The organism is Desulfobacterales bacterium (genome assembly GCA_029211065.1).
Taxonomy (GTDB): domain Bacteria; phylum Desulfobacterota; class Desulfobacteria; order Desulfobacterales; family JARGFK01; genus JARGFK01.
The window spans coordinates 1-47589 of record JARGFK010000027.1; the positions used below are offsets into that span (position 1 = coordinate 1).

44 protein-coding genes and 2 tRNA genes are annotated in these 47589 nt (G+C 49.7%); 38 read left to right on the forward strand and 8 right to left on the reverse strand.

Features of this window, described 5'->3' with window-relative positions; all coding sequences use genetic code 11:
- Positions 1-281 precede the first annotated feature (281 nt).
- From P1P89_07950 to xth, 7 genes are all read left to right on the forward strand, one after another.
- Positions 282-473: a hypothetical protein gene (locus P1P89_07950; GenBank protein ID MDF1591429.1), complete on the forward strand. Its 192-nt coding sequence runs from the start codon at positions 282-284 to the stop codon at positions 471-473.
- A gap of 30 nt (positions 474-503) precedes the next feature.
- Positions 504-1778, forward strand: a complete 1275-nt coding sequence (locus tag P1P89_07955; protein MDF1591430.1) for a diaminopimelate decarboxylase — start codon at positions 504-506, stop codon at positions 1776-1778.
- A 34-nt stretch (positions 1779-1812) separates the two neighbouring features.
- The gene (locus P1P89_07960) at positions 1813-3441 is read left to right on the forward strand and encodes an HAD-IA family hydrolase (GenBank protein MDF1591431.1); all 1629 of its coding nucleotides are present in this window, start codon (positions 1813-1815) and stop codon (positions 3439-3441) included.
- Positions 3442-3895: 454 nt separating this feature from the next.
- Complete coding sequence (locus tag P1P89_07965; protein ID MDF1591432.1) at positions 3896-5056, forward strand: M20/M25/M40 family metallo-hydrolase; 1161 nt, start codon at positions 3896-3898, stop codon at positions 5054-5056.
- The gene (locus P1P89_07970) at positions 5046-6020 is read left to right on the forward strand and encodes a glucosyl-3-phosphoglycerate synthase (GenBank protein ID MDF1591433.1); all 975 of its coding nucleotides are present in this window, start codon (positions 5046-5048) and stop codon (positions 6018-6020) included. Before P1P89_07965 ends, P1P89_07970 begins: the two co-directional genes overlap by 11 nt.
- Positions 6021-6101: 81 nt before the next feature.
- Positions 6102-7094: a GTP 3',8-cyclase MoaA gene (moaA, locus tag P1P89_07975; GenBank protein ID MDF1591434.1), complete on the forward strand. Its 993-nt coding sequence runs from the start codon at positions 6102-6104 to the stop codon at positions 7092-7094.
- 271 nt (positions 7095-7365) lie between these two features.
- Positions 7366-8148: an exodeoxyribonuclease III gene (gene xth, locus P1P89_07980; protein MDF1591435.1), complete on the forward strand. Its 783-nt coding sequence runs from the start codon at positions 7366-7368 to the stop codon at positions 8146-8148.
- A gap of 1 nt (position 8149) precedes the next feature.
- Here xth and serC read toward each other — a convergent pair whose 3' ends face one another.
- Complete coding sequence (gene serC / locus P1P89_07985) at positions 8150-9238, reverse strand: 3-phosphoserine/phosphohydroxythreonine transaminase (protein MDF1591436.1); 1089 nt, start codon at positions 9236-9238, stop codon at positions 8150-8152.
- 252 nt (positions 9239-9490) lie between these two features.
- On the opposite strand from serC, the gene hisD reads away from it, so the two are divergent.
- The 3 genes from hisD to P1P89_08000 all read left to right on the forward strand — a co-directional run bounded on the left by hisD (position 9491) and on the right by P1P89_08000 (position 12677).
- Complete coding sequence (gene hisD / locus P1P89_07990; protein ID MDF1591437.1) at positions 9491-10786, forward strand: histidinol dehydrogenase; 1296 nt, start codon at positions 9491-9493, stop codon at positions 10784-10786.
- 110 nt (positions 10787-10896) lie between these two features.
- Positions 10897-11958: an NAD(P)-dependent oxidoreductase gene (locus P1P89_07995; GenBank protein ID MDF1591438.1), complete on the forward strand. Its 1062-nt coding sequence runs from the start codon at positions 10897-10899 to the stop codon at positions 11956-11958.
- A 224-nt stretch (positions 11959-12182) separates the two neighbouring features.
- Positions 12183-12677 (forward strand): response regulator, encoded by a 495-nt coding sequence (locus P1P89_08000; protein ID MDF1591439.1) that lies wholly within the window; start codon positions 12183-12185, stop codon positions 12675-12677.
- Positions 12678-12976: 299 nt separating this feature from the next.
- On the opposite strand, the gene P1P89_08005 is transcribed toward P1P89_08000, so the two are convergent.
- On the reverse strand, positions 12977-14167 hold the full coding sequence (locus P1P89_08005; protein ID MDF1591440.1) for a VWA domain-containing protein: 1191 nt from the start codon (positions 14165-14167) through the stop codon (positions 12977-12979).
- Complete coding sequence (locus P1P89_08010) at positions 14142-15038, reverse strand: MoxR family ATPase (protein MDF1591441.1); 897 nt, start codon at positions 15036-15038, stop codon at positions 14142-14144. The genes P1P89_08005 and P1P89_08010 overlap by 26 nt, the downstream gene beginning before the upstream one ends.
- Before the next feature lie 462 nt (positions 15039-15500).
- Between P1P89_08010 and P1P89_08015 the strand changes: the two genes are divergently transcribed.
- From P1P89_08015 to P1P89_08045, 7 genes are all read left to right on the forward strand, one after another.
- Positions 15501-15725, forward strand: a complete 225-nt coding sequence (locus tag P1P89_08015) for a hypothetical protein (GenBank protein MDF1591442.1) — start codon at positions 15501-15503, stop codon at positions 15723-15725.
- Positions 15726-16006: 281 nt separating this feature from the next.
- The gene (locus P1P89_08020; GenBank protein MDF1591443.1) at positions 16007-17653 is read left to right on the forward strand and encodes an NAD+ synthase; all 1647 of its coding nucleotides are present in this window, start codon (positions 16007-16009) and stop codon (positions 17651-17653) included.
- A gap of 60 nt (positions 17654-17713) precedes the next feature.
- Positions 17714-18154, forward strand: coding sequence for a hypothetical protein (locus P1P89_08025; protein ID MDF1591444.1), 441 nt, complete (start codon positions 17714-17716; stop codon positions 18152-18154).
- The gene (locus P1P89_08030; protein MDF1591445.1) at positions 18091-18345 is read left to right on the forward strand and encodes a hypothetical protein; all 255 of its coding nucleotides are present in this window, start codon (positions 18091-18093) and stop codon (positions 18343-18345) included. Before P1P89_08025 ends, P1P89_08030 begins: the two co-directional genes overlap by 64 nt.
- A 4-nt stretch (positions 18346-18349) precedes the next feature.
- Complete coding sequence (locus P1P89_08035; protein ID MDF1591446.1) at positions 18350-18631, forward strand: ArsR family transcriptional regulator; 282 nt, start codon at positions 18350-18352, stop codon at positions 18629-18631.
- A gap of 428 nt (positions 18632-19059) precedes the next feature.
- Complete coding sequence (locus tag P1P89_08040) at positions 19060-19503, forward strand: dihydrodipicolinate synthase family protein (GenBank protein ID MDF1591447.1); 444 nt, start codon at positions 19060-19062, stop codon at positions 19501-19503.
- A 124-nt stretch (positions 19504-19627) separates the two neighbouring features.
- Positions 19628-20158, forward strand: coding sequence for a universal stress protein (locus tag P1P89_08045; protein ID MDF1591448.1), 531 nt, complete (start codon positions 19628-19630; stop codon positions 20156-20158).
- 168 nt (positions 20159-20326) lie between these two features.
- Here the strand turns inward: P1P89_08045 and P1P89_08050 are convergent, their stop codons facing one another.
- A complete protein-coding gene (locus P1P89_08050; protein ID MDF1591449.1) occupies positions 20327-21253 on the reverse strand; it encodes a TIGR01212 family radical SAM protein in 927 nt (308 codons plus the stop codon).
- Positions 21254-21365: 112 nt separating this feature from the next.
- Between P1P89_08050 and mnmG the strand changes: the two genes are divergently transcribed.
- From mnmG to P1P89_08110, 12 genes are all read left to right on the forward strand, one after another.
- Positions 21366-23252 (forward strand): tRNA uridine-5-carboxymethylaminomethyl(34) synthesis enzyme MnmG, encoded by a 1887-nt coding sequence (mnmG, locus tag P1P89_08055; protein MDF1591450.1) that lies wholly within the window; start codon positions 21366-21368, stop codon positions 23250-23252.
- Positions 23253-23438: 186 nt separating this feature from the next.
- On the forward strand, positions 23439-24350 hold the full coding sequence (locus P1P89_08060) for a DnaJ C-terminal domain-containing protein (GenBank protein MDF1591451.1): 912 nt from the start codon (positions 23439-23441) through the stop codon (positions 24348-24350).
- Between the two features lie 112 nt (positions 24351-24462).
- Positions 24463-24981 (forward strand): hypoxanthine phosphoribosyltransferase, encoded by a 519-nt coding sequence (gene hpt / locus P1P89_08065; protein MDF1591452.1) that lies wholly within the window; start codon positions 24463-24465, stop codon positions 24979-24981.
- A 16-nt stretch (positions 24982-24997) separates the two neighbouring features.
- Positions 24998-27025 (forward strand): zinc-ribbon domain-containing protein, encoded by a 2028-nt coding sequence (locus tag P1P89_08070; GenBank protein ID MDF1591453.1) that lies wholly within the window; start codon positions 24998-25000, stop codon positions 27023-27025.
- A 137-nt stretch (positions 27026-27162) separates the two neighbouring features.
- A tRNA-Met gene (locus P1P89_08075) sits at positions 27163-27239 on the forward strand.
- A gap of 433 nt (positions 27240-27672) precedes the next feature.
- Complete coding sequence (locus P1P89_08080) at positions 27673-28062, forward strand: DUF1992 domain-containing protein (GenBank protein MDF1591454.1); 390 nt, start codon at positions 27673-27675, stop codon at positions 28060-28062.
- 24 nt (positions 28063-28086) lie between these two features.
- Positions 28087-29049 (forward strand): D-alanine--D-alanine ligase, encoded by a 963-nt coding sequence (locus tag P1P89_08085; protein ID MDF1591455.1) that lies wholly within the window; start codon positions 28087-28089, stop codon positions 29047-29049.
- Positions 29050-29082: 33 nt separating this feature from the next.
- A complete protein-coding gene (purD, locus tag P1P89_08090; protein MDF1591456.1) occupies positions 29083-30855 on the forward strand; it encodes a phosphoribosylamine--glycine ligase in 1773 nt (590 codons plus the stop codon).
- Positions 30842-31486 carry an L-threonylcarbamoyladenylate synthase gene (locus P1P89_08095; protein MDF1591457.1) on the forward strand — a complete coding sequence of 215 codons (645 nt, stop codon included), beginning with the start codon at positions 30842-30844 and terminating at the stop codon, positions 31484-31486. The genes purD and P1P89_08095 overlap by 14 nt, the downstream gene beginning before the upstream one ends.
- Positions 31487-31537: 51 nt before the next feature.
- A tRNA-Leu gene (locus P1P89_08100) sits at positions 31538-31624 on the forward strand.
- A 123-nt stretch (positions 31625-31747) separates the two neighbouring features.
- Entirely contained in the window at positions 31748-32251 is a 504-nt protein-coding gene (locus tag P1P89_08105; GenBank protein MDF1591458.1) for a response regulator, read from the forward strand.
- Between the two features lie 143 nt (positions 32252-32394).
- Positions 32395-33006, forward strand: coding sequence for a hypothetical protein (locus P1P89_08110; GenBank protein ID MDF1591459.1), 612 nt, complete (start codon positions 32395-32397; stop codon positions 33004-33006).
- Between the two features lie 5 nt (positions 33007-33011).
- On the opposite strand, the gene mltC is transcribed toward P1P89_08110, so the two are convergent.
- Positions 33012-34070 carry a membrane-bound lytic murein transglycosylase MltC gene (gene mltC, locus P1P89_08115; protein MDF1591460.1) on the reverse strand — a complete coding sequence of 353 codons (1059 nt, stop codon included), beginning with the start codon at positions 34068-34070 and terminating at the stop codon, positions 33012-33014.
- Positions 34071-34393: 323 nt separating this feature from the next.
- Between mltC and P1P89_08120 the strand changes: the two genes are divergently transcribed.
- Positions 34394-35299 carry a DMT family transporter gene (locus tag P1P89_08120; GenBank protein ID MDF1591461.1) on the forward strand — a complete coding sequence of 302 codons (906 nt, stop codon included), beginning with the start codon at positions 34394-34396 and terminating at the stop codon, positions 35297-35299.
- Between the two features lie 242 nt (positions 35300-35541).
- The gene (locus tag P1P89_08125) at positions 35542-36243 is read left to right on the forward strand and encodes a transglutaminase-like domain-containing protein (protein MDF1591462.1); all 702 of its coding nucleotides are present in this window, start codon (positions 35542-35544) and stop codon (positions 36241-36243) included.
- Here P1P89_08125 and P1P89_08130 read toward each other — a convergent pair.
- The gene (locus P1P89_08130; protein ID MDF1591463.1) at positions 36233-37432 is read right to left on the reverse strand and encodes an MFS transporter; all 1200 of its coding nucleotides are present in this window, start codon (positions 37430-37432) and stop codon (positions 36233-36235) included. The genes P1P89_08125 and P1P89_08130 overlap by 11 nt on opposite strands.
- Before the next feature lie 143 nt (positions 37433-37575).
- On the opposite strand from P1P89_08130, the gene P1P89_08135 reads away from it, so the two are divergent.
- From P1P89_08135 to mutY, 3 genes are all read left to right on the forward strand, one after another.
- On the forward strand, positions 37576-38889 hold the full coding sequence (locus tag P1P89_08135) for an acetyl ornithine aminotransferase family protein (GenBank protein MDF1591464.1): 1314 nt from the start codon (positions 37576-37578) through the stop codon (positions 38887-38889).
- Positions 38890-38917: 28 nt separating this feature from the next.
- Entirely contained in the window at positions 38918-40447 is a 1530-nt protein-coding gene (locus P1P89_08140; protein ID MDF1591465.1) for an aldehyde dehydrogenase family protein, read from the forward strand.
- Positions 40448-40657: 210 nt separating this feature from the next.
- Positions 40658-41764 carry an A/G-specific adenine glycosylase gene (gene mutY, locus P1P89_08145; GenBank protein ID MDF1591466.1) on the forward strand — a complete coding sequence of 369 codons (1107 nt, stop codon included), beginning with the start codon at positions 40658-40660 and terminating at the stop codon, positions 41762-41764.
- Here the strand turns inward: mutY and P1P89_08150 are convergent.
- Both P1P89_08150 and P1P89_08155 read right to left on the reverse strand, forming a co-directional pair.
- On the reverse strand, positions 41738-44146 hold the full coding sequence (locus P1P89_08150) for a hypothetical protein (GenBank protein MDF1591467.1): 2409 nt from the start codon (positions 44144-44146) through the stop codon (positions 41738-41740). The genes mutY and P1P89_08150 overlap by 27 nt on opposite strands.
- A gap of 6 nt (positions 44147-44152) precedes the next feature.
- A complete protein-coding gene (locus tag P1P89_08155; protein ID MDF1591468.1) occupies positions 44153-44899 on the reverse strand; it encodes a protein-L-isoaspartate(D-aspartate) O-methyltransferase in 747 nt (248 codons plus the stop codon).
- A 206-nt stretch (positions 44900-45105) separates the two neighbouring features.
- Here P1P89_08155 and P1P89_08160 point away from each other — a divergent pair, with 206 nt between their 5' ends.
- From P1P89_08160 to P1P89_08175, 4 genes are all read left to right on the forward strand, one after another.
- On the forward strand, positions 45106-46032 hold the full coding sequence (locus P1P89_08160) for a glycosyltransferase family 2 protein (GenBank protein ID MDF1591469.1): 927 nt from the start codon (positions 45106-45108) through the stop codon (positions 46030-46032).
- Positions 46033-46236: 204 nt separating this feature from the next.
- Complete coding sequence (locus P1P89_08165) at positions 46237-46785, forward strand: winged helix-turn-helix domain-containing protein (GenBank protein MDF1591470.1); 549 nt, start codon at positions 46237-46239, stop codon at positions 46783-46785.
- Between the two features lie 173 nt (positions 46786-46958).
- Positions 46959-47204, forward strand: coding sequence for an AbrB/MazE/SpoVT family DNA-binding domain-containing protein (locus P1P89_08170; protein MDF1591471.1), 246 nt, complete (start codon positions 46959-46961; stop codon positions 47202-47204).
- A partial coding sequence (locus P1P89_08175) for a PIN domain-containing protein (protein ID MDF1591472.1) occupies positions 47201-47589 on the forward strand: 389 nt, incomplete at its 3' end. The genes P1P89_08170 and P1P89_08175, both read left to right, overlap by 4 nt.

Here is a 47589-nt window from a genome sequence, read left to right on the forward strand (position 1 = left end):
GCCTGTGTCGCGCCAAATGATTATTGGAGGTAACCCTCTACATATAGTGGGCGGTTGAGTTAACTGCATACCCAGTTTTTGAATAAAGTACACATTTTAGTCGGGAAATACAAGGGGGCTGCCGGTCAACCGCCCGATTATAAAATATTGACACTCAAGGACTTTGTATATACATGATAAAAATTCGCATTAAAACGATCCCAAAACCGCTCCGGAACTCATTGCAACAAAGGGGAGAAAAATCATGACGCTGGAAGAGGCCATCAAAACAGCCATTTCATATGAAACCAAAATTCAAAAACTTTTTTTACGAACAGATGGTTGCTGAGATGCAGGCGGAAGGTCGAAAGATGTTCGCTCGATTTCTGGAAATCGAAGCCGGGCACATTGCGATCGTCCAGGCTGAGCTGGACTATATCAGCCATACAGGCTACTGGTTTGATTTTAAAGAGTTTGATATGGAAGAGCTTTAAGGAATACTTTAGTTAAGGAGAAGATACGCTATGCCCATGACGGATCAGTTCAAGGACCGCCTTTTTCCTGTTTTAGCGGCGGTCAGCGCCCATTTCGGAACCCCTTTTCATATTTATGATGAGGCCGGTATCCGCGCCACTGCCGAGTCGCTTACAAAGGCCTTTTCCGGGATAAAAGGGTTTCGGGAGTTCTTTGCCGTAAAGGCTCTCCCGAATCCGAGTATCTTAAAGATTATGGAAAACATGGGGTTCGGGTTCGACTGCAGTTCGATTCCGGAAATCCTGCTGAGCCGAAAAGTCGGGGGATATGGCGAAGACATCATGTTGACGTCCAACAATACCAGCAGGGAAGAATTCAGGGTTGCAGCCGCAGATGGCGGATGCATTCTGAACCTGGACGATGTATCGCTGATTCCCAAGGTGCCGGAAATGCCCGAGCTCATCTGTTTTCGATACAATCCGGGTCCCCTACGAACCGGAAATTCGATTATCGGCAATCCGGTTGAGGCCAAGTACGGCGTCAGCCATGAACAGATCCTGGCTGCCTACCGGGATGCCCGGGCCCTGGGGGCAAAACGGTTCGGTCTTCACACCATGCTGGCCTCAAATGAACTCAATTATGTTTATATGGTGCAGACCGCTGAAATGATTTTGGAACTGGCCGGGTGGATCGGAAACGAACTCGGCATCCGTTTTGAGTTTTTAAATATCGGCGGCGGTTTCGGCATCCCTTACAAACCAATGGATGCACCGCTCAATATAGATGTTATGGCAAAGGAGATTACGCAGAGGTTCCATCGATTCGGTGAGCAGAACGGTTATATGCCGAAGCTGTTTATTGAAAGCGGCCGCTATATGACCGGACCCCACGGGGTGCTGGTGACCAAAGCGATCAATCACAAAAACATATACCGGAAATATATCGGGGTTGATGCCTGCATGTCGGCCCTGATGCGACCCGGCATGTACGGCGCGTATCACCACATCAGTGTCCTGGGGAAGGAAGATAGCGCCAAACGAGTGACCGTGGATGTGGTGGGGTCGCTCTGTGAGAACAACGATAAGTTTGCGATCCAGCGGGATCTGCCGGAAATAACCGAGGGCGACATCCTCATTATCCATGACACCGGCGCACACGGGCATGCCATGGGGTTTAATTACAACGGCAAACTGAGGCCCCAGGAGCTTTTACTGCGGGTCGACGGTCGGGTGGAGTTGATTCGCCGGGCAGAAACCGTTGACGATTATTTCAGCACCTTTAATTTTGATGAAAAGATTTTCACACCGGCAGCCGGTTCGCGATAGCGTGAAATCGTCGACAACCAGATAGAGATCTTTCATGATACCCCATAAGCCTTTCCATGTTAAGGCTGTTCTGTTCGACTTTGACGGCACGCTGACCGAGCCGGGGGCCCTGAATTTCACCAGGATCAAAAAGGCCATCGGCTGCCCCGCCGACAAACCCATCCTGGAATATATCGAGACCCTGAAGGATCCCCATCACCGCCGGGAAGCAATGGATAAACTGGTCCGGTTTGAAATCGAAGGGGCTGAGAAATCCGTTCCCAATTCCGGTGCGGAAGAAACAATTTCCTATTTGCGATCCAAGGGCCTTCGGGTCGGCATTATCAGCCGCAATGGCCGCGAATCCATCCTGCGGGCGCTGCAGAATTTCAGCCATCTGAACGCTGCCGACTTTAGTCTGATCATATCCCGGGACGATCCGGTCCGACCGAAACCCAACCCGGACGGCATCCTGCTGGCTGCTAAGACTTTTGGGATAAATACCGCCGAGTTGTTAATGGTGGGAGATTATGTCTTTGATATTCAGGCCGGGCTTCAGGCCGGCGCTGTCACGGTACTGCTGGATAATCGAACCGAACCGGATCCCGCCATGCCGCCCAGCGATTATAAGATTTCACGCCTGGCCGATTTGAAAAAAATCATCCGCCCGGGACTGCCGCTGTCGATCGGCAAATTGCCCAATGAACTCCTGGGTGAATTTCTGGGCAAGGTCGCTTCCCGGGATCCTGCGATTCTGATCCATCCGGGAATCGGTGAAGATACGACTGCCGTGGATGTGCAAAAGGAGGAAGTGGTTGTTCTCAAGTCAGATCCCATCACGTTTGTTACGGATTCCATCGGGCGATTCGCCGTTCTGATAAATGCCAATGATATTGCTACATCCGGGGCCCGGCCGCGCTGGTTTCTGACGTCGCTGCTGTTTCCCTGCGGGACGACCGCTTCGCAAATCTGGCAGGTCATGCATGAACTCAAAACCGTCTGTCAACAGTGGGGGATCCTCTTGTGCGGCGGCCATACCGAGGTTACCGATGCGGTTTTGCGGCCGGTGGTGACGGGGATGCTGGCGGGAACGGTTTTGCGAAAAGATTTGATTGATAAACGCAACATTCAAACCGGAGATGTGGTGTTACTCAGCAAGGCCGTTGCCGTGGAAGGAACCGCCATCATTGCCGCCGAGTTCGGCGATAAACTCAAACGGCAGGGGCTGACGGACAAGGAAATCGACGCCTGTAAAGGCTTCCTGGAGAGCCTCAGCGTCTTGGAAGAAGCACGACTGGCCGGGGGCAGCAAAGGGGTGGTCGCCATGCATGACGTTACCGAAGGGGGGCTGGCCACGGCGTTGGATGAATTGAGCATTGCCGGCGGTCATGAAATCCGCGTCGAGATGGACAAAATCCCTGTTTTCACCGAAACCCATAAGCTTTGCAAATTGCTCAAGCTGGATCCCCTGGGTCTGATCGGATCCGGCAGTCTGCTGATCTGTTGTCGCAAAAACGCACTGGAGACCCTATTGGCGCGTATCCGGAGGGCCGGAATACGGATAACCCCCATCGGCGAGATATTGGAGAAAGGCCAAGGTGTGAAAGCCTTTCGACAGGGTCTTCCGGTTGAATGGCCCGCCTTTGAGGTGGATGAAATCACCCGCCTTTTCCGTCCTTTATGATAACCGCAAAATCCAGCAGGGCATCGTCAACGTCAGCCTAAACTGATTCAGATGGAAACGATTTGCTTTCCCGGTTAAGGCACTCAACTTCCAAATCACAATACTCAATTTTCAAGCAATATCAAAATTCCAAATTCCAATGAAGATGGTCTCGTAAAAAGTATTCCAATTGTCATGCCGGACTTGATCCGGCATCCAGAACCGTCTGAAATTCCTGGATTCCCGCCTTCGCGGGAATGACGAAAGAGGCGCATTTTCGACTTTTTACAAAATCATCAATGAACAAACTTATTTATTTCAAAATGTTGTCTGGTTAAGTGAAGTGACCTTGTTAAATCAAGAGATGAGATTGACCTTGCCGCAGGTATCGTGTATAAAAAAACTATCAGCAATTAATACAGATTTTTGATAATTTTGTAACACTTGCTCACAAATCAGATTCGAGGGTGCGGGAATGGACAGCCATTTAGAAAAATTACCATCCATGGTTGATGCCATCAGGGCCATCAAGGAGATTATTATCACCAATATCGTTCTGATCGGCCAGATTCCCTCTCCGACATTCAAGGAAGAAAAGCGCACCCGGATTTTTATGGAACGCCTGGCAGAAGCACAGGTTGATGAATGCACGACCGATGCATATGGCAACCCCATCGGAATTGTCAAAGGGACTTCCGAAGCCAACCCGCCGATTTTTGTGGTGGCGCACCTGGATACTTTCTTTGGTGAGGATGTCGACCACAACTTCACCGTCAAAAAAAAGACCATTTCAGGGCCGGGGATACTGGACAATTCCGCCGGCGTCGGGGTGTTGGCGTCCTTGCCGGAAATTATGCGCACATTGGGCATTGGCTTTAAATCGGATATCGTCCTGGTCGGCGATATTCAATCCATCGGCAAGGGGAATCTTCGCGGCATCCGCAACCTCTTAAAAACCTGGCCGACGCCCATCCGGGGGGCTGTCTGCATCGAGGGGGGGGAACTCGGACGGCTTAATTACTACTCGGACGGAATGCGGCGATGTGAAATCACCTGCAGCATACCATCGACATTCAGATGGACACACAAATTCAGGCCCAACGCGATCCTGATATTACATGAAGTCATCAATCAAATTTTAAAAATGCGCCTGCCGCAAAAACCGCGCGCACGGGTCATCATCGGCAAAATCGCCGGCGGCGTTGATTATGGGGAGATCGCCCAGGACGCCATCCTGGGATTTGAAATCCAAAGTGATACCGATAAAATGGTCAAAGCCATTTATCGGGATATCAAGGACATTAAGAACGGCATCAGTCACGAACACGAGGTCGAGCTGCAGCTGCGAACCGTCAGCAGCCTGAATGCCGCCCGACTCAGGTTCAACCACCCGCTGGTGAAAAGCGCCGCCGAAGTCCTCAAAAAACTGGAGTTAAAGCCGGTCAGCGTTTCCAGCGAAACAGAGCTTTCCATTTTTCTCTTTCACAAGATACCGGCCGTCACCATCGGCATTACCAAGGGGGAAAATTACCATCTGGAAAACGCCGTCATCAAGATCGCGCCCATCTATAAAGGGATTGCTCAGTTGATCGGCATACTGATGGCGATTGACAGCGGGGTATGCGATGAACAATAGCTGGCTCAATAAAAACACGTTCCACTACGCCGAGTTCCGCGATCTGGAGCGGCTGGTGACGGAAAAACAAAAAAAGAAAATTACAATTTCGCTATGCCTGCCGACCTTGAATGAAGAGAAAACAATCGCAAAGGAAATCGTGATCATGAAGTCGGAGTTGATGACGCGATATCCTTTGCTGGACGAAATTGTTGTGGTGGACTCCGGATCAACCGACCGGACCCGTAAGATTGCCAGGGAATATGGCGCCGATGTTTACGAGGCCGCAAATATCCTGCCGCAGCAGGGTCATTTTAGAGGTAAGGGCGAGAACCTGTGGAAGGCGCTTTACGTTACCCGGGGCGACATTATCGTCTACCTGGATGCCGATATTAAAAATATTCATCATCGGTTTGTCTATGCGCTGGTGGCCCCGCTGCTTCTTTACGACGGGATTAAATTTTGCAAGGCGTTTTATGACCGGCCCATCGCCACCGGGGAAAAAAAGATGCGCCAGACCGGCGGCGGCCGGGTAACCGAGCTGGTCATCCGGCCGCTCTTTTCGCTGTTTTTTCCGGAATTGACTCAAATCATTCAGCCGCTCTCGGGTGAGTATGCCTGTTTCCGGGATGTGCTGGAAAAAATTCCATTCCCCATCGGATATGGTATAGAAACCAGTATGATACTGGATATCTATGAACGCTGGGGGCTGGATGTCATGGCCCAGGTAGATCTTGAAAAGCGAGTCCACAGAAATCAGGGCATAAAGGCGTTGGGAAAAATGGCTTTTGTCATTCTGAATACATTTGCGCGGCGTATCGAAAAGCAGGGATTTATCAAAATAAACAAATCAACCTATTCCGAAATGATTCAATATAACCTTGTCAAGTCGCAGTACCAGGCGGATATTTTTAAAATTGAGGGGGTTGAGCGGCCGCCCATGATCGAAATCCCGGAATATCGCGAAAAATTCAATATCCATTAACGCCGGCGATTGTTTTTAGTGCGGTGTGCATTAGTTTATGCTAAGTCAAGGTAAATTTGCTGCTGGAAAGGAGCGGTCTCATTGCTGAATCAGAAACTCATCGACCCATACAACCGGGTCCTGAATTATCTGCGGGTATCCATCACCGATCATTGTAACCTCCGGTGTATGTATTGTGTCCCGCAGGAGGATATTCCCTGGCTGTCCCATGACCAGGTTTTAAGATATGAAGAGATCCTGCGCCTGATAAAAATCGGGGCAGGCATGGGCATCGCAAAGGTTCGCATCACCGGGGGCGAGCCGCTTGTCCGCAAAGGTGTTTACGATTTTCTAACAGATCTGAAAAAAATCAACGGCCTTTCCGATATATCCCTGACAACCAATGGCGTTCTGCTGGCTGAAAATATTGTTCGAATCCAGGCTGCCGGCATCCGAAGAATCAACGTCAGCCTGGACACCTTAAACCGTCAGAAATATAAGGAAATAACCGGGCATGATCAGTATGAAAAGGTCTGGCGGGGTATACTCTCCGCCCATGAGATGGACCTGGGACCGATTAAGATCAATGTCGTGGCACTTAAAGGCATCAATGATGATGAACTGGTCGATTTCGCCAGATTGAGCTTTTTATACCCCTTTCATATCCGGTTTATCGAACACATGCCCATCGGCACTTCCGGCGCAAAGATCGGGCAGCACCTGCTGGCGCCGGAGATAAAAGCCCGCCTCGGTTCCTTGGGTCAGTTGATCCCCATCGAAAAAGGGACACTTGACGGCCCGGCCGAACGGTTCAAATTAAGGGATGCCGTTGGAGAAGTCGGTTTTATACGCCCCCTGAGCAGGCACTTTTGCGCCCACTGCAACCGCTTAAGACTCACTGCCAGCGGCCAGTTGAGAACCTGCCTTTTATCGGACAACCAGGTAGACCTGAAGGGACCGCTGCGCAGGGGCTGTTCGGACAACGAACTGGCTGAAATTGTATTGAATGCCGTCCGGCACAAACCTTCCGAGCACCACCTGTCCGACGATTGCCCCGGAAACGTTAACAGCCATATGTCGGCCATCGGGGGCTGAGGCACAGTGGCGGAAGGAATTTTCAACCGCTTTGACCTTCTAAGGGTTTTTGCCCGGGCTTTATTCAAAGAGAGAATACCCGGCTCTTTGAGGCTGTGTCACAATAAAAAAGCCGAGTTCCAAGATTTTTCGTCATTCCGGGCCTGACCCGGAATCCAGAACATTTTCAAGTCCATCTGCTTTTGGATGCCGGATCGAGTCCGGCATGACGTGAAGAAAACAAATCAATATTACAATTACGACACAGCTGAAATTACGAGAGGCGACAATAGTGAGGCTTGCCAGTTTTAACGCCAACGGAATCCGGGCCCGATTGCCGGTGATCCTTTCCTGGCTCCAAAAAGAAGCGCCGGATGTCCTTTGCCTGCAGGAGACCAAGGTGCAGGATCCAGATTTTCCGGCCGGGCCATTCAAGGAAAAAGGGTACCATTGCACCTATCGGGGGGAGAAAAGTTATAACGGTGTGGCGGTCCTGTCGAAAATTGCACCGCAAGAGGTTCGCTTCGGCTTTGACGACAGCCTTGAATTCGAAGGGACGCGGCTTGTTTCAGTCAAGATTGAAGGTCTCCATATCGTCAACGCATATGTCCCCCAGGGGCAGGCGCCGGATTCGGAAAAATTTCGCTATAAACTGGACTGGCTCAAGCGTCTGGATCAATATTTCAGGACCCGTTTCAGCGCTGCATTGCCGGTTATCTGGACCGGAGATTTCAATGTTGCGCCGGAGCCCATGGATGTCTATGATCCGGAGGGTTTGACGGGGAGCATCGGTTATCACCCGGCGGAACACCAGGCACTTTCTATACTGAAAAAATGGGGCTTTGTTGATATATTTCGAAAACACAACCCGGAAGGCAAGGCGTTTACATTCTGGGACTATCGGATTCCCAATGCGGTCAAGCGGGGTTTGGGCTGGCGTATCGATCATATCTGGGCCACCCCGAGTCTGGCTGAAAAATCCCTGTCGGCCTGGATCGACAAAGACGCCCGCCTGATGGAGCGGCCTTCGGACCATACGTTTATCGTGGCGGAATTTGATTTGTCTGTGGCGTAAATTATCCGTGTTTCTGCTCGAATGCCTTCATAAAATCGGACAGTGCTTCAACCGCGTTTAAACTCACGGCGTTGTAGAGCGATGCCCGGCAACCCCCCACCGAGCGATGCCCCTTGAGGCCATCCAGATCGTTTTGCGTTGCTTCCATTACAAATATTTTTTCGAGCGCTTCGCCGGGAAGGCGGAAGGTTACGTTCATCAGAGAGCGACTGGCGGGTTCGGCCGTACCCCGGTAAAAGTCACCGCTGTCGAAAATGTCATAGAGGACTTTGGCCTTTTTTCGGTTCAGCGCTTCCATCTTGGCAAGTCCGCCGATGGTCTCTTCCAGCCATTTCAATACGAGCTGCACCGTATATACCGCGAAACAGGGCGGGGTGTTATACATGGAGTTGGTTGAAACAAAGGATTTATAAGACAGCATCGCCGGCATTTTATCGGGGATCCCGGCGAGCATATCGTCCCGGATGATGACCATAGTGACACCGGCCGGGCCTATATTTTTCTGGGCGCCGGCGTAGATCAGTCCGAACGGTGCGGCCTTAAACGGTCGGCTCATCATATCCGACGACATGTCCGCGATGATCGGCACCCCGCCGGTATCCGGAAAGGTTTGCCACTGGGTGCCTTTAATGGTGTTGTTGGACGTGATATGGACATAAGCCGCGTCTTTATTCACGGTAACCGTTGAGGGTATATAAGAAAAGTTTTTATCCTCGGACGATGCAATCACTTTAACGGCTTTCCCCAGAACTGCAGCTTCTTTGATGGCTTTGGTCGACCATGTGCCGGTATTGATATAATCGGCTGATTTTCCATCCGGGAGAAAGTTCATGGGCACCATGTTAAACTGCAGGCTGGCGCCTCCCTGGAGAAAAACAACATGGAAGTCTTTACCCAGATTGAGCAGCCGCCGGGTTCGGGCAACGGCATCGTTGACGATATCGTCAAACCATTTGGATCGATGACTGATTTCGGTAATGGACATGCCCGATCCGGCATAATTTAATAATGAAGCCTGAATTTCTTCGAGAACAGGCAGGGGCAATGCCGCCGGTCCCGGGTTAAAATTATAGATCCTGTTTTTTTTCATCTCGTCACTCCCGATTTAAATTCGTTGGTACCAAAAAATTGAACTATTTCCTAAAGCAGATCGATCTGGATAAGTCAATCAGTATTTAGATGCGGCAACGGACGACAACATGCGCTTGTTGTTGACAATCCGCCCTGTTTTGTCTAAATCCTGTTTGTCGGGTTCATGTTTGATAATTTTCGGATCTGTTTCTTAAACCTGACCAGATTTATTGCGCTGAGGCAACCATTGATGAAACCGAAAACGACTCTCATGAAAACGTATCATTATCCGTCCAAGGCAGCGGAGTTGCGGTTGGCTGCAATCGTGAACCGGGGCCTGGGGTTTAAGAAAAAGGATCTGGCGGCCGTCACCCGCATCATTGCGGATGTTGAAAAGAATGGCGATAAGGCCCTGATAAAATACGCGAATCGATTTGATTCACCCAAGCTGGACATCCGATCGCTTCAGGTTACGCCGGCGGAATTTAAACAAGCTGCCAAAAAAGTGGGCAAACCTTTTATGCGGGCTTTGAATCGGGCGTTTGCCCAGATTGAGGCTTTTCATCAAAAGCAACTGACCCGATCATGGCTGGACACCTCCAATGCGGGAAAGCTGCTGGGACAGCTGGTCAATCCGGTGGACTCGGCCGGGGTTTACGTCCCCGGAGGTACCGGCGGCAAAACGCCCCTGGTATCCTCTGTGTTGATGGGGGCGATTCCAGCCAAAATCGCAGGGGTAAGAAAGATTTCACTGGTGACGCCTCCCGATAAGGATGGTGCGGTGAATCCGCATATCCTGGCTGCGGCCAAAAAGGTCGGGGTTGACGCCGTGTATAAAATCGGCAGTGCCTGGGCCATTGCCGCCCTGGCATACGGCACCGAAACCGTACCGCAATGCAATGTCATCGTCGGACCCGGCAATATTTATGTAACCCTCGCCAAAAAAATACTGGCGGGAACCGTGGGGATCGATATCATCGCCGGCCCCAGCGAAATTCTGATCATTGCAGACAGCACGGCAACGCCGGCGTTCATTGCCGCGGACCTGTTGTCCCAGGCCGAACATGACCGTTTTGCTTCGGCCGTGATGGTGACGACTTCCGTAAAACTGGCCCAAGCGGTCGCCGATGCTGTCGACAGCCAGCTCCGGAATTTAGCCCGTAAAGACATTGCCGCAAAATCCCTTGAAACATACGGCGCCATCATGATCGTGCCGGATATCGAGACGGCCTTTGAATTTGCGAACCGGATCGCACCGGAGCATTTGGAGCTTCATATTCAGCATCCCCTGGAGCAGATCGGCCGGATTCAAAATGCCGGGGCTGTTTTTATCGGCGATTATACACCGGAGCCTGTGGGCGACTACATTGCAGGCCCCAATCACGTTCTGCCCACGGCTGGAACCGCCCGGTTCGCTTCGGCCCTGTCGGTTGACAATTTCATCAAAAAGACCAGCCTGATATACTATTCCAAAGAGGCATTCAGGAAAGAGGCCGTGGATATCATGCGTCTGGCCGAGACGGAAGGGCTGGATGCCCACGCCAATTCCGTAAAGGTGCGGTTGTAGGCGGCACTGAAGGATATGTTTTTTGAAATTTCAGCTCGAAATGGTTCTTCATACTTAGCGCAGATGAAAATGTAGATTTTGCACCTATCCCGTTTGAGAGGGGGCCAAACATGCTGAAACCCAAGGTCTTTATTTTCTCTCCGGCTGATCCCACCGGCGAAACCTACCGCCAGATGGCGTCCGACGGTTGCGATGTTGTTTTAGGGGATGCGTCCTGGCATACACCCATGGGGAACAACGAGGAAGATATGTGCGAGATGGCAAAGGGGGCCGACGCCCTTTCCGGCACGTCCATCCGCAGCAGTCCCATCACAGCCCGGATCATGGCCAGTGCGCCCGAACTTCGCATCATCGCAAAGACGACGATCGGGGTGGATGACGTTGATTTGACGGCCGCAACCGAACGGGGTGTCCTGGTGACCCACTGCCCGGCGGAGGCCAACTGGAGCGGCGTTGCCGAAGGCACTCTGGCGATCATCCTGACGCTGCTGAAAAAACCGCGTGAAAGGGATGAGGCCGTCAAGCGGGGTGAGTGGCGCGATCCGGCGCTCCAGGGGCGATATATCGGAAGGCGGCAGGACGGTTACGCCGGTTTGACGGTGGGCATCATCGGGTTGGGAAGAATTGGTTGCCGTCTGGCCGAACTGCTGGGGCCTTGGCGGGTTCGGATCCTGGCCTGTGATCCCTATGTGGACCTTTCGCGCTTTGTTCTCTGTAACGCCGAACGGGTCGATCTCGATACCCTGCTGCGGGAATCCGATATTGTCAGCCTGCATGTCACCCTGACCGAGGAGACCCGTATGATGATCGGGTCGAGGGAGCTGGGGCTGATGAAACCGGATGCGATCCTGGTGAACACCGCGCGGGGGCAGGTAATCGATGAGGACGCCATGATAAGGGCCCTGCAAAACGGCAAACTGGCGGCAGCCGGGCTGGATGTATTCCAGAACGAGCCCCTGCCGCCGGATTCATTGCTGCGCGAGCTGGGACACAAGGTGCTGCTGTCGCTCCACATGGTGACTTCGAACCTGAACAGCGGACTGAAACCGGGGATCGAATGGGCAACCCGTTCGATGTTCAGCGCTTTAAGGGGCGAGGTTCCGGACAACGTTTTCAACAAGGAGGTTATTCCCAAGTGGCTGGAGCGTTTCGGAGGACGTAAAGTTCTTTAGGGAATCATGTGCGGCCAGGCGTGCGTAAGGCAATATCCGACCCTATGAGGGTTATCTTTGTTGGAATTTCATTCCCATATTGATATTCCAAATGTCAAATTTCAAACGGTTCGGCTGACTCACCGCCCTGAGCCAACTCGAAGGGCAAATTCAAATGACCAAAATTCGAAAATATAAACAACCATGTTTAACCAACTTGGGGGCGTCTGCAAAAGGGGGAGCACATGACGGATACCAGAATATTGGAGGGAAAAAAACTTCTGATCGTTGATGATGAACCGGACGTGCTGGACACTTTAAAAGAGTTGCTGGATACGTGCTTGATTGATACGGCAACCGATTTTAGATCAGCCCGAACGCTTCTTGACCAGAACGAGTATGACGCTGCCGTATTCGACATCATGGGGGTTAAGGGGTATGACCTGCTGGATATCGCCAATAAAAAAGGGATTCCATCCCTGATGCTGACTGCGCATGCACTGAGTCCGGACAATTTCGCCAAATCCATTTTGGCCGGCGCCAAGGCTTACCTACCCAAAGAAAAAATGACGGATATCGCTTTTTATCTGGCGGATTTTCTCCAGGCGCAGATGAACCCCAAAAAGCCCTTTAAATGGTTCTATCGCCTCAAGGATTTTTATGAATCGCAGTTTGGAAAGGACTGGCTCGAAAAATACAGGGAACTGAGGGATAAGTACGGGCCTTTTTACGATGATTAAATGAGGACTATCTGCCCCAAAAGAGAATTGAATCGCTGTCGGATTATCCCCGAAAAGGGCATGAAAAACTCGGGTCTAAGTGACCGTAAGGCCGAACAGGATCTTACAGTTGAGATTTTTTTCTGGGCAAATCGAGTGAGATGAGTGCTACGAGAGAAGGTGACACATCTGTTCGGCCTAACGTTCACTAAGCCCCTCAAACAGTTTCATACCCTTTTCGGGAACAATCCGCCAGCTTGCATGAGCGGCCTGGCCTTTGTTTCAAACCATTCCGTGATTAATTCGAGAACTTCGCAAAATCAGCGGGATATGATCCGGGCCATCAGATGCGCCGTCTTGTTGAGATTTTTCAGACTGTCGGCCGGCAGCAAGTAGTCGATATAGGGAAGGGCTGTTTTCATTCCCTGGCAAAGAGGCTGATAATCCGGGTCCCCGGCCAGGGGGTTTATCCAGATGATCCGGTTGGCCCTGCGTCGCAGGCGCTGCATTTCATGCTGCAGCAAATCCTTTTCCCCCAGGTCCCAGCCGTCGCTTAAAATAACCACCACGGTCCGCCGGCTTAAAAGCTGTCGGCCCTGATCCTGGTTAAACTGGTGCAGGGATTGGCCGATGCGGGTTCCCCCCGACCAATCCGGGACATGCCGGCAGATGGTATCCATCACCTGTTCGATACGCAACCTTCGGACAATAGCGGTGATGTTAACCAAAGCGGTGGAAAAAACAAATATTTCCGATTTAAGGCCGACCATTCTGAGGCTGGGGATAAGTGGCAGGACCATCCGGGCGTAACGGTCCATGGAGCCGCTGACATCGATGAGGAACACCACGCGTTTGAGTTTTTTTCTGCGCGTTTTATAATAAAGCGCCAGCGGCAGGCCGTCATATTTCAGGCTGCGCCGCATGACGCTGGGAAAGTCGATATCCGCCGTTTTACGTGTCTTTTTAAAACGGCGGGATGGGAAGGGCCTGAAAGGGTTGAGAATATTTTTTATGGCGCGTTCTGCAGAGGGAATGTCGGCTTTGTCGAAACAGGACGTGATTTTTTTTTCAACAGCCGGCAGTGGGCTGTATGAGGTTTCATGGTCGGCTCCGCTATGATCGGCGCTTGTATCTGCTGAGAGCTCTCCGACAACGGACTGAAGATCGGTTTCGCAGGCTGCCGGTTGATCCATGGGGGGGGCTTCAGGGAATCCGGTGATGGGGGTGGGGTCCGGCGCACCCATCGGCTCGTCCCAGAATGCGTGAAAGCAATCGGCAAACTGATGCCATTCCTCTCTATTTTTAGCCAGGTTCGAGCGCAGCGAAGAGAAGAAATCTTCCCGGATAAACGGATCAATTTCCAACAAGCTGCAAACGGCATCCCGGGTTGCGCTGGGCGACACTTTAAAACCGCGGCGGTTGAGAAAATCGGAAAACCGGATAATCTTTTCCGTCAACCCCCCCGGATTTTTTTCTTTGATGGGATCAAATGAATTCGGACCGCTGGTCATGGTCGGCCCATATCTCCTCTTTAAATTTTTGGATATCCTCGTGATATTTCAAGATACAACCCAGGGTCTCCAAAACAATCTCTTCGTCCAGATGGTCTTTGTGCATCGCCAAGAGCGCCCGGGCCCAGTCCAGTGTTTCCGAAATGCCGGGCTTTTTTAATAAATCGGCCGTTCGCATCTTCTGCATAAACCCGGTTATCTGTTCGGCGAAACGGCCTTCAATGCCGGGCAGGCGGGTTGTGATGATGCGGTATTCTTTTTCAAAGCCGGGGTATTCAATCCAATGGTACAGGCATCGCCTTTTGAGGGCATCATGGATGTCACGGGTTCGGTTCGATGTGATGACCACCAGGGGCTTTGTTTTTGCAGCCAGGGTGCCGACCTCGGGAATCGTTACCTGAAAATCAGAGAGGATTTCCAGTAAGAACGCTTCGAATTCTTCATCGGACCGGTCAAGCTCATCGATCAGTAGAATCGTCGTGTTGCCGGCCGGCCGTAAAATAGCCTCCAGCAGCGGACGTTTAATCAGAAATTTAGGGCTGTAAATGGCCTGTTCAATTTCTTCCCTGATCTTCTCGCCCTTTTCTTCCATTCTGATGTGCAGGAGCTGTTTGGGATAATTCCATTCATAAAGGGACGTACGGACATCAAGTCCTTCATAGCACTGCAACCGGATAAGCTCCGTCCCGAACATTTTTGCCAAAACAATCGCCACCTCAGTTTTGCCGACACCCGGTTCGCCTTCAAGGAAAACCGGCTTCTCCAGGCGGTCGGCCAAAAAAAGAACCGTTGCCAGGGAGCGTTCGGCAATATAGTGGACATCGGCAAGCCTGGACATGACATGGTCGATGGATGTGAAACGTGGGGCCAAAGGCGTCTCCTTAACGATGAGGTTATCATACGAATTGTCTGCTGAGACTGTGATTTCAATCAGAATAAAAATCAGCAGGCTGAAATGTCAACATAAAAAGCATGAATATGAATTATAGGCCGTTTTAACTTATGGCTTTTAATTGGCCCGATTGAATGCTAAGACCCTATATTCTGGTTGAAAATGGGTGAGAATCGAGCTGGTACAAAATTCAGGCGTGAAATTTTTTGTATGTTACTTATAGCGGTTGTCAAAAAAGCGTTCCGTTATCCCAACGTTTTTTTCTACAACCGCTTATACCGCCATTCATTGTTACGGACCTTTATTATGAAAAGCGGTATAGATCAAAGTGATTTTTTCCGATGACCAAATTTCTTGCGATATTTCTTTCTTTCTACACCGCAATGCATGCAGTGTTCTATTTTCGTGTGAGAACGCTTCTGCCTGGGCGCCGGTATATTCATGTTCTTTTTATTTTGTTTCTCTACCCACGGCGGTCAAATTTATCCTTTCAACTACCTGGTGTCCCTGCAATACCCGCTGCCGATGGGCATGGTGGCGCTTCAAGCAGAATCGTTTCTCTATACCAACCGGGGTTCCGGCACATGGGGCCCGCAAGTACGGTTGTTATCCCCGCCGGAAGTAACCGTCATAGAGCTGGTAAGGAAAAAGAGTCGTTCGGGTTAGTGCTAAGTGGAAAACAGATTGAGCGGTTGACAAAGATAAAACGCATCATGTAATTTAGGGCGGATATTTAAAACGGCTATTACATTTATTTTATAGCGGTTGTCAAAAAAACGCTCCGTTATTCCAACAGTTTATTCTACAACCGCTTATACCGCAATTCATTGTTTCGAAACTTTATTATGGAAAGCGGTATGGTAATAAAACAGAATTGTCCGGCTGCAAAACAAAATGTTATTTTGACAACGGGACAAATTAAAACCCGCTTAACCGAAATGCTGAAAATGAAAATTGCGATTGCACAGGTTAATACGATAGTCGGCGATTTTAGTCATAATTTTAACCGGATAACCCATTTCGCCGAACAGGCCAAGGGGCTTGCCTGCGATCTGGTTGTATTTTCCGAACTGGTTATTTCTGGGTATCCCTCCCGGGACCTTCTGGAAAAGAAGGACTTCATTGAGGCGAACCTGGCCTGCTTTGCCAAACTCGTCGATTCCATCAGGGGAATCGGCGTTATCTGCGGTTACGTCGACAAGAGCACGGCAGACGCGGGCAACCCGCTTTTTAATGCGGCCGCGCTTTTTGAAAATGGCGCTATCCTGCACAAGGTAAATAAGCGACTGCTGCCGACGTATGATATTTTTGATGAGGGGCGATATTTTGAGCCCGGGACCCAGTGTGCTGCGTTCCCCTATCATGGCCATCAGATCGGGCTGACCATCTGTGAAGACGTCTGGAACGATAAGGATATTTTTAAGCGCAGAATTTACCACAGCGATCCGGTCAGCCAGATGATCGGGCAGGGGGCCGATCTGGTTGTCAATATATCGGCCTCGCCGTTTTATGTCGGCAAAAGAGAGTTCCGGCAACAGATGCTGGGATCCATCGCCCGAAAATACGGGGTGTCATTGGTATACGCCAATCAGGTCGGCGGTAATGACAGCGTCCTTTTTGACGGCATCAGCTGCGCTTTCGATCAAAAAGGCCATTTGATCGCAAGGGCGAATGATTTCAGGGAGGACCTGGTCGTATTTGATACGGACAATAACAGCGGCGACATACATGAAATTGCGGTATCGGACCCTGAAAGTATTTTCAGGGCGCTGGTGATGGGGACGCACGATTATGTTGCCAAATGCGGCTTTTCAAAAGTGGTGGTGGGACTGAGCGGCGGGATTGACTCTGCTCTGACCGCATGTATCGCCGTCGAAGCGCTAGGCAAACAAAATGTGTTAACCGTGTTTATGCCTTCTCCTTACACGTCGAAAGACAACTATGAAGATACCCAAAAACTAGCGCGGAATCTGGATGTTGAGCTCTTGAATATCCCCATTGACGGTATGTTCAAAGAGTTTGTCCGGTTTCTATCGCCTTCTTTTAGCAAAGAAGATCCCGGTGTCGTGGAGCAGAATCTGCAGGCCCGCATTCGGGGCACCATTTTGATGGCCCTGTCGAACAAGCATGGTTCGTTGCTGCTGTCCACCGGAAATAAATCCGAACTCGCGGTGGGGTATTGTACGCTATACGGCGATATGAGCGGCGGGCTGGCCGTGATTTCGGATGTCCCCAAGACCGTTATCTATAAACTGGCACATTATTTCAACAGCGATAAAGAAACGATTCCGGAAAGGATCATCCATAAGGCGCCTTCGGCGGAATTGAAGCCCGGCCAGACGGATCAGGACGACCTGCCTCCGTATGAAGCGCTGGACCCGATATTAAAAAGCTATATTGAAGATGCCAAGGGGGCGGACGAGCTGGTGAAAATGGGATATGATAAAACGCTGGTGACGGACATTATCCAAAAAGTGGATCGAAATGAGTATAAGCGACACCAGGCGGCCCCTGGTCTGAAGGTGACATCAAAGGCCTTTGGTTATGGCCGAAGGTATCCCATCGCCCAGAGATTTAAGCCTGAATTGGTATGACGGGCTTTTGCAACAACAGGGTAAATATTTTCAAGCCGAAAAAATAGAAAGGTATATTTTATGGCGGATGTGTTAAATCAAGACAGCGGGGGGAAAGGGTTTGCCCCGGAGGAAATGTTTACCGGCTCCAAGCATCGCAAACGATTGAACCAGTGGCTGGCTACCGGAATTTGCGGAAATGACATTACCTCTTCCTGCCTTTATGTATCAGCCATAGCGGCGGTCTTTGCCGGTGTATTGACCCCGCTGGTTTTGTTGCTGGTGGTTGGCGTACTTTATCTCTACAAGAAGGTCTATATTGAAGTTGTAGAGGCTTTGCCGTTAAACGGCGGCACCTACAATTGTCTGCTGAACTGCACGTCCAAGTTTGCCGCTTCAATGGCCGCCTGCATGCCGCCTTTAATTACATCGTCAGAAATGAATCCAGCCGGTCCGTTGTGGTCATCCATCTCTATTCCAATCCGGAAAGCAATGAAAGTGAAGACCTTAAAAAGAGCCTGAAGACGATTCAGGATATTTTCCCGGAGCTGCGGGTTGAACTGGATGTGCGCCAGGGTAAATTCGGACCCCAGATCATCGACGAGGTTTCCAAGGAATTCGGCGTGGCCAAGAATAATATTTTCATCGGCGCGCCGGAAGAAAAGCATTCCTTTTCGATACAGGATCTGGGCGGGGTCCGGGTTATCTTTTAATGAGATGCCGACAATTCGCCGACAGATGATTGATTTGTTGTCCCAAGAACCCTGCGGGGTCCGCGACCTCTCCCGCATGTTGAGGATTTCTGAAAAGGAAGTTTATACCCATCTGCCCCACGTCCAACGCACCATCACATCCAGCGGCCTGCGGTTCCATTTAACGCCGGCGGAATGTCTTTCGTGCGGGTATGTTTTCAGCAAGCGTTCCCGCTTTACCCGACCAAGCCGATGTGTCCGATGCAAAAATGAACGGATTTCAGAGCCGGTCTATCAGATCATTTAAAAATTCTCTATTTTGGAAAAGGGGTGCAAATCAGGGTCGGGCGGCGGGCACGGCGGCGACTCGCACCGGCGGGCGCGGTGGCCCCGCCCTACGACAAATGGTCGTATAATTGGACGTAGTCGGCCACCGCGCCGATCAACAAACAAAACGATCGCAAAATCCGTACGTTGTCGTCGGCGGGCACGGAGGCGCCGCCCTACGATGGATGGTGCGATTTTTCGTAGGGTCGGCCACTGCGCCGACCCATAACGGGGGGCCGGTGGCAAACGATGTAGGCGGTCACGGTGGCCCCGCTTTACGGTAAAATGGTTTTATACCCCAACGTAGGGTCGGCCACAGTGCCGACCAAGAAGGGAGACTAACAATGAACGAAGATCAGTTTCATGGTGTATTTCCGTATCTGGTGTCACCCGTAGATCACGACGGAAATGTTAGCAGACGTGCTCAGACGGCTGGTGGATCATCTGATAAGCGCCGGTGTCCATGGGCTTACCCCCCTTGGCAGTACCGGTGAATTCGCCTATTTGAACTGGGAACAGCGCCGTCGGGTGGTTAGAGTCGTTTTAGATGCAACCGCCGGGCGTGTGCCGGTTGTCGCCGGGGTTGCCGCCACAACAACGGCAGAGGCTGTCCGACAGGCGCGCGAATTCGAGCTGATGGGGGTGGACGGCATCCTGGCAATTATGGAAGCCTATTTCCCCGTACCGGAAACCGGCATTATCCGCTATTTCAGCGAAATCGCCCGTGCGGTTACCTGCCCCCTGACGCTCCAGGGTTTTGAGGTGGGTGATCCCTTGCCGCCCCAGGAACCGTTATCTTTAAAAGCCCGGGACGAAATCCGGCAGGCACTCATGATGGTGGGCGGATTATAATCCATATTTTTTCTTGACACAGCCCGTATTTTCTAAGTATCTTATAAATCAGGTAATTTTATTAATTCAGGTATGGTTTCCCACAACGGAGTTCTTTAACTTACCATAATTCGAGGAAAAGAAGATGAAACTGCCAAAAGTTGAAATCAAAAAAATTCTTTATGCCACCGACCTGTCTGAAAGTGCACGCCATGCCTTTGCCTATGCGGTAAGCCTTGCCAATGCCTATGGGGCCTCCATTACAATCCTGCATGTGCTATTCAAAGTGCCGAATGTGGATTCGATTGCTTCATTCTATATCGGGCAGGAAGAATGGAAGAAAATCAAGCAGCGTACCGTGGATGATGCGCGCCAAGCCCTGATCGGCAAGAAGCGGGAGAATGTCGCCATCCAGGAAATCTTAACCCGGATCAGCGAAACCGCATCGGCTGCGGCCCAATCCCCTGCCAGCATTACGGATGAAATTATCATCAAAAAGGGAAATCCGGAAGACCACATTCTGCAACAGGCAGAAGAGCGTAACTGCGACATCATCGTGATGGGGTCCCATGGCCATAGCGCCATTGCCGAAGCCGTGATCGGAAACACCGCGCGAAAAGTGCTGCGGCGCTCAAAGATACCCGTCTTGGCGGTGCGGCTGCCCCAGGACTTTTAGTTGCAGTTGGGTTCCGGTTTTTTTCGGAAAAAACATATTGCCCCGACACGTTGGCCGGCGGATTTACTTAGTGCTTCGACGCGCAATTACCGTGACGTATTTTTCAACCCGATCAATAAAATTGCTTGCTCAGCACTAAGTCCTGAGCAAATAAATTCATCATCGAATTTATGCGTCGATGGACCCAGGCGCCAGCCGGCCCTGCCAGGTATTTCTCTTTGCGAGCCTTTCCTGAATTAATGCCAGGGTCCTGTTTTTATCCAGGGACCATATGGGTGCTGCCAGCTCATCCGGATGCGGGTCTCCGGTAAGCCGCTGGATGACCATATCCTTGGGGAGGTGTTCCAGAAAATCGCAGACAAGATCGACGTATTCCTGCTGACCCAGGGTGCGATACTCGCCGCGCTCGTACATTTTTTCGAGTCGGGTTCCCTTGACAACATACAGGAGATGGAGCTTTACTCCGTCGATTTCCATGGCGGCGATGGTTTTGGCCGTTTCCAACATATGTTTTTTTTCTTCCTGGGGAAGGCCGAGGATGACATGGGCGCAAATTTTAATCCCCCTGTTCCGGGTGGCTGCAACAGCGGCCTCGAAACTATGGAAGTCATGTTTCCTGTTGATCAGCAGCAGGGAACGGTCATGAACCGACTGCAGCCCATATTCGATCCATATCAGGTACTTTTCGGCATACGCCTGCAAGAGGTCTAGAACCGGCTCGGTAATACAGTCCGGTCGCGTTCCAATGGATAGACCCACCACGTCTTTTATTGCCAGGGCTTCCTCATAAAGCGCTTTCAGGGTTTTAACAGTGGCGTAAGTATTTGTAAACGATTGAAAATAAGCGATAAACCGTTCGGCCTTGTAACGCCGCGACAGTATGGTTTTACCGTTTTCGAGCTGCTCTGAAATACTGAGGCCGCGGGAATGGGCCCCGGTGCCGGACCCCTTGGCATTGCAGTAGATGCATCCCTCCTTTGAAAGGGTGCCGTCCCGGTTTGGGCAGGATAGACCTGCGTCAAGGGATATTTTCTGGACCCGGCAGCCAAATAGACTGCGAAGATAGGTATTGAAATCAAAATACCTTTTTTCCATGATGGGGACACCTTTACGCTACCATTGCAACGTTAGGGTTTATTGACGTTCGGTTTCTATAAGTATATACATTGCGTATAAAAATAAAAGAGACAATTTTATAGTGACCAATATGAGTTCTCAACAAAACGGATATGATGTGATTGTGGTGGGCGCAGGCCATGCCGGCTGCGAGGCTGCCCTGGCTTCAGCCCGGATGGGATGCCGGGTCCTGCTCCTGGCGATCGATCTGGACAAGGTGGCGGCCATGCCCTGCAGCCCCTCCATCGGGGGGATGGCAAAAGGCCAGCTGGTGAAGGAAGTGGATGCCCTTGGCGGTGAAATGGCTAAAGTTACTGATAAAACCGCTATACAATACAAGACGCTGAACACCAAAAGAGGTCCGGCCGTCCATTCAACCCGAACGCAAAACGACAAAAAGCGCTATCATATGGCGATGAAGGCAGTGGTTGAAAAGCAGCCGGGCTTGGAGCTCAAGCAGGCCCTGGTTGAAAGGCTGATTGTGGCGGACGGGCAGGTCGCCGGTGTTGTGGATTCCACCGGATTTGAATATCCGTCCCAAAGCGTTGTGCTGGCCACCGGAACTTTTTTAAGCGGCTTGGTCCATATCGGCTTCAGTTCATTCAAGGCCGGCAGGGCAGGAGAGTTTGCCTCCTATGGACTTGCCGCCGATTTGAAGCGTTTGGATTTCAGGCTTGGGAGAATGAAAACCGGCACCCCACCCCGAATCAAAAAATCCAGCATCGATTTCACTAAATTTAATGAACAAGCGGCGGATCCGGCGCCCGTTCCCTTTTCCATTTTTACCGAGAAGATAACCCTGCCGCAGCTTTCCAGCTATATCGGCCATACCAATGAAAAGAGCCACAGAATTGTGCGGGAAAACCTGGATCGGTCTGCCTTGTATGGCGGCATCATCAAAGGGGTATCGGCAAGGTACTGTCCTTCTTTTGAGGACAAGATCGTTCGGTTTCCTGAAAAAAACGCTCACCAGGTTATCCTGGAACCCGAAGGCCTCGATACCGATGAAATTTATGCAAGCGGACTGGGCAACAGCCTTCCCCTTGAAATTCAGCTCCAGTTTGTCCATTCAGTGGACGGCTTGGCTTGCGCTGAAATCATGCGGCCGGCGTATGCCATCGAATATGATTATATCAATCCGATAGAGCTCAAGCCGACCCTTGAAACAAAGAAAATCAAGGGCCTGTTTTTAGCCGGACAGATCAATGGCACGTCCGGATATGAAGAGGCTGCGGCTCAGGGGCTCTGGGCCGGCATCAACGCTGCCTGCAGGGTGCAAAAAAGGCCTCCCTTTGTTTTGGACCGATCCGAAGCTTACATGGGAGTGATGATAGACGATCTCGTCACCAGGGGAACGCAGGAACCTTATCGGATGTTTACCTCCAGGGCCGAGTATCGCCTAATGTTGCGGGAAGACAATGCAGATCTGCGGCTGGTGGATAAAGGGTATGCCCTGGGGCTTATCGCTGAGGACAGAATGCTGGAAGTAAGGGAGCGTAAAAAGCAGATTAAGGCGGAAATCAACCGGATCCGGCAGACGGTGATAAAGCCATCGGGAAAAGTTAATGCATACCTGTCTGAAAAGAGAACCCAGCCGATAGCCAGCGGCACCTTTCTGGACCAACTTTTAAAAAGAACAGAACTCGATTACGGCATGGTCGAAGATCTGGCAAAGAAGCCTGAGTTTATTGATGATAAAGTGTCTCGTCAGGTTGAAATTGAGATCAAATACGAAGGGTATATCCGTAAGCAGCTTAAAGAAATTGATAAATTCAAGAACTTGGAAAAAATAATCATCCCGGAAGCATTCGACTATATGCACGTACACGGACTCTCAAATGAATTAAAATCAAAACTTTCTTCCATAAAACCGAAATCCTTAGGGCAGGCGTCCCGCATTGACGGTATGACACCGGCGGCACTATCCGTGCTCATGATATCGCTTAAAATGTCTGAAAAGCCCAATTCGAAACCATAAACCAAACCGATCTGCAGTCTGCTTGTGCTTTAGATCAGATATTTATTACGGTGATAAAAACTTCCTTCATTTTACAAGCACTTATCCTTGACACCTTGTATTTTTCACCTTATTCTTTTTAAAACAAACAAGTTAAGTTGTTAAAATTTATTAGATTGCAAGAGAAAACGACGGGAAGAGAGAACAATGCCTGAAACAGATTATTATAAAACACTCGGCGTAGATAAAAACGCCACCGATACGGAAATCAAAAAAGCTTATCGAAAGCTTGCGATGAAATATCATCCGGATCATACCAAAAACGATAAGTCTGCCGAGGAAAAATTTAAACAAGTCAGCGAGGCTTACGCCGTTCTGAGTGACAAGGAAAAACGCAAACAGTACGATCAATTCGGCTCCAGCGGATTTCATCAACGGTTTTCACAGGAGGATATTTTCAGAGGGTTTGATTTCTCGGATATTTTCAGGGAATTCGGTTTCGGCGGTGCAAATGCTTCCGGCAACCGCAGGGGGGGCGCCCGCTTTTCCTTCGGCGGGAACAGCCCGTTCGGCAATTTTCAGCAACCGGCGCCGGCAAAAGGATCCGATCTGGTGTATGAGCTGCCGCTGACGTTAATTGAAGTCTCCACCGGGGCAAGCAAGACCATCAGTTTTCAGCACAAAGGGCGGAGTGAAAAGATTACCGTTAAGATTCCCAAGGGAATGATTACCGGAAAAAAAATACGCCTGGCCGGAAAAGGCGAAACGAGCCCCTATGGCGGACCGGCCGGTGATCTGTATATCCAATCGAAAGTCATGGATGACCCGGTTTACCGGTCGGAAGAGTATGATCTTTATGTTGAACGAAAAATCAAACTGACCGAAGCGATTTTAGGCACCAGCATACCGGTTCCGACAATCACCGGCAAAGCGTTGAGTCTTAAAATCCCCCCGGGCACAAAACATAAGACCAAAATGCGTCTCTCCGGGCATGGATTGCCCCATATGCAGGGAAGGGCAAAGGGCGATCTTTATGTTATTATCGATGTAGACATTCCAAATAAACTTACCCCCGAACAGGCAAAGCTGATCGACAAATTGGCCGACTCCGGGTTGTAACAAATTAAAATTATTGACAAGTGGAACAAATAGAGGTACTTGTGTGCAGTTAGAGAGGGGCTGCCGTCGGTTTCGGCGGGAGGTATTTCGGTCATATCACGCAACAAAAAGTATGCCTGAATTAATATCGGTTTTGACAAAAGGAGAAATTCAAAAACGGGTTGCCCATGTGGCCCAAAGCATTTCTTCCGACTATCGGAATGGCGAGTTGATTTTAATAGGTGTTTTAAAAGGCGCTTTTATTTTTCTGTCGGACCTGGCACGGGAAATTACAGTGCCGGTCAAGATAGATTTTGTGGAAACCTCCAGTTATGGTGATAAGACCTGCTCCTCGGGCCGGGTGCGCATAACCAAAGAAGTCGAGATTGACATCGCCGACAAAAACGTTCTTTTGGTGGAAGATATTGTTGACACCGGTTTAACGCTGACGGTTTTAATTGATTATATAAAATCTCTAAATCCGAAGACGGTTAAGGTTTGCACGCTGCTTTCCAAACATGAGCGGCGCGGGACTGATATTCATATTGATTACGCCTGCCATGAAGTCCGAAATGGATATTTGGTCGGTTACGGACTTGACTATGCCGGCGACTATCGGCATTTGCCGCAAATCTATGAATTGAAATTATAAGCAATGAGGATACGCCATGATTATTACCTGTGAGCAATGTGAAACGAGTTTCAATTTGGATGAAGGCCTTTTGAAACCAGCCGGTTCAAAGGTTCGCTGTTCAAAATGCAAACACATATTCGTAGGCTATCCACCAGGACCGGCGGAAAAAGGTGAAGATGCCGCAGCGGGACTGATCGAGACGGACATTGCCGGGGAGGGTGTTGAAGACTTATCGGCGGAAACAAGCGGTGCGGCCGAAGAGGAAGAAATAGACCTTTCTGATTTGGATAAAGAGCTGAAGGCGTCAGAAGAACCTATAGAAACAGCAGCAGCCGAATCCGAGGAAGAGTTGGATCTTTCCGGTTTGGATGAAGGGTTAGAACTGGCAGATGAAACCGCAGAAGCGGAAGCAGGCGAGCCGGCCGAGGAAGAGTTGGATCTTTCCGATTTGGAAAAAGAGTTAGATCTGGGCGATGAAGCCCCGGAAGCGGCAACAGACGAACCGACCGAGGAAGATTTGTCCCTGGATTTTGATCTGGATGTCGAAGGAGAGGAGCCGGTCTCGGCCGAAGCTGCCGAGGAAGAGTTGGACCTTTCCGGTTTGGATGAAGCGTTAGCGCCGGCAGATGTTGAAGCGGAAGCGGCAACAGACGAACCGGCCGAGGAAGATTTGTCCCTGGATTTTGATCTGGATGTCGAAGGAGAGGAGCCGGCCTCAGCCGAAGCTGCCGAGGAAGAGTTGGACCTTTCCGGTTTGGATGAAGCGTTAGCGCCGGCAGATGGAGCTGCAGAAGCGGCAACAGGCGAACCGGCCGAGGAAGATTTGTCCCTGGATTTTGATCTGGATGTCGAAGGAGAGGAACCGGTCTCAGCCGAAGCTGCCGAGGAAGAAGAGCTTGACTTGTCGGATATTGAAAGTATGCTCGAAGAAGAGGCTCCGGTTAAAGCTCCAAAGAAACCTGTCGAGGATAGTGCCGGGAGTGAAGTCGAAACTGAGGAAATAGATCTGTCTGAACTGGAAAAGATGCTGGATGTTGAGGAAGAGAGTGAGCCCGCGGCAGAGGCTGCCGAAGAGCACGAGGATATGGAACTTGATCTCGATATCGACATTGAACCCGAGCCTGAAACAGGCGCACAAACCAGTGGGAAGGAAACAGCACTGGAAACCGAAGATCTGGACCTAACCGATTTAGAGACGAAATTGGAATTGGATGAAACACCGGCGGCTGGGGTTCAGGCCGATCTCTCCGAAGACCTTGAACTGGAATTTATAACCGAGGAACCGCAAGAGGAAGAACTGCAACCCGATGAAGTTCCTGAAGAACAGTTTTCAGATGGTGCAACGGAAGAACTCTTGATGACGGTTGAAGATGAGCCTGCCGTCGGGAAGGAGAAAGCCGATGAAGCGGTTGATTCCGAGCAGGCGGCCGAAGAAAAAGTGGTGGAAAAACGTCGCAAGAAAGCGGGTTCTTTCAAACCTAAAAAACGTGTCAGCCCGCTACTGGTAGCCCTTTTGGTGATTTTACTGCTGGTCGGGGGGGTGGTGGCGCTGCCGAATTTCGGGATTCAGGTTCCGTATGTGGGCGACTTTATAAAAAATATTCCGATAGGGGATTACCTCAGAAATATTCCTTATGTCGGCGACCTGTTGGGATCCAAAGTGGACGAACGCGGCAACCTGAAAATGACCACGTCCGATATTGACAGTAAATTCGTTGAAAACGAGAAAAGCGGCAGGCTTTTCGTTATATCCGGTAAGGTCAGAAATGGTTATGATCACCCTCGCGGCTTTATTAAGGTGACCGGCAGGCTATACGCCAAAGGGAAAAAACTGTCAAAGGTGCAAACCGTTTTTTGCGGTAATGCGCTGACAGATGAAGAGGTGTCCAATTTAGATATGGAGGCTGTCAGAAAAAAACTATTGGAACGCACGGGTCAAAAGCAGTCAAATGTCAGGGTGCCGCCCGGCATGCATATTCCCTTTATGCTGGTTTTTTCAAACCTGCCGCCCGATCTGGAAGAATTTGACATACAAATCGAGGAATCCATTCCGGCCTCCTAAAAGCGAGTTTGGGTTTTGTGCTTGACTAAAAAGGAATGAACTGTTAGAGGAACCCTGCTTTAAACCGGCAGACATTTCCACCCCGGGTGTTTGCGATAGTCTCTGGTTCAGCAGTGATAATTTGTCAAAGCAATAATGGCGATGTAGCTCAGGTGGTCAGAGCATGCGGCTCATATCCGCAGTGTCCGGGGTTCAAATCCCTGCATCGCCACCACAGCTGTCAGCCCAGGCCCCTTTGTGAAATACCAGAGGGGCTTTTTTTATGCCTAACCTAAATTATGGGGTTGAAATAAACAAAGTTATTATATTATATAGCGGTTGCCAAAAATACGTTTCGATTCAGCCGCCGGATAATTCCGTTTCAATCGGCAAAAACTCGCAAATAAAAGCGCGTAACAATTGAACCCGGCGCGGATATCAAGACCGTTTAAAGCGGATCAGTTTTTGAATAAATTTAGTCAAATGGATAATGTTCAATTGAACGCGCTCTAATTTGCTCAGACAGTTTGCCGACTGAAACAGAACCATCGGCGGCTGACGTAGCAGATACATGGAGATCATTCAACCGGAACATATTTATGACAACAACTCTATTCATCTTTTAATAGAATTTCGCATAGCGGTAACCCTAAGGCGATATATCGGCCATGCTGAAAGGTTTCCAGAAAATAATCGAAGAGCGTATCCGCAAAGCTCAGGAGGAGGGTGAATTTGAAAACCTGCCGGGTTCCGGCAAACCCTTGTCTATGGATGAACCGAATGTTCCGGACGAACTTCGATTGGCCTATAAGATTCTTAAAAATGCGGAATGCCTCCCGCCCGAAATCGAATTAAAGAAAGAAATCACTCAAGTCGAAGATATTTTGTCAGGCATGACGGATACTGCTGAAAGGTACCGTATTTTAAAAAAGCTAAATTTTTTGATTCTGAAATTAAATTTGTCCCGCGGCGGGTCCGTTAGATTTGAAATGCCCCAGCACTATGAAGCCAAACTGGCGGCGCATATGGACACCCGAAAAACGCCTTGCCAAAAATAAACCTTCAATATTGAGCTGAAACAGATGAAAAAAATAACCCTAGCGCTTTTGTCCGGCGGCATCTCAACCGAACGGCGGGTTTCGCTAAACAGCGGCGATCAGGTTTATGCGGCCCTGGACAAAGAAAAATACAACGTGGTGCGATATGACCCCAAAACAGATCTCAACCGCCTGATTGCCGACGCATCTCAAATTGATGTTGCCCTGATTATTCTGCATGGACCGTTCGGGGAGGATGGGACCATCCAGGGGTTGTTGGATTTGCTGAATATCCCCTATCAGGGCGCCGGTGTTTTGGGAAGCGCCCTTTCCATGAATAAACTGGCTTCAAAACAGCTGTATGAACTGGCAGGTCTGCCGATTCCCGCTTATCTGGCGGTCAAGTGCGGTGAACCCTTTGATCCGGCAGGTTGTGTCGAGGCGTTGGGGCTGCCGCTGGTGATCAAACCCGCAACCGGCGGATCCAGCATCGGGATGTCTATCGTAAAAAAGAAAGATGAATTAAATCATGCCATGGCAGAAGCGTTCAAGCATGATGAAATGGTTTTGATTGAGACCTATATCAAAGGGGTTGAGTTGACCGGAGCTGTGATGGGGAATGAACATCTGGAAGCCTTGCCCATCGTCGAAATCATTCCGGACAAATCCCATGAATTTTTTGACTACACAGCCAAATATACGGCCGGTGTTACCGAGGAAATTTGTCCGGCCCGGATCGATAATGATTTGACCACTAAGGCCCAGGACTTTGCGTTGAGGGCGCACAAGGCGCTGTTTTGCAAGGGTTACAGCCGGACCGACATGATCCTGAGGGGGAAAGAGTTATTTGTGCTTGAAACCAATACCATCCCCGGGATGACGGCAACCAGCCTGCTGCCCCAGGCGGCGGCAGTAGCCGGGATTTCATTCAGCCGGCTCCTTGACAGGCTGGTTCAGTTAAGTATCGAGGCATATCACAAAAGCAAACAGCACCAGGTTTTGGAATGAATTCGGCAAAATTCAGGTATTGGGAGGTTTCTTATGAAAGTTTTGGTAATCGGCGGCGGCGGTAGAGAGCATGCGCTGGTCTGGAAAATTGTCCAAAGCCCCAGGGTTAAAAAGATATTTTGCGCACCCGGAAATGCCGGAATCGCCCAGTTGGCGACCTGTGTGCCGATCGGTTCGGATGAAGTCGAAAAACTTCTGGGATTCGCAAAAGAAAACCGTATCGATCTAACGGTGGTGGGACCCGAATCTCCTTTAACCAGAGGGATTGTAGACATATTCGGCGAACAGGGTCTGAAGATTTTTGGCGTAAACCGCAAGGCTGCCGAATTGGAATCCAGCAAATCTTTTGCCAAAACCCTGATGAATAAATATGGGATCCCCACGGCCAAGGGCCAAACTTTTACCAGCTTCAAGAAGGCCGAAAGCTATGTCCGTCAGATCGGGGCCCCGCTGGTTGTTAAGGCCGACGGTCTTGCCGCCGGTAAAGGCGTGATCGTATGCGATACGGTAAAACAGGCCATCAGCGCTTTAAAACGCATCCTGATCAAAAAAGAGTTCGGCGAGGCCGGCAACAAAGTCATTGTGGAAGAGTGCCTGAAGGGGGAGGAAGCTTCTTTTCTGGCCTTTACGGATGGAGAGACGGTCTTGCCGCTGCCGTCTTCCCAGGACCACAAGGCCATATTCGACAACGATGAGGGGCCGAATACGGGGGGAATGGGCGCCTATTCGCCGGCGCCGGTCGTAGACGCGTATTTTCACCACCGGATCATGCAGGAAATCATGATTCCAACCGTGCGGGCGATGGCGGCTGAAGGAAGGCCGTACAAGGGGATTTTATATGCAGGCCTGATGATTGACAAAGACCAAATCAAGGTTCTGGAATACAATGCAAGATTTGGTGATCCCGAGGCCCAGCCGCTTTTGATCCGTATGAAAAACGATATCATCCCTGTTATGGAAGCCGTCATTGCCGGCAGACTGGCCGGTTGTAAACTGGAGCTCGATCGGCGCGCATCGGTTTGCGTTGTCGTGTCCGCAGGCGGCTACCCGTCATCTTATAAAAAAGGGGAATCGATTTCAGGGCTCGACAACGTCCGTCGCATTAAAGACGTTGTTGTTTTTCACGCCGGCACCGCCCGAAAAGAAAATACTATTGTAACCAACGGCGGGCGCGTACTGGGTGTGACCGCACTTGGGGATACGATTGAAAAAGCCATTGAAAAGGCATACCAGGCGGTGCCAAAAATATCGTGGAAAGGTGCTTACCACCGCAGGGATATCGGTCAAAAAGCCTTAAAGCGGATCCAAACCCCGCCAAAGGTCGCCATATTGATGGGAAGCGATTCCGATTTGAATGTCATGAATGAAACGGTCGCCGTTTTGAAAAAATTCGGGGTTTCCTACGAGATGACGGTCGCTTCAGCCCACCGCACACCGGCGCGGGCTGCCGATATTGCCACGACCGCCCGTAAACGGGGAATAAAAGTGATTATCGCCGGCGCCGGTCAGGCTGCCCATCTTGCAGGTGTAATTGCAGCGCACACCACGCTTCCGGTTATCGGGGTGCCCATCGATGCTTCAGCCCTGCAGGGGCTTGACGCGCTTCTTGCCACCGTGCAAATGCCGCCCGGGATACCGGTGGCCACGGTCGCCATCGGAAAACCGGGTGCTCGAAACGCAGGCATTTTGGCGGTTCAGATATTATCCGTTTCAGATGATGATTTGGCTGAACAATTACGCGTGTTTAAACTGGAGATGGCTAGACAGGTTGAACAAAAGGCCCAAAAAATCAGTGTTATTCAATAAGGTCAGGCAAGTTAACCCGAGGGATCCGGAGTCCGTTTTCATCAACGAGGCAGGGCAGGTGATTGCATCAGGAGGGATCGTCGCGTTTCCAACCAGAAACCTGTACGGACTGGGGGCCGATGCATTTGATTGCGAAGCGGTTGAGAAAATATTCACTATCAAACAGCGGCCGTCCCAAATGCCGCTGTTGATATTGATCAAAGATCGAAACGAGCTTCACCGTGTCGTGCGGAAAGTTCCATCCGTTGCGGAATATCTCATGGACTGTTTCTGGCCGGGCGGTCTTACCATTATTTTTGAGTCAAAAGCGGAATTGCCCCTAAATCTGACGGCAAATTCCGGAAAAATCGGCGTTCGCCAGCCGGCTCATCCGGTGGCCGCTGCATTGGTGAACGCTGTTGTAAATCCGATAACGGGGACGAGCGCCAATATTTCCGGGGATGCCGGTTGCTCCAGTGTATCGGAATTGGCGACGGCCATTAGAGATAGTGCGGATATCATCCTTGATGCCGGTCCGTTGCCTCCCGGCATCGGTTCGAGTATTGTTGATGTGACGGTTGAACCGTTTCGGATTTTGCGGGAAGGTTCGATATCTGCACAACATCTCTATGAAACGTTGAACGATCGCTGATCAATTATATTGACAACGATGAATGATATTGCTTATAAATTTCAAAAAGTTGCCGGAGTGGTGAAACTGGTAGACGCAGAGGACTCAAAATCCTCCGGGGGCAACTCCATGTCGGTTCGATTCCGACCTCCGGCACCACCAAGAAATATAGGGAATGTTGTTTTTAATAGAACAGCTCCTTTTGTGTTTGGGTGATGATTTTTTCAAGTGGATATCGTGTTTGATGCTGGGGCATAAAATACAACAGCAAAGGAGGGTGCAATGACGGAAGATCTGAAGATACTGGAAGGCAAAAAGATCCTGATTGTTGATGATGAACCGGATGTCCTGGAGACGCTGCTTGACCTGCTGGATATGTGCAATATCGATTCGGCGCCCGATTTTGAAACTGCTGAAAAATTTTTGAATAAAAACAACTATAACATCGCGATTTTTGATATTATGGGTGTCAGGGGGTACGACCTGCTGGAAATCGCTAATAAAAGAGGTATACCGGCACTCATGTTTACCGCCCATGCGCTGAACCCCGATGCCTTTGTAAAATCCATGAAAGGCGGCGCCAAGGCGTACATCCCCAAGGAGAAGATGTCGGAAATCGCCAGCTATGTGGCGGACCTGCTGCAGGCGCACGCGGAAGGGATTGAACGCCCCCGAAACTGGTTTGACCGGCTGGAATCTTTTTTTGAAAAGCAATTCGGAAATGACTGGCTGGACAAGTATACCGCGGCCCATAAAAAATATGACTGGCTCGACTTTGATGATTAATTAAAGGCGCCCATATTTCAATATCAGCGCGAATTGGTCGGAAAAAGCGCATCCAAACATTCAGTTGTTTGATCGGCAGTGTGGCGTTCATTTTTTTTCTGAGGTTGTCTTTATGAACAGCACCCCAACAGGGAGAGAATAAAATGGAACTTATTTGGCATATATGTTTACAGTCTCTTTCCATTTTCGTGCTGATATTGGGCATTGTAGGTTTGGCGGTATCTCTTTTACTGGTCATTTCTCCGAACACAGCCAAATCTTTGAGCAATACTTTCAATAAATATGTAATTATCGACAAGAAACTCACCTACCTCAATAAACCCATTCAAACAGACAGCTTTACTTATCAGCACAATATCCTGACCGGCCTGTCTTTGGTTTGCGGGTCTATCTTCTTTCTTGTTTTTTTATTTTTTCGATTTGATATGGCCAAAACTCTTAATGTGTTTCTTGGCCATAATTATCTGTTTTTATATGAGATCGTATTGAAAACAACCGTACTGATCGGGAAGATAGCCGGTTTTACAGGCGTTGTGATCGGCCTTTGCCTTTTATTCCTGCCTGACATAATGGTAAAGATTGAAAACCGGATGGACGCTTGGATTGCGACCCAGGATATTGCAGACAAACTGGATGAATTTCACCTGGGTATCGACAACATCATATTGCGTTTCCCATTGCTTTTTGGGTTTACCGGCCTGATGACATCTGCAGTTTTAATTATCCTTTCCATTGCAAGCTTGCTCAGTAAATGACCCGACTAAAAATTTACAAAAGATTTTTGGGCGTTGACCACCTTTGCAATATAGCGGCGCGATTCGTCCGAAGGAAGCTGCGTTCTGAGGGTCTGATAGACTTCAAGGGGAGTGATACTGTTGATGCGGCCCGGCGCACGATTTCGGTCGCGATCAAATGTACGCAGAACATTCCCGGCGCCGGTGTTGTATGCTGCGATTACACAATATTGTCGTGAAATCGGATGTTCGATTTCTTTTAAATATCTGTCGCTCAGCAGGAAGAGGTATGCCGAACCATATTGAATGTTATTTTCCGGTACAAAGAGAAATTTGTCGGAAGGCGCTCCTTGTTTATTCAGAAAGATATTGACGTCTCTCCCTGCCGTGGCCGGTACGATCTGCATGAGCCCGAAAGCCGGTGCCTGGCTGACGGCATACGGGTTAAAATCACTTTCGGTTTTCATGATGGCATATATCAGGTTTTTACTGAGATTGTATTGGCCGGCAAAGTTTTCTACCATTGGACGAAACTTTTTGGCGCGGATGTTATGATGGTCGACAAGCATCGACAGGGTTACGAAACGAATGCTTTCAACCTTCCGGTCGTTATGAATGCTGCGGGTCTGAAGGCTTTTTTCAATCAGGTGATCTGCAAACCGTTCCGCCCGCCAGGCCCATCGGATGGGTTGTCCCTCAGCGTCAACGACTTCTCCGAATAGAAAAGGGGTATCCCCAAGTTTGACGGTTTGAGCGGAATAAAGGTCAACGGCTCTAGGGTCATTCGGGGTCATCAGGGTTGTTGTAATGGCGTTTTTCAGGCTTTGCAGGGGATTTTGCTGATCGATGGTTTCCACGGTAATCAGCCCGCTGTCGAAATCAACCATGGCGCGGCACAGATAGTTCTGGGTGTATTTGACATATTCTTTGGGGTTGGGTTCCCTGGCCTCTTTTTTGCCCCAGACATGCTCGACCGCTTTTTTAAAATTTTTCATCAGAACATCGAAGTTTTCCTGAAACTGCCTGATATCCCGGTCCAGGGTCTTTGGGTTGACGGCGTAGCCCACCGCTTTTTCCACTGCCATTCCCTGGGCCGACGAGATATCACCGGTCGCGGCGATTTTGGTTATACGAATAACATCCCTTTTAGAGCATCCATAAATAATCGTACATACGGATGCGGCGATTGCAAGAAGGATTATGATGAAATACGTTCGATTGGCTGAACTGCGTTTCCGGCCTGGAGTCGATTTGGTTTTAAAATTATGACGTAAGATAGGTTCGTGCATTTGAATATTTCCCTGACGGATCAAATATTATAGCGGTTGACAAAATTATGTTCCGATGCAGCCGCCGGACAAGTCCGTTTCAATCGGCAAAAACGCTTAACAAATATAAGACGACTATAATGATCAATGTCAAGTTATTATTAACCGCTTTTTTTTGGGGGGGAACCTTTATTGCCGGCAGAGTCGTTGCCGGAACCATTGAGCCATACTCCGCTGCTTTTTTAAGATTCTTCGTTGCGTTGTTGTTTTTAGTTTTTTTTGCCTGGCGGATTGAAGGAAGGCTGCCTTTGATTAAAAAAAATCAAATTTTTCCGATCCTCCTTCTCGGGGCCAGCGGCATTTTTATCTATAATGTTTTCTTTTTCAAAGGACTTAGACTGATCGAGGCGGGCCGGGCGGCCATTATCATCGCGAATAATCCAATTGTTATTTTCCTTTTATCCGTCCTTTTTTTTAAGGAAAAATTGACCCCAGTAACGGCTGTCGGCGTTTTACTTTCTGTTTTTGGGGCCCTGCTTGTGATTACAAAGGGGAGCCCGTTTGAAGCGTTAAATGCAAATATCGGGCGGGGTGAATTGTTTATTTTCATCTGTGTTTTAAGTTGGGCGGCTTTCTCATTGATCGGAAAGACGATCCTGAAAGGCTTATCTCCTCTGGCGGCCATTACCTATGCAACCCTGGCCGGAATGGTTTTATTATTTATACCGGCCTGTATGAACGGGTTTTTACAAAATATCCGGCACTATCCGCTCAAGGCCTGGCTGGCTGTTTTTTATCTGGGATTTTTTGGAACCGTCCTCGGGTTTGTCTGGTACTATGAAGGCATCCGGACAATCGGCCCCACAAAGGCGAGCCTGTTTATCAATTTTGTCCCCATAAGCGCCGTTGCCCTGGCATTTATCGTGCTGGGAGAGCCGCTGACGACATCCTTATTGACCGGAACGATATTCGTGAGCCTCGGCGTATTTCTGACCCACTGGGACCCAAGGGGTAATGGTCGGGTGTTGCGTCATCCTAAGATTTAGTGCTTCGACGTGAAATTACTGTGACATATTTTTATACATCCGATCAATAAAATTGCTTGCTCAGCACTAAGTCCTGAGCAAATACATTCGTTATCGAATTTATGAATCGATGGACCTGACAGCCGCGTTTCTGGGGTGTGAAATAAAATGGTTTTTCCGACCAATTAAACCTGTTATAAACCATTAGGGTTAGACCTTGATAGTTGTGAATAAAAAAACCGGAACCCAAACCAAAGGTGGCGATGAAAACAATTCCATCGGAATATCTGCAACCCACAGCCATCATAGAAAGTGACCATCCCGAAGTCGTGGCGTATGCCGGGAAAACCGTGGGCGGGTCCGGCAGCGATCCCCGGCAGCAGGCGGTAAAGCTTTTCTATGCGGTCCGGGATGGGATCTGGTATGATCCGTACTATCCGTTTTATCTGCCGGAACATTATCGCGCCAGCCGGGTGCTGGCGAGTAAAAGAGGATATTGCGTGAGCAAGGCTGCACTGCTGTGCGCCCTCGGGCGGGCGCGCGGGATTCCATCGCGGCTTGGATTTGCAACCGTCCGAAACCACCTGGCCACCAAACAGCTGGTTGAACTAATGGGCTCTAATCTGTTCGTCTACCATGGCTTTACGGAATTTTTTCTTTCGGGGCGATGGGTCAAGGCAACCCCCGCGTTTAATGTGGAGTTGTGTCAAAAGCATCGGGTCGCTCCGCTTGAATTTAATGGACGTGACGATTCTGTCTTCCATCCGTATAATTCGGAAAAAAAACCATTTATGGAATATGTTGAAGATCACGGAACCTTTGCGGATGTCCCGCTGGACCGAATTGTCAACGCCTGGAAAAAAGCCTATGGCAGCGAAAGGGTGCGTCAATGGATCGATGCTTTTGAAAAGGCCGGCGGGGGACGGTGGCGGGATTTTGACAAGGAAGACATCATTACCGGTTAAACCGGTCGGGCAGTTTTTTTGAAAACAACAGATAGCCGATTCCTGAAACCACTGCCAGTGATGATATGCTGATCCAGGCCAGGGGATGATGATAACTGAAATGGTCTAAAATTAAACCGCCGTAAAGCGGCCCGAGCGACCATCCCGAGGTTATAAAAAAACCGTAAATACCCATATACCGTCCCATCCTGCCGGCGGGAGCCAACCTTGAGGTTAAGGCCAGGGCCGGCGGCGACATCAATATTTCACCCAGCGTAACGATCATTATGATACCCACAAAATGTTCAAATTTGCTTCCAAAACCCATCATCCCATAACCGATGGCATAAAGAAACGCTCCCAGCGCCAGTTGAATCGACAGCTTGTATTTCGATAAAAGGCCGGTTACCGGCATCTGCAGCGCAGCTACGGTTATACCATTAAGGGTATAGAGAAGCCCCAGCTGATATTCGCTGATGCGCACCATTTCAACGGCGTAAACGGAAAACGGAGCGATCAGCTGCGATACCACCAAATATAACAAAAAGGTCAGAAAACAATGCCGCGCCAGATAGGGGTCATTTTTTATGGCGAATAAATCCCGGAATTTAAACTTGTCCGGAGGAATGTTCGTCTGAGGGATTTTCAGGAACATCCAGAAGACAAGGCAGGAAAGAAATGTGATCGCAGAAGAAATGACGAACAACAATCCATAATTGTAACCGGCCAGGAATCCACCGATGGCAGGACCGGCCGCCCAGCCGAGATTTCCGGCGGAACGGGTCAGGGCATAGCCGTCCAGGCGTTTGGCTGGCGGGAGAAGATCCGACACCAGCGCGTTTGCGGTTGGCTGAAAGACGGCCCCGAAAATGGAATTGATCAACAGGAAAATAGAAATTGCCAAAAAGCCCCATTGTTGATAGATAGAAATTGCCAGCAGTATAAAGGCAACAGCTCGAAAGAGCTGGGAAAAAATCAAAATGTGGCGTCTTTCGACATGGTCGGACATCTCGCCGCCGATGGCTTGAAAGAAGGAGCGGACAACCGCCATAAACCCAAAAAACAGTCCTATCTGAGTGATGGTTAAGCCCAGCTCGGAGTGGAAATAGATCGAGATAAAGGGGATCGAAATCCCGAAGCCCAGTGCGCTGACAAACCAGCCGAAAGACAGCACCCAGAGGTCCTTGTTGAACTGCCGAATATATTTCATGCTCCCGGTTATCATCGTCCGGTGCATATAAAAGAATTTAAATAAAAATAAAAGAAAAATATGACATCTTGACTGTCGCACGGTGTCCTGAACCCTGCAGCAACAGTTTGAAATGAAAGATATAATCAGCGGTGAGGGGTAAAATGAAAATCGAAATTAAAACAGTCCTGCCCGGCCCCATAGCAGCCGAACTGATCGAAAAAGATCGCTTATTTGTTTCCCCCTCCTATACCCGGGTGTATCCGCTTGTGGTGGACAAAGCCCAGGGACTCTGGGTTCAGGATGTGGACGGCAATGTGTTTCTTGATTTTACCGCCGGGATCGCCGTCTGCGCCACCGGTCATTGTCACCCGCGGGTTGTGGCTGCGATTAAAGATCAGGCGGATCAGTTGCTGCACATGTCCGGCACCGACTTTTTTTATGTCCCCCAGATCGCCCTGGCTGAGAAGCTGGCCTCCCTTGTAGGAAATTATAAGGTTTACTTTGGCAATTCAGGGGCTGAAGCGGTGGAGGCGGCTTTTAAATTGGCCCGCTGGCATACCCAGCGGGAATTGAATATTGCGTTTTACGGGGCGTTTCACGGGCGAACCATGGGCGCGCTTTCTTTGACGGCCAGCAAGGCCATCCAAAAAAAACATTACCACCCCTTTGTTCCGGGAATTACCCACATTCCATATGCCTACTGTTATCGCTGCGCCTACAACATGCGTTATCCGCAATGCGGCCTGTGCTGCGTTGAATGGATCGAAAACACCCTTTTCCGTACCGCCCTGCCGCCGGAAGAAGTGGCCGCCATATTTGTGGAACCGATTCAAGGGGAGGGCGGCTATATTGTGCCGCCGCCGGAATTCCATCAGAAATTGCATCAAATCGCCCAGAAATACGGGATCCTCTATGTTGCCGACGAGGTGCAGTCGGGGATGGGGCGCACCGGCAAAATGTTTGCCATGGAACATTTTGGCGTTAAACCGGATATCATCGCATTGGCAAAGGGAATAGCTTCCGGCATGCCCCTGGGGGCCATGGTGGCGAGGGCTGAAATCATGGACTGGGAAGCCGGTTCACACGCGTCCACATTCGGCGGAAATCCGGTCTCCTGTCGGGCTGCCCTGACGACCATTGAAATGCTCCAGGAAAGCCTGATGCAAAATGCGCACATCCAGGGTGAGCGACTGATCCAGGGGCTGCAGGCGCTTCAAAAATCCCACGAGTGTATGGGAGATGTCAGGGGAAAAGGGTTGATGGTTGCGGTGGAGCTGGTCTTTGACCGCGAAACCAAGGCTTCCGCCAAAATCTGGCGTGAGGCTATTATCAGTAAGGCTTTCCAAAAGGGATTGCTGCTTTTGGGTTGCGGTGAAAACAGCATCCGGTTTTGCCCGGCCTTGACGGTAACTGCCCAGCAGATCGATGAATGCCTCAGCATATTCGAGGAAGCGGTTCGGGAAGGGATTCGGTAAACAAATTTCAGATTCAAGAGAGTGAACAATGAAAAAAATATTGGAAGCGATCGACATGCTGGGCAATTACACCGGCGCCGGCAACGGATCATGGTTGGAATGCAGTGGGAAGGAACTATCATCTCTTTCCCCGATCAATGGTCAGGTAATCGGAAAAATTCAATCGGCCACACGCGACAGTTATGAACATATCGTCGCCGACAGCGTTGAGGCTTTCCGCCAATGGCGTCTGGTTCCGGCTCCCAAAAGAGGTGAGATCGTCCGGCAGATCGGCGAGGCCCTGCGCCGTCATAAAAAAGAATTGGGTGCACTGGTGAGCTTGGAGGTGGGCAAGATTCGGGCCGAAGGGGAAGGGGAAGTTCAGGAGATGATCGATATCGCGGACTTCAGCGTGGGCCAGTCACGGATGCTCTACGGGTTGAGCATGCACAGCGAACGCCCCAGGCACCGCATGCTTGAACAGTGGCACCCCTTGGGCCCTGTCGGCGTCATCACGGCCTTTAACTTTCCGGTGGCGGTGTGGGCCTGGAATGCCATGCTTGCGCTGGTTGCCGGTGATACGGTCATTTGGAAGCCCTCGTCCAAAGCCTTTTTGTCCGCCATCGCCACCATGAAAATTGCATGGCAGGTACTCTATGAAAATAAACTGCCCGACGGGATTTTGAATATCATCATCGGAGATCGCAATGAGGTCGGCGAACCCCTGTTACGGGACAGACGGGTGCCGCTGATATCAGCGACGGGCAGTGTCCGCATGGGGCGACATATTGCCGAGGTCGCCGGCTCCCGCCTGGGTAAAACCATTTTAGAACTGGGCGGCAATAATGCCGTCATCGTTACCCCCAGTGCCGATTTGGACCTCGCCGTCCGCGCCATCCTTTTCGGAGCAGTGGGAACTGCTGGCCAGCGCTGCACAACAACGCGCCGTGTGATTGCGCACCAGGATATCTTTAATCCCCTGAAGGAATCTCTGGTTAAGGCCTATGGGCAGGTTCGGATCGGTTCCCCCCTTGAAGACGGCACCCTGATGGGTCCGCTGATTGACTGCGATGCAGTGGCTTCCATGCAAAGGGCGCTGGAAACGATAAAGCGCCAGGGGGGTCGTATACTTTCCGGCGGCGAGGTGCTTTCCGGCGGTATTTATGATGCCGGCACCTATGTAACGCCCTGCATCTGCGAGGTGAAACCCGATTGCCCGATTGTAAATGAGGAAACCTTTGCGCCGATCCTGTATTTAATACAATACAAAACCCTTGAAGAGGCCATCCAGTACCACAACGATGTCCCCCAGGGTCTTTCCTCGGCTATCTTCAGCAACAATATCCGGGAAACCGAAGCGTTCCTGAGCCATTCGGGAAGCGACTGCGGTATCGCCAATGTGAATGTCGGGACCTCCGGGGCTGAGATCGGCGGCGCCTTTGGCGGTGAAAAAGATACCGGCGGCGGCAGAGAAGCCGGATCGGACGCGTGGAAAGCATATATGCGGCGGCAAACCAATACCATCAACTGGTCAAGTGAAATTCCGCTGGCACAGGGGATACGGTTTGAAATCGACTAACAGGTTGATGAAAAACTGCGCCTGAGGCCGCCATGTCCCGCTGAAAGCGGGATTGCGCGGCTCTCACCAAAGTACTTGCTCATCCCGCCTTGGCGGGACTGCGCTTGCCGAGTCGCCGCGCTCCAGCCTTTGGCGGGACTGACGACCTCATTCTTGTTTTTCAGCAGCCTGTGATGGTGGCGCTATTAAAAAACAACTTTACAAACGATTATGAAAGACCTGATCTCTGAAAAAGAAGTCAATTTGCTCCAGCGGCGTCTCATCCAATGGTATCAAAAAAACCAGCGAAAACTGCCCTGGCGTCAGACAAGAGACCCGTTTTACATCTGGATCTCAGAGATCATGCTGCAGCAAACCCAGGTTAAAACGGTCATACCGTATTATTTGAAATTTTTAGATCGCTTCCCCGACGTTGCAAGCCTGGCTGAAGCGGACATGCAAACGGTTCTAAAAATTTGGGAGGGGCTGGGGTATTATGCCCGGGCCCGCAATCTGCACCGTGCGGCCAAAATAGTTCTGGAAAGGCATGGCGGCGAGGTCCCTTCCTCGCAACAGGGATTTCGCAAACTGCCCGGCGTGGGCCCCTATATTGCATCGGCGGTACTCAGTATCGCCTATGGGCTTCCCTATGCGGTCGTCGATGGAAATGTGAAGCGGGTCCTGTCCCGCCTTTTTTTAATAGATCTGCCGGTAAACAATGCATCTTCATATAGAACTTTTGAGGAAATCGCCTCAGGATTGCTCCATACCCGCCAACCGGGAATTTTCAACCAGGCAATGATGGAACTGGGGGCAATGGTCTGCCGATCTTCCACCCCCTCCTGCAGCACGTGCCCGTTGATAAAAAACTGCCGGGCGTTTAAAAAACAGCAGGTGGCAATATATCCCAAGCGGATCAAGACAAAACCCGTCCCCACCCATCATATTGCTGTCGGGGTTGTTTATAAAAAAGACCGGGTTTTAATCACACGCCGAAAGTCGGAAGGGCTTTTGGGAGGTTTGTGGGAGTTTCCGGGCGGGAAAATCAAAAAGAAGGAAGATGCGCAAGAAACCTGTATTCGGGAGATTAAGGAAGAGGTCAATCTGAACATCAAAATAGATTCATTTATCACTCGGGTCAGACATGCCTACACGCATTTCAAGATTGTTTTAGATGTTTTTTGCTGTAGCTATCTTTCCGGCCGGGTCAAACTCAATGGTCCGGTGGATTATCGCTGGATCAGACTCGGTGAAATTGATGACTATCCATTTCCAAAAGCCAACCGGAGGTTTATCCCCTTGCTTGAACCTTCAACCCCCGGCCTCCCTGAACCCTAAAAGCGTTATTATATAGGCCCCCAAATAAGCCAGTCCGGCACACGCCAGGATAGCGGGGAGCCCAATGCCAAGTGCGATCTGAACCGCAACGATGGCAGCGAGCACGGAAGCGCATCCGTTGGCCGCCCAAGCTTTTGCCCGCCCATAGGGGCTTTTCAGCAGCAGCCGCATCCCATTGGGAAAGGGGAGTCCCATGAGGATGCCCGGCGGCAGTAAAAGCAAGAAGGCAAAGAGATAGCGTCCGTAATCCGGCAGGTTGAGACTCCACTGGGTCACTTGGTTCAAGACAAGAAACAATCCGACCAGCGTCAGCAACAATGCAGCCAGTCCAAATTTGAGCTTCCGGCGATCCATGTTTCGTGAGAAATACCCACCGAAACTCGAGAACACCAGCATTCCGGAAAGCACCACGGTAAGACTGACGACAGGATTACCGAAGAGTAAAACAAACCGCTTAATAAAATAGATTTCAACCAGCATGAACCCGGCGCCGATGGATAGAAAATAAAGCGTTTCCATAGATGCCGGCGCGTTGTTGCTTCTTGATGCAAGAATCCGGGGTATCAGCAGGAGTACCAGGGTAATGGCAATTGCTTCAAGTAAAACTGCCGCTGCTACCAATTCACCGGAAATAAAAAGTGCGTCAAATCGGCTGCCGGTGCTTTTATAAAACTCATTGAGCCGGGTCCATTTGAGAAAACTGCTCTGAAATGGACGCTGATCGTTTTGTGGGGCGATGTCCAGCGGGTAGAGAGCGAAAAAAGCTTTTTCCATTCCGGATTGATATGCTTCAGCCAACCGCTTGATTTCGTTATAAAGATAGGGGTGCTCAAATATATTGAAACGGTTGACCATATTTTCCTGAATGCCGGGAATATAGACCAGATCGAAATTTTTATGAAGGGTGTAGTCCCCCAACATTGTTGTGTCAGTAAAAGGCCTGGCTGAAATAATAAGAACAACCGTGTCCCAATTGCGGAGAACAGCCAGATGCCTTTGGGGATTTTGGGCCCCATTGAATCTGAGGCTTTCGTAGGCGGTGGCCCACAATCTCAGCATGTCGGCGGGCGGCAAGAGGAGCTTGCGGGCGATGATGACAACACCGTTTTCTGTCAGGTGCTGAAGATAAGCCGTCATGGCTTCAAAGGTAAAAAAATGTTCCTGATTCAGGGCGTCTGAACCGGGCAGCGAACTCCCCCAGTTTTCGATCTGGATAATGCCGTATCGATGCTGCGTTTGTGCAAGGAATGCCCGGTGGTTTTGATTCATCACCGTGAGGTCGTAATGCCTTCGAACCATTTCGGCAATATTAGGGTCCTGTTCCACCACCGTGATGTCCTGTTTGCCGGATGCCATGGCGCAAAGGATTCCCAAACCGCCGTTTTTCTGGATTACCAGCACCTCTTCATCTGCCGGGTTTAATTCATGCCCCGTATAAGCGAGCGTATATTTTACGAACTCGGCATCTTTGGAAGAATTTAAATGGTACAACGCAAAAGGGCTGTCGCCGTCTTTGAATAAAGCGCTTTGACCGGGCAGCGGACCTGAAAATTTTAGGCTCAACCCCGGCGCAAATCGAACAAACCGGCTTGTAACATGGTCAATTCTGCCATGAAGGCCGGTCAGGGTTTCCGCTACGTGAGTGTCCGGATATTGAAGCGTCTGGCGGATCGCTTTGTATGGTGAAGGCGGTATGGAAACGAGGGAGTCGCCGCCAGGCATGATGAGAAAAGCAGCAACACCCAACACACACGCGCCGAAAGCTGGGAGAGTGCATTTACTCCAAGACGAAAGGCGGTTGCCGGAAAGCCGGCTCCACACGGATTTTAAGGCAGCGAAAAGAACGACCAAAAGGGGCGCCATCCCTGCGAAAACAATCAGACGGCCTTCATCCCAATAAGGCAAGAGCAGTGCCGGAATTACCGCACCGAGGGCCGAGCCTGCCATACTGACAAAATAGACGATGCCGGACTGATGCGGAACCGAAGTGTACGCAACGGAAATGACAAAGCCTGCGAAAAAGAAAGGCATGGCTGCCAATACGTAGGACAACAATAGATAGCCTATCTGAACGATTTCAAGGGTCAGTCTGAAGTAATCAAGCGGAATGTGGTTCAACATCAGCAAGGAGACAATTACGGAGACGGTATAGAGGATGACACAAAAGGATATCGCTCCATTAGATGACAGCCTTCGGATCGGGAATTTTTGAGAGGTGTCGACGAGTTGAAGCACGACCCCGCTGGCGGCAAAGCCGAAAAGTGCAATACTGATCACCATAAAGGTAAGATGGTTCCACTGGCTGATTGAATAAATTCGGGCGAGCAGTATTTCAAAGGTGATGGAAGATAGCGACAGCATGAAAACAGATAGATGAATCATAGTGCCTTACCTGGGGGCATCATCGGTCGCAGAAGGGGACCGATCCATGGCATAGCCGGTCATGGGAACAAACAAAACCCCTGTGATTTGTCTGACCGTATAATTCTCAGCCAGTTTGGTGACCAGGGTGAGGTTTTGGTATCTAAACGGGTTTCCCAGGGGCAGAATCAGCCTTCCGCCGTCTTTTAGTTGTTGCAGGAGTGGCGGGGGTATATGATCGATGGCCGCCGTAATCATGATCGCATCAAATGGCGCGGCATCCTTCCATCCGAAATATCCGTCGCCCAGTCGACTTTTGATATTGGTATACGGCAACGACTGCAGGATTCGGTTTGCCTGGTTAAAAATGTTTTCCTTAATTTCAATGCTGTATACTTCCTTTACAATTCTGGAAAGCACGGCTGCCTGATAGCCGGAACCGGTTCCAATTTCCAGAACACGGGCATCTTCGGAAAGCTTAAGGCCCTCCGTCATAAGGGCAACGACATAGGGCTGAGAAATCGTCTGGCCTTCCCCAATGGGAAGCGGCCGGTCGGCATATGCCTGGTGCTGAAGCGACTTTGGAACAAAATGGTGCCGTGGGACTTCTGTCATGGCTGCAAGGGTTTGCGGGTCCGTAATCCCCCGTGCGCGGATCTGGTCGGCGACCATTTTTTCTCTTGCCAGTCGAAATTGGGGACTGTCTTCTATGATATCAGCGAGGATCAGATCAGGCAGGAAAAGGAGGAAGATGAGTAAACAGATTCTTTTCATCAGGCTGCTCCTGTATAAACCCTGTAACAACGGGGTAAATGTAATCCTTCATAACATAAAATGGCTAAGTTGTCAGGTTCTGAGTTATACAGGAATAAATAAGGACAAGGCGTTGCCGGTCAATATTATTGTTTTAAACCCTTTAGAAAAATGATACATACAAACAAACCGACACCCCTTAATTCGGCTTTAACAGGTTGAAAAAAATGAACAATGTAAAGGTTTCCATTATTATCCCGGTCTTCAATGAAGCCTCCACCATCGGCGGTCTTGTTCAAAAGATCAAAACGCTTCATCCTGATTATGAAATCATCGTCATCAACGATGGATCGGGGGATGATACTGCCGCTGTTGCGGGCAAATCAGGGGCGACGGTTTACAATCACCCCTACAATATCGGCAACGGGGCTGCCATCAAAAGCGGCATAAGGGTTGCGAGGGGCGATGTTCTGGTCTTTATGGATGGGGATAACCAGCATGAACCGGAAGATATTGCAAAATTACTTGAACATTTTCCTGCCTACGACATGATTGTGGGCGCACGTTCAATGGGTTCGCATGCGTCCTGGACCCGCGCCCTCGGCAACAAGTTATATAATTGGATGGCATCGTATGTGGCCAAATTTTCAATAAAAGATCTGACATCCGGTTTTCGTGCCGTAAAGGCGGATATCGCCCGTAATTTTTTATATCTACTGCCCAATACCTATTCTTATCCCACCACCCTGACCCTCGGGGTGCTGCGAAACGGCGGCAGCGTAAAATATGTCCCCATCAAAATGTTAAAACGAAAAACAGGAAAGAGTAACATCAATCTGCTTCGGGACGGCGTGCGTTTTTTTATGATCATTTCCCGAATCAGCACCCTCTATTCCCCCATGAGGGTATTTTTACCGGTCAGTTTCCTGATGTTTGTCCTGGGGATGGCAAATTATATTTATACGTTTGTGACCGAGGGGCGCTTCACCAACATGAGCGCCCTGCTTTTTGTAACTTCCATCCTCATCTTCATGATGAGCCTGATTTCCGAGCAGATCTGCCAGATGCGGTTTGAGCGGCGTGGTGGAGACCGGCCGGTTTTGGATCCAGGGGCCGGCTCAGATCGAACCCAACCTGACCGCCGTAGCCGTTAACGGCAGCCCAATGAATAAGTTGTACCCTAATTGATCGTAAACGAAATGAAAAAGTGAGGTAACATTCCCCTTCCTTAGAAAGCCAATTGTTTAACTTTGCCAATCCGGACTTAAGCGGTCAGTCGCCCGCCTGATTTAAAAAAGATTGATAAAAAATTATGAACATGATATGAGTAATAAAACTACTCAAAAAGGAGTCAAAATTTGAACGACCTTTTTGCAGGGCTTATATCCTCCAAAACCAGAATTAAATTGCTGGTCAGATTCTTTTTCAATCCCAAAACCCGTTCTTATTTGCGCGAACTATCCAATGAATTCAACGTTTCCACCAACTCGGTGCGTGAAGAGTTGAATCAGCTTACCCGCACCCATTTGCTGAAATCCCAGCGAAGCGGCCGGCAGGTCTTTTATACGGCCAACCCGGATCACCCGCTGTTTAATGAACTTAAATCGATGGTCGGTAAAGTCATGGGAATCGATCAGGTCGTCGACGGGATTGTTAGCCGGCTGGGTGAACTGGAAAAGGCGTATCTGATCGATGATTACGCCGAAGGTAAAGACAGCGGAATTATCGACCTTGTCTTAATTGGAAATATCGACCAGTTTCATCTGAATGATCTGAGCAGAAAAACTGAACGCTATATTAAAAGAAAAATAAGAACTATGGTGGTAAGCTGTGAGGAATTTAATGATTTTTTCCCAAAACTAAAGAACCGCCCTCGAATATTGATCTGGGAAAAAACAGATACATAAGTTTTCGAACACTATCTATAACTATTTGTATTATAATATAATTAATTCTTTGTAGCCTGTAATTCAAGGGGCGGAGCTATATATAAAGCCACAACTGCTAAATCATAAATATGTTGACAATAAAATATTATGCTGCATATAATATTTTTACAACATAAATGGAGGATTGCAGCATGAAACCAATCAGCGTTACAGTTTCCGGCAGAGGATATGTTGTTTTGCCTGCACATCTAAGAAAGGAAATGAAGATCACATCCGGATCAAAAATTCTAATTAATAAAGAAAAAGACAAACTTATTCTGGAAATAGTTCCGTCCTTTACAAAAAAATTATCCGGACTCACAGGGAAGACAATAGGCGACAGGCCTGAAACCGTGGATGAATTCATCGACGGGGAACGGGAAGAGAGGCTTCCTTGATTTCATTAAAGAAGCTGAAAAGTACCGTCTACGGGAAAAAAGTGCTTATTGACAGCAATATCATCATATATTTAACGGATATGATTCAGCCCTATGACGCTTTATCAAAAGAATTATTTACCATTATAGAAGAAGGAAAAGCGGAAGCGGTCATCTCTATTATCTCTGTCGTTGAAGTCATGCAGGGCCCAATAAAAGCCGGAAAAGCGGATATTGCAATTGAGGTGAAAGATTACCTTGTTAATTTCCCGAACTGTCAATGCCTGAACATAACCTACGATGTTTTGGAAAAAATAGGAAATGATGGCAGGATAAACTGGAAAGCGCTGCGATCCATTGATAGCCTGATAATTGCTTCCGGTCTCTATTCCGAAGTCGATCTTTT

Bases quoted from the DNA above. Each gene is read 5' to 3' on its own strand.
- P1P89_08120 (MDF1591461.1), top strand. From the start codon at position 34,394: ATGATCAATGTCAAGTTATTATTAACCGCTTTTTTTTGGGGGGGAACC.
- P1P89_08135 (MDF1591464.1), top strand. From the start codon at position 37,576: ATGAAAATCGAAATTAAAACAGTCCTGCCCGGCCCCATAGCAGCCGAA.
- P1P89_08140 (MDF1591465.1), top strand. From the start codon at position 38,918: ATGAAAAAAATATTGGAAGCGATCGACATGCTGGGCAATTACACCGGC.
- P1P89_08040 (MDF1591447.1), top strand. From the start codon at position 19,060: ATGTTAGCAGACGTGCTCAGACGGCTGGTGGATCATCTGATAAGCGCC.
- hisD (MDF1591437.1), top strand. From the start codon at position 9,491: ATGAAAACGTATCATTATCCGTCCAAGGCAGCGGAGTTGCGGTTGGCT.
- P1P89_08155 (MDF1591468.1), bottom strand. From the start codon at position 44,899: ATGAAAAGAATCTGTTTACTCATCTTCCTCCTTTTCCTGCCTGATCTG.
- mutY (MDF1591466.1), top strand. From the start codon at position 40,658: ATGAAAGACCTGATCTCTGAAAAAGAAGTCAATTTGCTCCAGCGGCGT.
- P1P89_08000 (MDF1591439.1), top strand. From the start codon at position 12,183: ATGACGGATACCAGAATATTGGAGGGAAAAAAACTTCTGATCGTTGAT.
- P1P89_07965 (MDF1591432.1), top strand. From the start codon at position 3,896: ATGGACAGCCATTTAGAAAAATTACCATCCATGGTTGATGCCATCAGG.
- P1P89_08085 (MDF1591455.1), top strand. From the start codon at position 28,087: ATGAAAAAAATAACCCTAGCGCTTTTGTCCGGCGGCATCTCAACCGAA.
- P1P89_08015 (MDF1591442.1), top strand. From the start codon at position 15,501: ATGTTCTTTTTATTTTGTTTCTCTACCCACGGCGGTCAAATTTATCCT.
- P1P89_07955 (MDF1591430.1), top strand. From the start codon at position 504: ATGCCCATGACGGATCAGTTCAAGGACCGCCTTTTTCCTGTTTTAGCG.
- serC (MDF1591436.1), bottom strand. From the start codon at position 9,238: ATGAAAAAAAACAGGATCTATAATTTTAACCCGGGACCGGCGGCATTG.
- P1P89_07950 (MDF1591429.1), top strand. From the start codon at position 282: ATGAAACCAAAATTCAAAAACTTTTTTTACGAACAGATGGTTGCTGAG.
- P1P89_08025 (MDF1591444.1), top strand. From the start codon at position 17,714: ATGGCGGATGTGTTAAATCAAGACAGCGGGGGGAAAGGGTTTGCCCCG.
- P1P89_08020 (MDF1591443.1), top strand. From the start codon at position 16,007: ATGAAAATTGCGATTGCACAGGTTAATACGATAGTCGGCGATTTTAGT.
- P1P89_07970 (MDF1591433.1), top strand. From the start codon at position 5,046: ATGAACAATAGCTGGCTCAATAAAAACACGTTCCACTACGCCGAGTTC.
- P1P89_08160 (MDF1591469.1), top strand. From the start codon at position 45,106: ATGAACAATGTAAAGGTTTCCATTATTATCCCGGTCTTCAATGAAGCC.
- P1P89_08070 (MDF1591453.1), top strand. From the start codon at position 24,998: ATGATTATTACCTGTGAGCAATGTGAAACGAGTTTCAATTTGGATGAA.
- P1P89_08035 (MDF1591446.1), top strand. From the start codon at position 18,350: ATGCCGACAATTCGCCGACAGATGATTGATTTGTTGTCCCAAGAACCC.
- P1P89_08050 (MDF1591449.1), bottom strand. From the start codon at position 21,253: ATGGAAAAAAGGTATTTTGATTTCAATACCTATCTTCGCAGTCTATTT.
- P1P89_08080 (MDF1591454.1), top strand. From the start codon at position 27,673: ATGCTGAAAGGTTTCCAGAAAATAATCGAAGAGCGTATCCGCAAAGCT.
- P1P89_08125 (MDF1591462.1), top strand. From the start codon at position 35,542: ATGAAAACAATTCCATCGGAATATCTGCAACCCACAGCCATCATAGAA.
- purD (MDF1591456.1), top strand. From the start codon at position 29,083: ATGAAAGTTTTGGTAATCGGCGGCGGCGGTAGAGAGCATGCGCTGGTC.
- P1P89_07995 (MDF1591438.1), top strand. From the start codon at position 10,897: ATGCTGAAACCCAAGGTCTTTATTTTCTCTCCGGCTGATCCCACCGGC.
- P1P89_08170 (MDF1591471.1), top strand. From the start codon at position 46,959: ATGAAACCAATCAGCGTTACAGTTTCCGGCAGAGGATATGTTGTTTTG.
- P1P89_08060 (MDF1591451.1), top strand. From the start codon at position 23,439: ATGCCTGAAACAGATTATTATAAAACACTCGGCGTAGATAAAAACGCC.
- P1P89_08110 (MDF1591459.1), top strand. From the start codon at position 32,395: ATGGAACTTATTTGGCATATATGTTTACAGTCTCTTTCCATTTTCGTG.
- P1P89_08150 (MDF1591467.1), bottom strand. From the start codon at position 44,146: ATGATTCATCTATCTGTTTTCATGCTGTCGCTATCTTCCATCACCTTT.
- mltC (MDF1591460.1), bottom strand. From the start codon at position 34,070: ATGGCAGTGGAAAAAGCGGTGGGCTACGCCGTCAACCCAAAGACCCTG.
- P1P89_07960 (MDF1591431.1), top strand. From the start codon at position 1,813: ATGATACCCCATAAGCCTTTCCATGTTAAGGCTGTTCTGTTCGACTTT.
- P1P89_08005 (MDF1591440.1), bottom strand. From the start codon at position 14,167: ATGACCAGCGGTCCGAATTCATTTGATCCCATCAAAGAAAAAAATCCG.
- P1P89_08045 (MDF1591448.1), top strand. From the start codon at position 19,628: ATGAAACTGCCAAAAGTTGAAATCAAAAAAATTCTTTATGCCACCGAC.
- P1P89_08105 (MDF1591458.1), top strand. From the start codon at position 31,748: ATGACGGAAGATCTGAAGATACTGGAAGGCAAAAAGATCCTGATTGTT.
- mnmG (MDF1591450.1), top strand. From the start codon at position 21,366: ATGAGTTCTCAACAAAACGGATATGATGTGATTGTGGTGGGCGCAGGC.
- hpt (MDF1591452.1), top strand. From the start codon at position 24,463: ATGCCTGAATTAATATCGGTTTTGACAAAAGGAGAAATTCAAAAACGG.
- P1P89_08130 (MDF1591463.1), bottom strand. From the start codon at position 37,432: ATGAAATATATTCGGCAGTTCAACAAGGACCTCTGGGTGCTGTCTTTC.